Here is a 56,660-nt window from a genome sequence, read left to right on the forward strand (position 1 = left end):
TTTCACAAAATAAGTGAATTTTAGATTTACAAGTTGCAAAGCACTTTGTATACAATTAGCCCATCACGGTCGCGCACACCTTACCCAGGCAACCGCAACGACCGCCACAACAAGCAAGAAGGAACACAGCAGTGAGCGCTGACTACCCACGCGACCTGATCGGTTACGCCAACACCCCGCCCCATCCGCACTGGCCGAATGATGCGCGCATCGCCCTGTCGTTTGTGCTCAATTACGAGGAAGGCGGCGAGCGCAACGTGCTGCACGGTGACAAGGAGTCCGAGGCGTTCCTCTCCGAAATGGTTTCCGCGCAGCCGCTGCAAGGCGCGCGCAACATGAGCATGGAGTCGCTCTACGAATACGGTAGCCGTGTCGGTGTCTGGCGCCTGCTCAAGTTGTTCGAGAAACACAATATCCCCATGACCATTTTCGCCGTGGCCATGGCCGCGCAGCGTCACCCGGACGCGATCAAGGCGATGGTCGCCGCCGGTCACGAGATCTGCAGCCACGGCTACCGCTGGATCGACTACCAGTACATGGACGAGGCGCAGGAGCGCGAGCATATGCTCGAAGCCATCCGCATCCTCACCGAACTGACCGGTCAGCGTCCGCAGGGTTGGTACACCGGCCGCACCGGACCGAACACCCGCCGCCTGGTGCGCGAGGAAGGCGGCTTCCTGTATGACAGCGACACCTACGACGACGACCTGCCCTACTGGGACCCGGCCAGCACCGCGGCCAAACCGCACCTGGTGATTCCTTACACCCTGGACACCAACGACATGCGCTTCACCCAGGTGCAGGGTTTCAACAAGGGCGACGACTTCTTCGACTACCTGAAAGACGCCTTCGATGTGCTTTACGCCGAAGGCGTGGCCGGCGCGCCGAAGATGCTTTCGATCGGCATGCACTGCCGCCTGCTGGGTCGCCCGGCACGTTTGGCGTCGCTGGCGAAGTTTCTTGAATACGTGCAGAGCCACGAAAAAGTCTGGTGCGCACGCCGCATCGACATCGCCCAGCACTGGCACGCGACCCACCCGCTGCAAGATCAGCCGTCCAAGGAGAGCTCGAAATGAGCCGTTTTCAAACCCTGACCCCGTCCCGTCTGAGCCGTGAAGACTTCGTCAAAGTCTTCGCCGACATCTACGAGCACTCGCCCTGGGTCGCCGAGAAAGCCTTCGACCTGGGCCAAGACGACAGCATCAACGAAATCAACGGCCTGCATCAGCGCATGGCCGACCTGTTGCTCAGTGCCAGCCATGCCGCACAGCTGGCACTGATCAATGCTCACCCGGACCTGGCCGGCAAGGCAGCCGTACGTGGTGAGTTGACCGCCTCCTCCACATCGGAGCAGGCCGGTGCGGGCATTCACGCCTGTACTGCAGAAGAGTTCGCCCGCTTTACCGAACTGAACGATGCCTACAAAGCCAAGTTCGGCTTCCCCTTCATCATGGCGGTGAAAGGCAGCAATCGGCACCAGATCCTGGCGGCCTTCGAGGAGCGCATTCATAACTCCCCGGAGCAGGAATTCGCCTGCGCCCTGGCCGAGATCAACAAGATCGCGCTGTTCCGCTTGCAGCAGCTCTAAGCCGCAAGCCCTCCGCCCTCCCCAACGCCATCATCTAAGGCAGACATTTCATGAAAGCTTACGCCGTACCCTTTGAGAAATACGTCAACCTCGCCGACGCACGCCTGGGCACTAAGGCCATCTCGGTCACCGACGACTGGTTCGCCGACGTTAACCGTCTGTTCCAGCCGACCCCGGCCGTATGGAAGGAGGGCGTGTTCGATGATAACGGCAAGTGGATGGATGGCTGGGAATCGCGCCGCAAGCGCTTCGAAGGCTACGACACTGCCGTGATCAAACTGGGCGTACCCGGCTCGATCAAGGGCGTGGACATCGACACCAGTTTCTTCACCGGTAACTTCCCGCCATCGGCATCCCTGGAAGGCTGTTTCGTCGCCGCCGGCGATCCGACCGACGCCACCGAGTGGACCGAAGTGCTGGCCGCAGTCGAGCTGCAAGGCAACAGCCACCACTACCATGAAATCGTTAATGTCCAGGCCTTCACCCACCTGCGCTTCAACATCTACCCGGACGGCGGCGTTGCCCGTCTGCGCGTGTACGGCGTGCCGTTCCGCGACTGGTCCAACACCGGTGACAACGAACAAATCGACCTGGCCAGCGCCCTTAACGGCGGCCGTGCCCTGGCCTGCTCGGACGAACACTTCGGCCGCATGAGCAACATCCTCAACCCGGGCCGTGGCATCAACATGGGCGACGGTTGGGAAACTGCGCGTCGCCGTACCCCAGGCAACGACTGGGTAATCGTCGCCCTCGGCCACCCGGGCGAGATCGAACGCATCGTCGTCGACACCCTGCACTTCAAGGGCAACTACCCAGACAGCTGCTCGATCCAGGCGGCCTTCGTCAAAGGCGGCACCGACAGCCAGATCGAAACCCAGAGCCTGTTCTGGCGCGACCTGCTACCGAGCCAGAAGCTGCAAATGCACGCCGAACACGAGTTCAGCGAGCAGATCAAGGCACTGGGCCCGATCACCCACGTACGGGTGAACGTGTTCCCGGACGGTGGCATCAGCCGTCTGCGCCTGTTCGGCAAAGTCGCCAAGTAAGCCAATAAACCCCTCTCCCACTGGGAGAGGGGCATAAACAAACGAACAAGAAGACCAACATGCGCAAATTGATCATCGAGCCGTTGAGCAAAGAAGCCTTCGCCCCCTTTGGTGACGTTATCGAAACCGAAGGTAGTGAATTCTTCATGATCAACAATGGCTCCACCCGCCGTTATCACAAGCTGGCCACGGTCGAGACCGCACAGCCGGACGATAAGGCGATCATCAGCATCTTCAGCGCCGAGTCCCTCGACATGCCGCTGACCGTGCGCATGCTGGAGCGCCATCCGCAGGGCAGTCAGGCGTTTATTCCACTGCTCGGCAATCCCTTTCTGATTGTGGTCGCGCCAGTTGGCGATGCACCTCAATCGGAGTTGGTCCGCGCCTTCCGCAGCAATGGCAGGCAGGGCATTAATTACCATCGCGGCGTTTGGCACCATCCGGTGCTGACGATCGAAAAGCGGGATGACTTCCTGGTGGTTGATCGCAGTGGTTCTGGCAACAACTGCGATGAGCATTTCTTCACCGACGCGGAGCAGTTGCTCCTCGACCCCCACCAATAAGAGAAGCTCAGAGGCCGGCGTGCCGGCACTGGGAAAGAGGTACTGATTGTGGAAGCACATTTGACTGAGTGGCTGAACCTGGGCATTCGCTGGATCCATATGATCACCGGCATCGCCTGGATCGGCGCATCCTTCTATTTCGTCTGGCTGGAAAACAACCTCAACCGTAGCAACCCCCGCGAAGGCCTGTCTGGCGACCTCTGGGCGATCCACGGTGGCGGTATCTACCACCTGGAAAAATACAAGCTGGCCCCGCCGAAAATGCCGGAGAACCTGCACTGGTTCAAATGGGAAGCCTATTTCACCTGGCTGTCGGGCATCGCCCTGATGCTGGTGGTCTACTACCTCAACCCGAGCTTGTACCTGGTCAAGCCTGGTGTTGACCTGGCACCGGAAATGGCCATCGCCATCGGCTTCGGTTCGATGATTGCCGGCTACGTGGCCTACCACTTCCTCTGTGATTCGCCCCTGGGCAAGCGCCCGGCCCTGCTCGGTGCCGTGCTGTTCGTGCTGATCATCGCTGCCGCCTATGGCTTCAGCCAGATCTTCAGTGGCCGCGCCGCCTACATCCACGTTGGCGCGATCATTGGCACCATCATGGTCGGCAACGTGTTCTTCACCATCATGCCGGCCCAGCGTGCGCTGGTTAAGGCCATCGAAGACAACACCACGCCAGACCCGACCCTGCCGGCCAAAGGCCTGCTGCGTTCGCGCCACAACAACTACTTCACCCTGCCGGTGCTGTTCATCATGATCAGCAACCACTTCCCGAGCACCTACGGCAGCCAGTACAACTGGCTGATTCTGGCGGGCATCGCGATTCTGGCGGTATTGGTGCGCCACTACTTCAACACCCGCCATGACAGCAGCAAGTACGTCTGGACTCTGCCTGCCGCAGCCCTGGGCATGATCTGCCTGGCCTTCGTCACCGGCCCCAGCCTGAAAAGCGCGGCTCCCGAGGCACCACAAGCGGCGGTGATCAAGTACGCACCGGTGCCTGCCACAGGCGTCAGCGGCAACCCGCAAGCGGCCAAAGCTGCTGAAAGCGCCGCCAAGCAGCCTGAACCGGTAGAAGAAGCCGCCAAGCCTGCCGCAGTTGCGGCCGATGGCAACTTCGCCAAGGTGCGCAGCGTGATTCAGCAACGCTGCGCCGTGTGCCACTCGGCCACCCCGAGTAGCCCGATGTTCACCGCGCCACCGGCTGGGTTCATCCTCGATACGCCGGAGCAGATCAAGGCCCAGGCCGCGAAGATCCACGCGCAAAGCGTTGCTTCGCAGATCATGCCGCTGGGCAACATCACTCAGATGACCCAGGAAGAGCGTGAACTGATCGGTGCCTGGATCGACCAGGGCGCACAGCTCAACTGATTGACGCGAATGCCGTACCCGTCCTGGGTGCGGCATTTGTCCATCAGACAACGATTTCCCCCTCGCCACACCACCTACTCCAACCACACCCTGCGCACATTTAACCTCGCCAGCCAGCAACCTGACTGACGGTTCACTTTTTGTGCACAATCTGAAAATAAATTGTTTTTAACGATGTAAACAAATTGCTATAGTCAGCTGACCTGACCACGCGGACAACTTTATGTCGCATTCAGGACAGAGGCCCGTGAAGCCTCGTGCAAGCCCATGACCATATAAGAACAACTGGCAGGCTCTGACATGACCACCCATCACACCCCGCGCACCCCAGCTCCGTCTGCGGTTGGCAACAAGCAAATCGACCCAGCGGTTGATCGCACCCCCATACGTTTTGCCGCGCCTCGCCTGCCCTTCTTCAGCAGCGCCACGCGAACCGTTATCCGGTTTATCCAGAGCGCCGTTGTGCAGCGCCGCATGGCACTGCACCAGCCAGCGCAGGCCAGCCAGCCTGATTCGCTGTACAGCGCCCTGCATCAATTCAATTCGCCGCAACGACCCCGTTGAGGAATCAACCTATTTACCTGTTCGTCCCTGCGGTTCGCCGCAGGGCTGAAAAACCTTGTAAGTCCACAATAAGGAAAACGTGATGAAACTGAAGCACCTGCCCCATTGCATCGCCCTCGCCACCGGCCTGTTCGCCGCCCAGCACGCAGCTGCAGAAGGTGGTCCACTGCTGTGGCAAAACAACAGTCTATCGGCCCTCTACGGAGAGAATTTTGATGGCCTGAACTTCAACGCCGAAGAGCAAGACGAACAAGCCACCCTTACTTTTGAACACGCCAGCGGCTGGGTATGGGGGGATATCTTTGCCTTCTACGATTACGTCGATGCTGACAACCTTCAGTCACGCACCGGCGACTTCGGTAACGAAAAAGACAACTTCTATTACATGGAAATTAATCCACGGGTGAGCCTAAGCTGGCTGACCGGCGAGAAGTTGGCTGTAGGCCCGGTAAAAGACGTTTTAGCAGCCTTCGTCTACGAACATGGTAATGGCGGTGCTGGCACTGAAAATTATCTTTATGGTGTCGGTGTGGACTGGGATGTGCCTGGTTTTGCCTTCCTGCAAACCAACCTCTATCACGTAAAAATCAACAACAACGTATTCTTCGCCGATCCAAGCAGCAACGGTGACGCTGTCCAGCTGACCGTAGCCGGTGCCTATCCATTTGCCCTCGGCAATCAGGACTTCGTCATCGACGGTTATGTTGACTGGCGCTCTCCTTCAGAAGACGCAGGCAGCCAGACCTCGGTTGGCTCTTCGATCCAGGTCAAGTGGGATGCCGGTAAAGCCCTGTTTGGCGAAGGCAAAAAGCTGTACGTCGGTACCGAGCTGAACATGTGGCACAACAAGTACGGTGCCAAGCCATTCGACGGTAGCGAAGATGGTTTCGACCAGACCGCGATGCAGGCGCTGGTGAAGTACCACTTCTAAGTGGAACTCGTGTCTGCCGGGTAGGCGGCAGCCACGCAAAAGGGGATGGCCAAACAGCCATCCCCTTTTTTATTGCCCAATAAAAAGCCGCCCTGAGAGCGGCTCTTGTATAACTGCGCTACACGCCTGCGTCGTTATTGCACCCGGGCTTCCTTGAGCTTCTGCCGCTCCAGAAAGTCCAACTTCCACTGCTCCAGGCCGATGCGATCGGCGTCCAGATTGGCCTCGACCCGGTACTGGCTCTTCAACGCGGCAACCTCGCTCTGATGGTCCAGCAGGAAGCGATCAAAGCGCTTCAGGAACTCGCTGTGTTTGATGGTCGACAGGTGGAAGCTGCCACGGTTGTGCGGCAACTTGGCATCGAACACTAGGGCACCCGGGCGGGCACGGATGTTGTCCAGATAGTGGGTGGCCACCACCACGTTGAAATAGGCCCCGTCGGTGTCCTTCTTCAAGGCCTGACGAATCATCTGGCGCAGGTCATCGCTATAGGTCAGCTCGATCTTGCCGGCATCGATACGCTCCTGATAGCCCCAGGGCGTCCAGCCGTTGACCATCGCCAGGCGGCTTATCTGATCAATCGACTGGCCCTGCCGCTGCGGCGCAACCAGCACACCGTCGACGTAGTTGACCACCCCTTGGCTGTAGCTCACTGCCTTGCCGGCTTTCTGCGCCTGCGCCCAGGTGTCACTGTCCGGGTATTTGAAGTCCACTTCGCCATTGAGCAGCGCCGGCAGCAACTGTTCAACCGGCAAAACCTTGTAACTCAGTTCGACCCCGCTCTTGGCCGCAAACAGGTCGAACAGGTCGCGGGCAAAGCCCTGGTACTGGCCCTGCGCATCGATGCTGTAGTGCGGCGCGAACGCCAGTTTCTCCACACCGATCACATAGCTTTCAGCGCTGACACTGGTGGAACAGACAAGGGCGAACAAACTGCAGACGTGTGAATGCTTCACAGCAAACCTCCTGACAAGTTGTGTGGTCGAAGCGAACGGGAGAGGCCACTGGGCGTGGCGCTGGAATCGAGCAGCGTTTAGCCGCCGGTCATGCTCATAAAACGTACTACCTGCACCTGGGCATCGGTCTCGAAATGGTGACGCTCGGGCTTTAGTTGCAAGGCTTGCATCAAGGCATCTCGCAGGCGCTGGCTGTCGCCGGGATAAGCGCGCATCAGGCCCTTGAGATCCAGGGCATTTTCATGCCCCAGGCACAGCACCAGTTTGCCTTCGGCGGTCACCCGCACGCGGTTGCAATCGCCGCAGAAGTTGTGGCTGTGCGGCGAGATAAAACCGACCTGAGTGTCGCTGCCGACCACCTGCCAGTAGCGCGACGGCCCGCCGGTCAGCTTGCTGCTGCGCACCAGGGCATAGCGCTGCTCGATGCGCTCACGCACCTCGTCACTGGAGCAGAAGGTCTGCTCGCGCTGGTGGCTGGAAATGCTGCCCAGGGGCATCTCTTCGATAAAGCTGATGTCCAGGCCTCGGCCCATGGCGAACTCGACCAGGTCGAGCACTTCATCGTCGTTACGGCCTTTCTGCACCACGGCGTTGAGCTTGATCTTGCGAAAGCCCGCGGCGCGCGCCGTGTCGATGCCAGCCAGCACCTGGTCGAGCTTGTCGCGGCGGGTAAAGGCGGCGAAGCGTTCGCGCTGCAGGGAATCAAGGCTGACATTCAGGCGCTTGACCCCGGCCGCACGCAGTTGCGGGGCCAGCTCAGCCAGCTGCGAGCCATTGGTGGTGATGGCCAGGTCTTCCAGCTCCGGGCGCTCGCCCAGACGGGTCAGCAGGCTCAGGAGGTTCTTGCGCACCAGTGGTTCGCCACCGGTGATGCGGATGCGTTTGACCCCGAGGCCGATAAACGCATCGGCCACGTTATACAGTTCTTCCAGGCTGAGAATCTGCTCGCGCGGGGCGAAGACCATGTCCTCGCTCATGCAATAGGTGCAGCGAAAATCACAGCGATCGGTAACCGATAACCGTAGATAGGTGATGCGCCGACCGAAGGGGTCAACCAATTGACTGTTCAAGACGTGTCTCCTGGAGCTCAACGAGCCGAGACTTTTTGTTATGAATGCATAAGACGAGATAGAAACAGAAAAATTAAATTTTGTATACAACAACTTGACTAGCGAGTCAGCTAGTCTCGCCAGAGCCCATGGCCGTTCGCTTGAGCGTCGCGCAAGGCCGGTGCTACCATGCCCGACGCTGCCCAGCGACGGGCGACCGACAGAAGCACAGAGGCTTATGACCAGTATTCGCGAGCGTAACAAAGAGCTGATTTTACGCGCAGCCAGTGAAGAGTTCGCCGACAAGGGTTTTGCCGCCAGCAAGACCAGCGATATCGCCGCCAAGGCCGGGGTGCCCAAGCCCAACGTCTACTACTACTTCAAGTCGAAAGAAAACCTCTACCGCGAAGTGCTGGAAAGCATCATCGAACCGCTGCTGGAAGCCTCGGCCCCGTTCAATCAGCCCGGTAAGCCGGCCGACGTACTGCGCGCCTATATCCGCTCGAAGATCCGCATCTCCCGCGAGCTGCCTTTCGCCTCCAAGGTGTTCGCCAGCGAGATCATGCACGGCGCACCGCACCTGTCCGCCGACCAGACCGAGCAGCTTAACGCCCAGGCCAAGCACAATATCTCCTGCATTCAACGCTGGATCGACCAGAGCCTGATGGCCAAGGTCGACCCGCATCACTTGCTGTTCAGCATCTGGGCCGCCACCCAGACCTACGCCGACTTCGATTGGCAGATCTCCACCGTAACCGGCAAAACCAGCCTGGACGAAGCCGACTACGAAGCTGCCGCACAGACCATCATCCGCCTGGTGATCAAGGGCTGCGAGATCGACGAAACCCAAGTCAGCCCATCGGAGCGGGTCAGCAACGCCTAAGCGCCCTTTTCCCCGCTACAAAAAAACGGTGGATGACCCCAGGTCATCCACCGTTTTTTTGTTCTGCGCTGCCGGAAGCTTTCCCGGCGCATCGAGCCGATTAGGCGACTATGCCAGCGTCGGCTTTCAGCCCTACCGATTCCACCGCATTGATCGCGCACTGCTCATCGATATCCGAGGTGTCACCGGTGATGCCAACGGCACCGATCACCGCGCCGCGCTCATCACGAATCAGCACACCACCCGGTGCCGGCACCAGCTGACCGTCGGCCAGATTGTTTACCGCGCCGATAAAGGCCGGACGCTGCTGAGCGTCGGCGGCGATCAGGCGTGAACCCTTGCCCAGCGCCAGCGCGCCCCAGGCCTTGCCAATGGCGATTTGCGGGCGCAACAGGCTGGCCCCGTCCTCACGCTGCAGGCTGATCAGGTGGCCGCCAGCGTCCAGCACCGCCACGGTCAGCGGCGCAGCGGAAATTTCCCGACCGACTGCCAGGGCGCGATTACTGATGGTGGTGGCGATTTGCAGATTCAACGTACTCATGTTGGGTCTTCCTCGATGCTGATAAATCCTACGAAACACCCGGCGCTGCGCCGCCTACAGGGCGATTGACAGCGGCCGGGCAATCCAAAGCTCAACGTCACTATCTCACCAGAAACAAAAAACTCAATAGAGGGATACAATACAAACAGTACTTGTATACAGTTATGCGAGCACTTATCCGCAGCAGATCAAGCACCCCAGCTAAAACGGTTGTTTTAAAAGATTTCTGCCAGACAGCGCCTCGACAACAAAACGTGTTGACCAGAAGGTCAGGCCATGAATAGAATCCAAACCAGCTGTTTTGTATACAATCTGATAACAAACGAGGCACAAGACAATGGCCAAAATGAGAGCAATCGAGGCCGCCGTACTGGTGATGCGCCGCGAAGGCGTTGACACTGCGTTCGGCATTCCCGGCGCCGCCATCAACCCCCTGTACGCTGCACTGAAAAAAGTCGGCGGTATCGACCACGTCCTGGCTCGCCACGTCGAAGGTGCCTCGCACATGGCTGAGGGTTATACCCGCACCAATGCCGGCAACATCGGCGTGTGCATCGGCACCTCCGGCCCAGCTGGCACCGACATGGTTACCGGCCTGTACTCGGCATCCGCCGACTCCATCCCGATCCTGTGCATCACCGGTCAAGCGCCGCGCGCCCGTATGCACAAGGAAGACTTCCAGGCCGTCGACATCACCAGCATCGTCAAGCCGGTGACCAAGTGGGCGACCACCGTGATGGAGCCTGGCCAAGTGCCGCGCGCCTTCCAGAAAGCCTTCTATGAAATGCGCAGCGGCCGCCCAGGCCCCGTGCTGATCGACCTGCCGTTCGACGTGCAGATGGCCGAGATCGAGTTCGACATCGACGCCTACGAACCCCTGCCGCTGGCCAAGCCAGCTGCAAACCGTGTTCAGGCTGAAAAAGCCCTGGCCATGCTGAATGACGCCGAGCGTCCATTGCTGGTCGCCGGCGGCGGTATCTTCAACGCCGACGCGGCCGAGCAACTGGTTGAGTTCGCCGAGCTGACCGGCGTACCGGTGATCCCGACCCTGATGGGCTGGGGCGCGATTCCTGACGACCACAAGCTGATGGTCGGCATGGTCGGTCTGCAGACGTCGCACCGTTACGGCAACGCCACCCTGCTGGAATCCGACCTGGTATTCGGTATCGGTAACCGTTGGGCCAACCGCCACACCGGTACCGTCGATGTGTACACCGAAGGCCGTAAGTTCATCCACGTTGATATCGAACCGACCCAAATCGGCCGCGTATTCAACCCGGACCTGGGCATCGTTTCCGACGCCCGCGCCGCGCTGGATGCCTTTATCGCCGTGGCCCGCGAGTGGAAAGCCGCTGGCAAGCTGAAAGACCGCAGCGCCTGGGTCGAATCCTGCCAGCTGCGCAAGCGTACCCTGCAGCGCAAGACTCACTTCGACAACGTGCCGGTCAAGCCGCAGCGCGTTTACGAAGAGATGAACGAGTTCTTCGGCAAGGACACCTGCTACGTCAGCACCATCGGTCTGTCGCAGATCGCTGGCGCGCAGTTCCTGCACGTGTACAAGCCGCGTCACTGGATCAACTGTGGCCAGGCCGGTCCCCTCGGCTGGACCATTCCGGCGGCACTGGGTGTGGTCAAGGCTGATCCGACCCGCAACGTGGTGGCCCTGTCCGGCGACTACGACTTCCAGTTCATGATCGAAGAACTGGCTGTGGGCGCGCAGTTCAACCTGCCGTACATCCACGTGGTGGTGAACAACTCCTACCTGGGCCTGATCCGTCAGTCGCAGCGCGGTTTCGAGATGGACTACTGCGTGCAGTTGGCCTTCGAGAACATCAACGCACCGGAGATCAACGGTTACGGCGTCGACCACGTTGCCGTGGTGGAAGGTCTGGGCTGTAAGGCCGTGCGCGTATTCGAGCCGAACGACATCCAGGCAGCATTGGCCAAGGCCAAGGCACTGATGGAAGAGTTCCGCGTACCGGTGATGGTCGAGATCATCCTGGAGCGTGTCACCAACATCTCCATGGGTGTCGAAATCAACGCGATCAACGAGTTCGAAGAACTCGCCGAACGTGGTGCCGACGCCCCGACTGCGATCTCGCTGCTGGATTGATGCAACCAATCCCCTCTCCCGCTTGCGGGAGAGGGGAGATAAACAAAGGAGCACACCATGCCCCGTTTTGCCGCCAACCTGTCCATGCTGTTCACCGAAGTGGACTTCCTGGAGCGTTTTGACGCCGCCGCCGCCGCTGGCTTCAGCGGTGTCGAATACCTGTTTCCGTATGACTTCGCTGCCGAAGTGATCAAGGCACGCCTGGATGCCAACCGCCTGGAGCAGGTGCTGTTCAACCTGCCAGCCGGTGACTGGGCCAAGGGCGAGCGCGGTATCGCCTGCCACCCCGACCGCGTTGAAGAGTTCCGCGCCGGCGTGGACAAGGCCATCGCCTACGCCAAGGTGCTGGGCAATAAGCAGATCAACTGCCTGGCCGGCATCCGCCCACAAGGCCTGGATTGCGCCACCGTTGAAGCGACCTTCGTCGACAACCTCAAGTTTGCCGCCGGCAAGCTCGAAGCTGCGGGCATCAAGCTGGTCATGGAAATGATCAACACCCGCGACATTCCGGGTTTCTACCTGAACACCACCAAGCAGGCGCTGGCCATTCGCGACAAAGTCGCCAGCAGCAACCTGTACCTGCAATACGACATCTACCACATGCAAATCATGGAAGGTGACCTGGCGCGTACCGTCGAGGCCAATCTCGCCGTGATCAACCATGTGCAGTTGGCCGACAACCCGGGCCGCAACGAGCCGGGCACTGGCGAGATCAACTACCGCTTCCTCTTCGAGCACCTGGACCGTATCGGTTACCAGGGCTGGATCGGCTGTGAATACAAGCCGGCCACCACCACCGCTGCCGGCCTTGGCTGGATGAAAGCGCACAACGCAATCTGAGCCCCACTCTTTAGGAGAGCACTCTCATGGTAAAAATCGGATTTATCGGCACCGGCATCATGGGCAAGCCTATGGCGCAGAACCTGCAAAAAGCCGGGCACACCCTGTTCTTCTCCGAGCACTTCGAGAAGGCTCCTGCTGACCTGATTGGCGACAACGGCATCGGCCTGGCCAACCCGCGCGAAGTGGCGCAGGAAGCCGAATTCATCATCGTCATGGTGCCGGATACCCCCCAGGTTGAAGACGTGCTGTTCCGCAAGGACGGCATCGCCGAAGGCGTTGGCGCAGGCAAAGTGGTCATCGACATGAGTTCGATCTCCCCTACCGCCACCAAGGTCTTCGCCGAGAAGATCAAGGCTACTGGCGCTGCCTACCTCGACGCGCCGGTATCTGGCGGTGAAGTCGGTGCCAAGGCGGCTACCCTGTCGATCATGATCGGCGGTTGCCCGAATGCCTTCGAACGCGCGCTGCCGCTGTTCCAGGCCATGGGCAAGAACATCACCCGCGTCGGCGGTAACGGTGACGGCCAGACCGCCAAGGTCGCCAACCAGATCATCGTCGCCCTGAACATCCAGGCCGTGGCCGAAGCCCTGCTGTTCGCCGCCAAGAACGGCGCCGATCCAGCCAAGGTGCGTGAAGCACTGATGGGCGGTTTCGCCGGTTCGAAGATCCTTGAAGTGCACGGTGAGCGCATGATCAAGGGCACCTTCGACCCAGGCTTCCGCATCAGCCTGCACCAGAAGGACCTCAACCTGGCCCTGGCCGGCGCGCGCGAACTGGGCCTTAACCTGCCCAACACCGCCAACGCCCAGCAAGTGTTCAGCACCTGTGCGGCCATCGGTGGCAGCAACTGGGACCACTCGGCGTTGATCAAAGGCCTGGAGCACATGGCCAACTTCAACATCCGTGGTGAGTAAGTAACAGGTTTCAGGGCGGGGTCAGCCGCCTTGAAACAACCCTTTCGATCTGTCCGGCAGGCGGTGTCACGGCCTGCCTGCCGGATGGGTCGATTCTAGTGCGCAGCGTCTTGCCCCAGGGCGCTGCGCACTAGAATCGAACTTGCTTCAGTAATAAAAAGTTGCTCCGGCCATAACAAGAGAGATCGCCATGTCCATCGATCCGTCTATCAATCCAACGTCTCTGCTGCGCGAGCTGTTCGCCAGCGCCATCGACGCCGCCCATCCGCGCCAGGTGTTGGCTGACTACCTGCCGGAAGATCGCAGCGGTCGCGTTATCGTCATCGGTGCCGGAAAAGCCGCCGCCGCCATGGCCGAAGTGATCGAGCAGGAATGGCAGGGCGACGTCTCGGGCCTGGTGGTCACCCGTTACGAGCACGGCGCTAACTGCAAGAAGATCGAAGTGGTCGAAGCCGCCCACCCGGTGCCGGACGATGCCGGCGAACGCGTGGCGCGCCGCGTGCTGGAGTTGGTCAGCAACCTCAGCGAAGACGACCGGGTGATCTTCCTGCTGTCCGGCGGCGGCTCTTCCCTGCTCGCCCTGCCCGCGGCAGGGATCAGCCTCAAGGACAAGCAGGCCATCAACAAGGCGCTGCTCAAATCCGGCGCGTCGATCGGCGAGATGAACTGCGTACGCAAGCACCTCTCGGCGATCAAGGGTGGTCGCCTGGCCAAGGCCAGCTGGCCGGCCAGCGTCTACACCTACGCGATTTCCGACGTGCCGGGCGATGAAGCCACGGTGATCGCCTCCGGCCCGACCGTGGCCGACCCGACCACCTCGGTCGAAGCCCTGGCGATTCTGGCCCGCTACAGCATCGAGATTGCACCCAACGTGCGCGCCTGGTTGCAGAGCCCGGCCTCGGAAACCGTCAAACCCGGCGACCCGTGCCTGGCCCGCAGCCATTTCCAGCTGATCGCCCGCCCGCAGCAATCCCTCGACGCCGCTGCCGCCAAGGCCCGCGCAGCCGGTTTGCCGACCCTGATCCTTGGCGATCTGGAAGGCGAATCGCGCGAAGTGGCCAAGGTGCATGCCGGTATCGCCAGGCAGATCGTCCTGCACGGCCAGCCGATCAAGCCGCCCTGCGTGATTCTGTCCGGCGGTGAAACCACCGTCACCGTGCGCGGCAATGGCCGTGGCGGTCGCAACGCCGAATTCCTCCTCAGCCTGACCGACAGCCTCAAGGGTCTGCCGGGTGTCTACGCCCTGGCCGGTGACACCGACGGCATCGACGGCTCGGAAGACAACGCCGGGGCGATCATGACGCCCGACAGCCATGCCCGCGCCCACGCCCTGGGCTTGAGCAGCAGCGATGAGCTGGATAACAACAACGGCTACGGCTACTTCGCCGCCCTCGATCAACTGATCGTCACTGGGCCGACACGTACCAACGTCAACGATTTTCGCGCCATTCTGATCCTTGAGGATTCTGCCCAATGAAAGCCGACAAGAAAGTAAAGATCCTCGCCACCCTTGGCCCAGCGATCAAAACCATCGACGACATCCGCCAGCTGGTGGAGAACGGGGTCAACCTGTTCCGCCTCAATTTCAGCCATGGTGAACACGCCGACCACGCCCAGCGTTACAACTGGGTACGTGAAGTCGAAAAGCAGCTGAACACCCCGATCGGCATCCTCATGGACCTGCAAGGGCCGAAGCTGCGCGTTGGCCGCTTTGCCGAAGGCAAGGTCAACCTCGAGCGCGGCCAGAGCCTGCGCCTGGACCTCGACAGCACCCCGGGCAACGCCCAGCGGGTCAACCTGCCGCACCCGGAAATCATCGAGGCGCTGCAACCCGGCATGAGCCTGCTGCTCGACGATGGCCGCCTGCGCCTGCAAGTCACCGCCAAGCACAGCGACGCGGTGATCACCGAAGTGATTGCCGGCGGCGAGCTGTCCGACCGTAAAGGCGTCAACGTACCGGAAGCCGTGTTGCAACTGAGCCCGCTGACCGAGAAGGATCGCCGCGACCTGAGCTTCGGCCTTGAGCTGGGCGTGGACTGGGTCGCGCTGTCGTTCGTGCAACGCCCGGAAGACATCATCGAGGCGCGTGAGCTGATCCAGGGCAAAGCCTTCCTGATGGCCAAGATCGAGAAGCCGTCTGCGGTCATTCACTTGGAAGAAATCGCCAAGCTGTGTGACGCGATCATGGTTGCCCGCGGTGACCTGGGCGTGGAAGTACCAGCGGAAAACGTGCCGCGCATCCAGCGGGACATCATCCGCACCTGCCGCCAGCTCGGCAAACCGGTGGTGGTGGCCACGCAGATGCTCGAATCGATGCGCTTCTCCCCGGCACCGACCCGCGCCGAGGTTACCGACGTGGCCAACGCCGTGGCCGAAGGGGCCGATGCGGTGATGCTCTCGGCGGAAACCGCCTCCGGCGACTACCCGCTGGAAGCCGTGCAGATGATGAGCAAGATCATTCGCCAGGTGGAAAACGGCCCGGACTTCCAGGCCCAACTCGACGTCAGCCGCCCGCAGGCCGAAGCCACCTCTTCCGACGCGATCAGCTGCGCGATCCGCCGTATCAGCACCATCCTGCCGGTGGCCGTACTGGTCAACTACACCGAGTCGGGCAGCTCCAGCCTGCGTGCCTCACGCGAGCGGCCGAAAGCGCCGATCCTCAGCCTGACCCCGAGCCTGGATACCGCACGCCGCCTGAGCGTGGCCTGGGGCGTGTACTCGGTGGTCAACGAGCGCCTGCACAAGGTCGAGGACGTGACCCGCACCGCACTGGAAATCGCCCGCTCTGCCGGCCTGGCCAGCACCGGTGACACCGTGGTGATCACCGCCGGCGAGCCGTTCGGCCAGCCGGGCAGCACCAACAGCCTGCGCATCGAAACACTGCACTAAGACCAGTAGCCCGGCCGCAGCCGGGCTACTCCTATACCAGCAGGGCGGATAAGCACACAGCCGCATCCGCCCTGCCCCCGAGCAACACTGCTCCCACGCTGGCATTGCCAGTTTGTAGGCACCTCTCGGTATTCCCGACAGGTGCCTCTTTTTATTCTGGCCGTCGCGATGCGACGTGAAAAATTGCTCCCGGTAATTTTTATTCAGGTTCGTCTGTATGTCGCCATCACCGCTGCCCGCCCACGCCCTGCAAGGCTTTCGCGCCTTGCTCAATGGCTTCAGCCAGATCTTTCTGCAAAGTCATCCCGGCTGCGGCCTGCTGGTGCTACTGGCGATCGCCCTCGGTGCGCCGCAGTTGCTCGGCGGCGCGTTGCTCGGTGGGCTCAGCAGTACGCTGACGGCGCAACGGCGCGGCTACGCCAAGGCAGATATCGCGCAGGGGTTGTATGGCTACAACGGCATCCTGCTGGGCATGCTGATCAGCCTGCAATTCAGCTGGTCGGCCTTGCTGCCGTTGCTGATCATCGTCAGCGCGGGCCTCTCCAGCCTGATGCTGGCCGCCTGGATGCAGCGCACCCGTGAGCGCCACTGGCTGCCCGCCTTTACCTTCCCATTTATCCTGCTGAGCTGGCTGCTGTTGTGGCTGGCTCCGGCCCTGCAGCTAGAGTTTGCGCTGGCCGTGCCAAGCCCAGCGCAGCCGCTCGACTGGTGGGCCAGCCTGATCGCCATGGCGCGCGGCTTGGGCCAGGTGATTTTTCTCGATCAGCCGTTGGCCGGCGTCTGTCTGCTAATCGGCCTGCTGCTGGCCGATCGGCGCGCGGCCTGCTGGGCGCTGCTGGGTTCCACCGGCGGCCTGGCCTTGGCGCTGTATCAGGGCTTGCCGCAACACGGCGCGCTGACCGGCCTGTATGGCTATAACGCCGCCCTGGCCGCGATCGCCCTGAGCCAGGTGCACCGCCGCCCTTGGCTGCCACTACTTGGAATCGGTCTGGCGTTGCTCCTGCAGCCCGGCTTTAGCGCCCTGGGCCTACCGGCGCTGACCATGCCGTTTATCCTCACCTGCTGGCTGATCAGCGCCAGCCAACGCTTGCTGCGCAAAGCGGCAGCCGACTGTTCGCCGCTACCACCCAGCGCTGGCAAAGCTAAACCCCGGAATCAGCGCGACAAAACGCCTTAGGTCGATTTATCCAACAGATACCGCGCTAGCAGAGCCGACAGATAGACATCTGTTTAGAGCCCCCCATCGCTCTACAATTTCGCGCAAAACGCTTGCTGGGCCGCAGCCGAGGTCATAACCGAGTAGCGCGTGGTGCGCCCGACCTTGTGGTCGCGAAAACGCAAGTAGACGGGATCAAACAGGTTGCGCTTAAGTTCCGGATGGGCTCGGCGTAGGTAACTATCACTCAGTTGGTGGTAGCGCTCCTTACTGATAAAGCGCTGGAACCAATAGGTGTAGAAATAGCCGTGAAGAAAGCCCAGTGCGAAGTTCGACTCCAGCACTTGGTGCGCACAGCATTCGAAGTCGATCAGGCGCAACTGTAGATCCGGCCCAACCAGGATATTCTTCGGGTGCGGATCGAGATGGCAGAACCCAAGCGCCAGCATGCGGCTAAACAAAGCAAATATCTGCTCCAGTAAGACCTCGGCCTGTTCTGGATGGCTCTGCAACCGCTTGTCGACATCACAATGGTCGGCGAAGAAGTTCACCAGCAAGTATTCCTCTTTGAGAAAAAACAACCTACGGGTGCAATATCCATAGGCGGCCACTCGTGGGACAAAGTCAGCAGCCGGGCTAATTCGCTGCAAATTGATAAATTCGTTGGTCAGGTCATGCAGGCCATAGCTCTTCTTTCTGCCGAAGAAGTTGGTTAGCTGCTTTTTCCAACTGGTCAGGTGGTTGTACTTGAGCACCCACTGCTGCGTACCTTCAAGAAGATAAACACCGCGAGTTTCCTCTAGCGGATCGAGGGTTTGGCAGTTTTCCGGCGCATCGAGAAAAACCTGCAATGCGGCCTCTATAGCGGGGAACTGATCGCATGCGATCAGAAACTGATTGCGCTGCAATTTCGCCCGGACAAATCCTTTACTGATCGATTTAAGGTGAAACATGTAACATCCTTGTGATGTAGTTCATTACTTTTATTTACAAGTTACAGAATCAAAATGCGGCGCGCATTAGAACACATGGCGACTAGCCACCAACTAGCGTCCACGTGACAGGCATCAGAGATTAGTCCCACCCAGATTTGCCCAAGCGTTCTGCTTGCGCACTCGAGAATGGTCGTTTATCGCGCTCGCTTGGCATCGAGGTCAGCTCAAACAGGTTGTTGCTGCGCCGCTGGTTGCACTCTTCACGGGCATGGCAGCGAAGACCAAGCACAGTAGTTGTCACACAACCAAGGCAGAATTAACACCCGAAGACAACCGTTCGGCAGGTCTTACTTGTTTCTAGTTGTCGGTCCTCGACACCGCCGCGCACTCTGCAGCTAGACTGGTACTGATCATAGTTGGCGGAAACTCAGGCACTTCAACCTGAGTTCGCTCGAAATCGGGTGTTCAAAAGTGCTCCACGGGTCAGACGGTTCACTCTGACAGCGACGAAGACGATGCCTTGCGGTCTCGTTCACTATTGCAGGGAGGCATAGCAGATGACGGACAAAAGCAGGGTTTACGCCGTGTCCGCTGCCGTGCCCCCGAAGAATGGCACTGTCTCGGCTGACGCTTTCCCCCAGAGCTTGTTTGTCGGCGGCTATGAGATGGGCGCGCTCATGCGCGAGATGAGCTGGTCAAAAATCAAGCTCGGCCCAATCGAAACCTGGCCAAACAGTCTCAAAACCATGCTCGGCGTGGTGCTCTGCAGCCGCTTCCCCATGCTGCTGTGGTGGGGTCCCGAGCTGCTGCATCTGTACAACGACGCCTACCGTCCGATCCTGCGCGACAAACACCCTGCGTCCCTTGCCAGCCCGGCCGCGCAGATCTGGCCGAGATCTGGGACGTTGCCGGGCCCATGGCCAAGGGTGTTCTGGAAGGTGGCGGCGCGACCTGGACCGAGGACCTTCAGCTCTTCATCAATAGCGGGGCGTGACCGAGGAGACCTATTTCACCTTTTCATACAGCCCAGTGCCTGGAGATGACGGCCGGGTTGGCGGCCTCCTCAACACGGTGCAAGAAACCACCGTCAAGGTGCAGAGCGAACGGCAGATCCGCATGCTGCACGATCTGGCGGCGCGCGCCACAGAGGCGAAATCCACAGACGAATCCTATCGCATTGCAACCGAGGTCCTGGCAGCCAACGAACTGGATATCCCATTCGTTCTGCTCTACGCCCTGAACGAGAAGGCAGATGCTGCATCACTAGCCAGTGCAGGCGGCTGGACGGACTACGCGGGGCCGGCCACAGCGCCCCACTTGTCGATTTGCGAAGATACGAGCGGCAGCGCATGGCCACTTGCGGCGGTTGTCCGCAGCGCCCATGAGTGGGTTGTCGACGACCTCAGCACGCGCTTCGGGCCGCTACCCACTGGCTCCTGGGGCGCGCGGCCCGAACGCGCGATCATGCTGCCCATCCTCCAGGCTGGCCAGTCGACGCCCTTAGCAGTACTGATCTTGGGCATCAGCCCACACCGGGGCTTTGATGAGCGTTATCAGCGCTTCTTTCATGCCACGGCCGACCAAGTCACCAGCATCATTGCCAATACCCACGCCACCGAGCAGGAGCGCAAGCGGGCCGAGAAGCTGGCCGAGCTCGATCGATCGAAGACCACATTCTTCGCCAACATCAGCCATGAGTTCAGAACCCCACTCACGCTCCTCCTCGGGCCGCTGGAAATTCTGCTGTCCGAACCGGCCCTTGCGCCCGAGGCGCGCGAGCGGCTGATGCAGATGCAGCGCAACGCGCTGCGCATGCTGCGCCTGGTGAACGCGCTACATGGACGCGGGGCGGTACTCCGCGCGCTTCGCGCCGACCGATCTAGCCCGCGACACCGCCGATCTGGCGAGCGCTTTCCGCTCGGCGCTGGAGAAGGCAGGGTTGTCCTTCACGGTCGACTGCCCGCCCTTGCCGACGCCGATCGACGTGGATCGCGACATGTGGGAGAAAGTCGTCATGAACTTGCTCTCAAACGCACTCAAGTTCACCTTCGAGGGCGGCGTGAGTGTGCACGTCGCGCCCACCCAGGGCGGCGCGCGGCTGACGGTCAAGGACAGTGGCACAGGCATTTCAGAGGCCGAACAGTCCCGCCTGTTTCAACGTTTCTATCGGGTCGAAGGTGCGCGCTCACGCACCCACGAGGGTACCGGCATCGGCCTGGCCTTGGTCAATGAGCTGGTCCAGCTGCACGGCGGCGAGATCCATGTCGTCAGCGCCGCGGGCAAAGGCACGTAACTCACGGTCACCCTGCCAGGCGGACGCGAACATCTGCCGCCGCAGCACGTGGTCGAATCTGCCGACACCGCGGCAGTCACCCGAAACGTGGCGGCCTATCTTGACGATGCGCTGCAATGGCTGCCGTACAAACCTCCCCCGTGGCCTCGACTGTGACCAGAAGCAACGCCTATGTACTGGTCGCTGACGACAACGGCGACTTGCGCAATTTCCTCGTCAGCCTGCTGGCACCCCATTACGAGGTACAGGCCGTGGCCGACGGCCGCGAAGCGTTGGCGGCCGTTCAGCAGAGGAAACCGGACCTGCTGTTGAACGATGTGATGATGCCCAATCTCGATGGCCTGGGCCTGTTGCGCGCGCTGCGCGAAGACCCCGAGACGGCTACGCTGCCGGTGATTCTGCTGTCGGCGCGCACGGGCCAGGAAGCCTCGCTCGAGGGCCTTTGCGCTGGTGCGGACAAACTGTTCACCTCGCAGGAACTACTCGCCCGGGCGCGCACCCATCTCAACATGGCGCAAGCGCGCAACGAGCTGAATGCCGAGCTGATGCGCGCCAACGAGGAGCTGCAAGCCTTCAGCTACTCCGTTTCCCATGACCTGCGGGCACCGCTGCTAGCCGTCGATGGGTTTAGCGAAATATTTCAGGAACACTGCGCAGCGCAACTCGACGACAAGGGGCGGAGCTATCTGGACAAGATCCGCTCTTCCGCGCAGCGAATGGGCGAATTGATCGACGATTTGCTGCAACTGTCGCGCGTGGCCAACGCCGACCTCGAGCGCAATCCAGTCGACCTCTCCAGCCTTGCGCAAGCGGTCGGCGAAGAGCTGCAGCGCCGCAATCCCGCGAGCGGTGTCAGCCTCGTGAGTCAGGAGGGGTTGAGCGCGACGGCGGACAGCCGGATGTTACGCATTCTGTTTGAAAATCTGCTCGGCAACGCCTGGAAATTCACGGGCAAGGCAGCGACACCAATGATCTCGGTCGGAACGGCACGATGAGGGTGAAGTGTTTTTTGTCCGCGACAACGGTGCCGGTTTCGACATGAGCTATGCGAACAAGCTGTTTCAACCCTTTCAGCGACTCCACCAACAGGACTAATTTCACGGAACTTGAATCTGAACGGGAATCGTTCGCCGGATCATCGAGCGCCACGGCGATCGCGTGTGGGCGGAGTCTTCTGCCGGGCACGGTGCCACATTCTTCTTCAGTATTCCCTTGCCATCATGAACACTAGCGCACCCGACACTCTGCTTGCTGAAGACAGCCCCACCACGGCTGAGCTATTCCTTTACGCCCTCGAAGCCAGTACCACGGGAGTGACCATCCGGGTCGTGGGCGACGGCGTGGAGGCCCTGGATTTTCTGTTTAGCATTGGCAGCGCCCTGCCGCGCTTGGTGCTGCTCGACCTTAATATGCCGAGGCTCGGCGGGCTTGGGGTGTTGGAGCGGCTGCGCGCCGATGAGCGCACACGGGCGCTTCCGGTCGTAATCCTGAGTTCATCCGAGCAAGAGTCAGACGAGCAAGAAGCCTATCGGCTGGGTGCCAATGGCTACATCATGAAGCCCAGAGAGCTCAAGGAGTCTTGCGCTGTGATTGCCCAGATCGAGCGCGACTGGCTGAGGCCACATCCACCAGAATGACCCTGCAGCACCCCGCTAACGGGCCGTTGCAAAACGACTGCGCTAGATTATGCCGCGTCGAAAGCGGCCTCAACCGCGCTCGACGGGCGTCGAGGTCAGCTCGAATGGGCTGTTGCTGCGCCGCTGGTTGCGGTCTTCGCGCGGGGTGGCGCCGAAGAAGTTGCGGTAGGCGCTGGAGAAGTGTGGACCGGAGGAGAAGCCGCAGGACAGGCCGATCTGGATGATCGATTTGCTGGTTTGCATCAGCAACTGACGGGCTTTATTCAAACGCAGTTCCAGGTAGTACTGGCTGGGGACGCGATTGAGGTATTGCTTGAAGATTCGTTCCAGCTGACGACGCGATACGCAGACATGCTGGGCGATCTCGTCGGTGGTCAGCGGCTCTTCGATATTGGCTTCCATCAACAGTACGGCCTGAGTCAGCTTGGGGTGGCTGGAGCCCAGACGGTTCTGCAACGGAATACGCTGACGCTCGCCACCTTCGCGGATGCGCTCGACCACCAGCTCTTCGGATACCGCACCGGCCAGTTCAGCGCCGTGGTCGCGGGCGAGCAAGGCCAGCAGCAGGTCAAGCACCGCCAGGCCGCCACAGGCGGTCAGACGATCGCGGTCCCAATCGAACAGATGGCTGGTGGCAATCACCTTGGGAAAACGCTCGCTGAAATCATCCTGCCAGCGCCAGTGCACCGAAGCGCGGTAGCCATCGAGCAAGCCCAGCTGCGCCAGTGGGTAGACCCCGGCGGCGATCGCGCCGATTACGCAACCGCCACGCACCAACTGCTTGAGCGCCGCGGAGAGCGCGGCCGGCATCGGCCCCGGTGGTTCATCGGCCAGCAAAAAGAGCTTCTGACAGCCCTCAAGCTTGCCCACCCAGGACTCGCCCGGCAGCTGCCACGCGCTTTCAAGCGGCGCTTCGGCCTGCAGAAACACCAGCTCGTAGACCACCTCGGGATGGACGCGCTGGGCAACACGCAGCGCCTCCTCGGCCAGGGCCAGGGTCAGGGGCTTGGTGGTGGGCCAAAGCAGGAAGCCAATTCGGTGCGCATTCATGGGGGGCAGTTTAGGCTCTGTTGGCGATTATGGGCATAGCACAGGGGCGCACGGTTGTTGCCGCAGGTTACTTGAGGCTACCCGAAAGGAACTGCTGCAAGCGCTCGGACTGCGGATTGGCCAAGACCTCTTTCGGGCAACCGCGCTCTTCCACCACGCCCTTGTGGAGGAACACCAGCTGGTTGGAGACTTCACGGGCAAAGCCCATTTCGTGGGTCACCACGACCATGGTGCGGCCTTCCTGCGCCAGATCCTGCATGACTTTCAGCACTTCACCGACCAGCTCCGGGTCCAGCGCCGAGGTCGGCTCGTCAAACAGCATCACCTCAGGTTCCATGGCCAGGGCGCGGGCAATCGCCACACGCTGCTGCTCGCCGCCACTCATGTGCGCGGGGTAGGCATCTTTACGGTGGGCCACGCCGACCTTGTTCAGGTAGTGCTCGGCCTTTTCCAGGGCGTCCTTCTTGCTCATGCCGAGCACGTGCACCGGCGCTTCCATGACGTTTTCCAGGGCGCTCATATGCGACCACAGGTTGAAGTGCTGAAACACCATGGACAGGCGCGAGCGCATGCGCTGCAACTGCTTGGGATCGGCGGCTTTCAAGCCGCCGTCCTTGTTGGCCACCAGTTTCAGCTCTTCGTTGTTGAGCAGAATCTTGCCGCCGTGGGGCTGTTCCAGCAGGTTGATGCAACGCAGGAAGGTACTCTTGCCCGAGCCGCTGGAGCCGATGATGCTGATCACATCGCCGGCCTTGGCCGCGAGCGAGACACCTTTGAGGACTTCGTGGCTGCCGTAGCGCTTGTGCAGATCCTGAACTTCAAGTTTGTACATGGTTTCCACTCTCTTGAATCAGTCGCTGAGCAAGCGACCCTGGCGAATAGGGGTACGACCGGCCACCTTGGCCAACCACAAACCGGGTTGAGCAAAACGTAACCGCTCGCGCGCATAAAGCACGCCGTCTGCAACCGCACAGACCGTCGTGTGGCGATCGTCCAGCGGATCGATCACCTCGAACAAAGGGTCGCCCGCTTTGACCTGGGCACCCACAGTTTGCAGAAAACTCACCACCCCGGCATGCGGCGCACAGGCGTACTGCGCGCCGGCAAACGGGGTCGCATCACAACTGGGCAACGGCGCGGCCGACCAGTCGCCGGCAATCAGGCCCTGCTCGGCGAGAAACGCCAGGATCGCCTCAGCGCGAGTCTCGGCTTCGGTTTTACCGGTATCGGCCATGCCGCCCAGCTCGACCGTCACCGCCAGACAGGCCAGCGGTACGTTGGCCTGGGGGAAGTGCCGCGCCAGGTGGACCCAGGGCAAGGCACAGGCTTCATCGAAGGAACCACCGCCAGAATCCTCGACGGTCAGCGCAGCCGCAGCCTGCAAACGCGCCGCCAGGGAACGCAGCTGCGGCCATTGCTGCGGCAGCAGGTACAGGTGCACCGCGGCGTCAAAATCACAATGCAGGTCGAGCACCACATCGGCATCGCAGGCGTGCTTGAGCAGCAGCCGCTGCAAACCTTGCAGCTCCGAGCCAGCCGGCGGCAAGGCGTCCAGGGCGGCGAGCATGGCGGTGCGAATCAAGCGCACATTGCTCGGCCCGTCACTGCCCAAACAGCCTTCCAGTGCCGGCGCGATGCTTTCGGCCAAGGCAAAGAAATCGCGGTTGAAGTTCTTCCCGCTGCCCAGTTCGAAACGGCCCTGGTGGGTCGCCTGGAACATCTGCCCCAGGCCGATGGGGTTGGCCACGGGTACCAGCTCGATCACCCCGGTCAGGCGGCCCTGAACTTCCAATTCACGCAAGCGCCGTTTCAGTTCCACCGCCACGCGCATGCCCGGCAGCTCGTCAGCATGCAAGGACGCCTGGATATAGGCCTTGCACGGACCGTGACCGAAACGGAACACGCTCAAGCGCCGTTCAGTTCCCGGACAACCCCACGGCAGACGATGGTCGATGCGCTGCATGGCTATTCCCTCAGGCCTTGCGCGGGGCCAGGTAGGCCAGCCAGCGGCGCTCGGCCAACTTGAACAGGCGCACCAGGATAAAGGTCAGGCACAGGTAGAACAGGCCGGCAGTGATAAACGCCTCGAACGGCAGGTAATACTGCGAGCTGACGGTGCGCGCCGCACCGGTGATGTCGATCAGGGTAACGATCGACGCTAGCGAGGTGGTGTGCAGCATCATGATCACTTCATTGCTGTACTGCGGCAGTGCCCGGCGCAGCGCCGACGGCAGCAGGATGCGGCGATACAGCTTGGCCCGCGACATGCCCATGGCCTTGGCCGCCTCGATCTCACCGTGCGGCGTGGCCTTGAGGCTGCCAGCCAGGATTTCCGCCGAGTAGGCGCTGGTGTTGATGGCAAACGCCAGGCAGGCGCAGAAGGTGGCGCTGGAGAAATATGGCCACAGCGCGCTCTCACGCACCGCATCGAACTGCGCCAGGCCGTAATAGATGAGGAACAGCTGCACCAGCATCGGTGTGCCGCGAATCACGTAGGTGTAGAGCCAGGCCGGAAAGTTGACCAATGCCGACTTGGAAACGCGCATCAAGCCCAGCGGAATCGCCAGGGCCAGGCCGAAAGCCAGGGAGATCAGCAAAATCTTCAGGGTTACCAGCACGCCATTGAAGTACAGCGGCAGGTTTTCCAGGATTACGTTGTAGTCAAAAATCATCGTTGCGCTCCCCGCTTACAGATCAGCGGCTTTGGTGCCGACCGAGTAACGTTTTTCCAGGTAACGCAAAGCCAGCAACGACACGCTGGTCAGCACCAGATACAGAGCCGCCACGGCCAGATAGAAGGTGAACGGCTCGCGGGTGGCGTCCGCAGCGCTTTTCGCCTTGAACATCATGTCCTGCAAACCAACCACGGAAATCAGCGCGGTGGCCTTGGTCAGTACCAGCCAGTTGTTGGTGAAGCCGGGAATCGCGAAGCGAATCATCTGCGGCACCAGAATGCGGAAGAACACCTGCATACCGCTCATGCCGTAGGCGGCGCCCGCCTCGGCCTGCCCTTTGGGGATGGCCATAAAGGCACCACGGAAGGTTTCCGACAGGTAGGCACCAAAGATAAAGCCCATGGTGAATACGCCGGCGATAAACGGGTTGATGTCGATGTAGTCGTCGTAGCCGAGCATCGGTGCCAAGCGGTTCACCATGTCCTGACCGCCATAGAAAATCAGCAGGATCAGCACCAGGTCGGGAATACCGCGAATCACCGTGGCGTAGGTCTCGCCCAGCAGCGCCAGCCACTTGATCGGTGACAGGCGAAACGCCGCACCCAGCAAGCCCAACACAATGGCCACTGCCATCGATGTCAGCGCCAGAATCAGGGTGAGCCAGGCACCCTCCAGAATGGTCGAACCGTAGCCGTTGAGCATGCTCTAGTTACCTCATACAAGCGCCGGGCAGCACCAGGGAGCACAACAAAAAATTGCCAGGAGCAATTTTTGACGTCGCTCCGCGACGGCCCGCAGGGTGGCCACCAGGGATGGTGGTCACAAAAAAGTGGCGTAAACCTTGGGGTGAAGCCGGTCTACGCCACTTTCAGTGAAGACGTCCGAGCCGACTTGATCAGTCGCCGTAGACGTTGAACTGGAAATACTTGTCCTGCACGGCCTTGTACTTGCCGTTGGCACGAATGGCGGCAATGGCAGCGCTGATCTTGTCGGCCAGGGCCTTGTCACCCTTGCGCACCGCGATGCCGGCACCATGGCCGTAGTACTTTTCCTCGGTAAAGTCTGGGCCTACCAGGGCGAAGCCTTTACCGGCGTCGGTCTTGATAAAGCCATCGTCGATATTCACCACGTCAGCCAGGGTGGCATCCAGACGGCCGGAGGCGAGATCCAGGAAGGCTTCGTTCTGCGAGCTGTAACGCACCACTTCAACGCCTGCCGGGGCGAACACCTCGGTGGCATGACGGTCGTAGATCGAGGCACGCTGCACGCCGAGCTTCTTGCCCTTGAGATCGACCAGCGGGTCATTGATCACGGTACCGGCCTTCATCGCCAGTTTGCCGGGGGTGTGATAGTACTTGGAGCTGAAGTCGACCGACTTCAGGCGCTCTTCGGTGATGCTCATCGACGACAGTACGGCGTCGAACTTGCGTACTTTCAGGGCCGGGATCAGGCCGTCGAATTCCTGCTCGATCCACTTGCATTCCACTTTCATCTCTTCGCACAGGGCGACGCCGATGTCGTAGTCAAAACCGCTGATGGCACCCTCAGGGGTCTTGAAGGCGAACGGCGGGTAAGCCGCTTCGATACCGATGCGCAGGGGCTTGGCGTCTTCAGCCATGGCCAGCGGCGACAGCATGGACAGCGCCAGTGCGCCGAGAAGTGCAATCTTCTTCATCTTGTGACTCCTTCGAATGGGAATGGCATCAGGTGGCAGAAAGCGTTGGTGAGTGCATCCAGCCTTGCATGAATTGTAGTGAGTCGCCGCCAAGCTGCGCGGTACGCAGTGCACAAGCGGCCCTAGCTGGGTGAGCGGCATTCTAGCGACAGCTCGAAAGTCGATATTTCTTCAATGCGACAAGTAATTACAAAAGGCCAGGACGGCTGCAGCGAGGAGATTGACAGCCCTGCAAAAACATGCAGAGACAGGAAAGACGATCAACCATTGATTAAAGCAATTAACACGCCGACTCAGACAAGAACCCGTATTTACAGGCCTTGTAGCGCTTACCTGACGACCCAGAGCAGATAGGCAACGCGCCAGAACAGCGCAAAACGTTCCCATGCATCCCATTAAAGTGCGCGGCGTTACCCCTGGGTGACACCCTTTTGCCCGGATGAAAATCGATAAACACACCGAACAGACTTGCCCACCTACAAACAGATTACTGCCACCCACACAGCACAACGCCCCGCCCGGCTTATGGCCGGACGGGGCGTTGCTACAGGCACTGGCTAGGTCAGGCGGCCTGCATGTCGCGGTGAGTCTCTATCAGGTGCTGCACCACGCCAGGATCGGCCAGCGTGGAAATATCGCCGAGTGCATCGTATTCGGCGGTAGCGATCTTGCGCAGGATGCGGCGCATGATCTTGCCCGAGCGGGTTTTCGGCAGGCCAGGGGCCCACTGAATCACGTCCGGCGAGGCAATTGGACCGATTTCCTTGCGCACCCAGTTTTTCAACTCCTGGCGCAATTGCTCGGAAGGTTGTTCGCCGCCATTCAGGGTGACGTAGACATAGATGCCCTGCCCCTTGAGGTCATGCGGCACACCGACCACCGCCGCTTCGGCGACTTTCGGGTGGGCGACCATGGCGCTTTCGATCTCGGCGGTCCCCATGCGGTGCCCCGAGACGTTCAACACGTCATCGACCCGGCCGGTGATCCACCAGTAGCCGTCTTCGTCGCGGCGCGCACCGTCACCAGTGAAGTACATGCCCTTGAAGGTCTTGAAGTAGGTGTCGACGAACCGGTCGTGGTCACCATACAGGGTGCGCGCCTGGCCCGGCCAGGAATCGATGATCACCAGGTTGCCTTCGGCAGCGCCCTCGATCAGGTTGCCGAGGTTATCCACCAGCGCCGGCTGCACGCCGAAGAACGGCCGGGTCGCCGAGCCGGGCTTGAGCGCAGTAGCGCCCGGCAGCGGGCTGATCAGAATGCCGCCGGTTTCGGTCTGCCACCAGGTATCGACAATCGGGCAACGCTCCTGGCCAACGGTCTTGTAGTACCAGTTCCAGGCTTCCGGATTGATCGGCTCACCGACCGAACCGAGCAGACGCAGGCTGGAGCCATCGGCACCCGCTACTGCCGCTTCGCCCTGAGCCATCATGGCGCGGATCGCCGTTGGCGCGGTGTAGAGGATATTGATCTTGTGCTTGTCGATGATCTTCGACACCCGGGTGATATCCGGATAGTTCGGCACACCCTCGAACAGCAAGGTGGTCGCGCCGTTAGCCAGCGGGCCGTAGACGATATAGCTGTGGCCGGTGACCCAACCGACGTCGGCGGTGCACCAGTAGACCTCACCCGGTTTGTAGTCGAACACCCGCTCATGGGTCAGTGCGGCGTACACCAGGTAACCGCCGGTGGTGTGCTGCACGCCCTTGGGCTTACCGGTGGAGCCGGAGGTATAGAGGATAAACAGCGCTTCCTCGGCCCCCATTTCCTTCGGTGCGCAATGGCTGGAGGCCACCGCCATCAGGTCTTCGTACCAGATATCGCGGTGCTGGTTCCATTTGATCGGGCTGCCAGTGCGCTTGCACACGACAACCTTCTGGATGCTCGCGGTTTCCGGATTGGTCAGCGCGTCGTCGACGTTGGCTTTCAGCGGAGTTTTCTTGCCGCCGCGCAGGCCTTCGTCGGCGGTGATCACCACCTTGGATTTGCAATCGATAATGCGCCCTGCCAGAGCCTCCGGCGAGAAGCCACCGAACACCACCGAGTGGATCGCACCGATGCGGGTACAGGCCAGCATCGCCACCACAGCCTGCGGAATCATCGGCATATAGATGGTCACCACGTCGCCACGGTGCACATCCTGGCCGCGCAGGGCGTTGGCAAACTTGCACACCTGCTCGTGCAGCTGGCGGTAGGTGATTTCCTCGTGCTCGGACGGATCATCGCCTTCCCAGATGATTGCGACCTGATCGCCGCGTTCGGCCAGATGACGGTCCAGGCAGTTGGCCGAGACGTTCAGGGTGCCATCGGCAAACCACTTGATATCGACATGGTGATCATCGAAGGAGGTTTGCTTGACCGTGGTAAACGGCTTGATCCAGTCAATGCGCTTGGCCTGCTCACGCCAGAAACCATCGGGATTGATCACCGACTGCTGGTACATGGCTTTGTAGGTGGCTTCATCGGTCAGCGACTGAGCCGCTACCTCCGGGCGTACGGGATACAAGGACGCAGCACTCATCAGAAAATACCTCGGTGGGCAGTTGTTGTTCTATGCGCCATTTTGTAGCCCGCCACCCACCTTTGAGCCATTCGACCATGGTCTTACCGCTCTACGACTATGGTCTTGCGGGCTTTTTACGAGCAAAAAAATGTCGGGAACAATTTTTAACGTCGCATAGCGACGGCCCGGAGGGTGGCTGCCATGGATGGCAGGCAATAAAAAAATGGCGGTCAAATGACCGCCACCTAAAACATTCCGGGGAGGGAATGGAGAAACGCTCGTACCCAATCCACGCAGGAGAGGAACGCTTCAAGTCTCTCTCAGGGCAACACGGCCGGCTATTGCACCTTGGTCGTAGGTGCAGGCTGGCGCGCCTGCAACTCGGTAAACCGGGGCTCCAGCCGCCGACCAAAAGTAATTTCGGCGCTGAACAGCTTGTCGGTGCTCGAATAATCCAGGTCAGCCTGCTCACCCCGCTGCGGCAAGCTATCGAACAGCGCATGCCAGCGCTGCGGCAGATTGATGCTGTGCACGCCCGGGGTATCTGCCGAGCCGCCGAGTTGCCAGACCCAGCGCTGGCTTTCGGGGCGCGGGTCTTCGCCTTCACCCGCCCACTCCGAAAACTGGCTATTGGCGTACGCCTGTACGCTGCCCCGCACGATGGCGTAACGCTGGCGATCCGGGTAACGGGTGCGCAGCGCCTGCAAATCCGGGCCGACATCGACCACCAGCAAGCGACTGGCAATCTGCTGCTCACGCAGCAATGCGTCGTGGGCGCGCTCGGCCGCCTCCTGCACATCCTGGTTATCCGGTGCCAATCCTTGCAAGCGCTGGGCCTCGGCGTACTCCGCACGAACCTGCTGCAGCTCGCGTTGATAGGCCGGCCCGTCGAGTTCCAGTACCAGCAGCGCATCACGGTCAAGCTGACGACGGTAACGGCGCACGCTGTCTTCGCTCAGCTCAGTGGGCACACTAAAACCCAGTTCTGCCATCTTCTCGGCGCTGATCGACGGGTAGTAGCCGTTATCCTCGGCACGGCTGGGCCAGCGGTAATTCAGGCTCAGGGCGACGCTGTTGTTCTCCTTGCCCCCGTAGGAATAACGGTTATCCAACTCGCGTTCGGACAGCTGCAGGCGACTGTCGGCCGGTTCCTGGCGATTCCAGTAAACCCCAGCCAGGGCAATGGCGTTGACCAGGCCAATCAGGCCGAACCCCGCGAGCAGATAATGGCGGCGATTCCAGTTCATCGGGCACCTCCGGCAAGCAGACCATGACGGCTGCGCAAACGCCGCAGCATCAGCAGGATCAATACCGCGCTCAAGCCCAGCACCAGGAAGAACAGGTACTTGGGCATGCTCTCCCACCACCAGTCGAACAGCTTGGTGTAGAGGAAGATCACAAAGAAGGTCAGCCCGGTATTCACCACATCCGGCCATTCACGACGCACGCCGAGCCAGATCACCAAAGCTGCCAGTACGAAGCCCAGCAGCTGATACGCGTTTTCGATATGGCTGGAGGGATAATCGAAATAACTGCCCTCGCCCCAGTGCGCCAAGACCAACACCGGCAGAAACAACGCCAGCAGCGCTAACACCCGGTAGATAAGGGTGAAACCGTCGTAGCGGCGCTGATCGATCACGAGCGGTACCGCGAAGATCAGCAAAGCTGCCGGAATAAAGTTCTCCGGGCGCTGACCAAAGCCCAGCCAGTAGATGCCATTCCAGATACCGACACGGGCGGCGATAAACGCCAGCAGGCAGATAATCCCCGCGGCCAGCAGCAACCGAGCGCCACAGGCATAGGCCAGCAACAGCGCATACGCGGCCCAGGGCAGTAGTGCCTTGTCCGATGGGGTGATACTGAAGATCTGCCCGAGCATGACGATGTTCAGGACAAAACAGGTGAACGCCACCAGCGCCGCCAGCTTGCTGAAATAGCCCGAGCTGTCGCGGCGCTGCACCCACAGCGTCAGGCCGAACGAGGCGAAGCTGGCGCTCAGCAGAATCGCCACCTGGCTGAGTTCGCCGAACAGGCCCCAGAATTGATAGAACAGAAAGAACACGCTGGCCGCCAGCGCCAACGCGCCGAGGAACGAGGCGATGCGCATGCCCAGCGACAGCTGCCGGGTCTGCAGATTGTGGTCGATATCGAAAGCGGCCAGGTAGCTGCCGAGCAGTTGCTGCTGATGGCTGTACAGGCTGGCGTGCTGCGCCTCTGTCAGCTGCAGCACCTGCTCCGTCTCAAGACGGGCCAGTTCACGGTTGAACACGCCGATATCATCGGCGCGTTGCTGGGCATCACTGCGGTTCAGGGTCGGCATGGCAATCCTTGCTGCGGCTCCACTGCGTGGCGGTAGAGCGACACTCTAGCGGCAAATACGCGGTGCTACATCCACCCCCGGCTAGTCCTTGCCCAAGCCATGCTGACGCAGCTTGTTGGCGATGGTGGTGTGTGACACACCGAGGCGCTTGCCCAGCTGGCGGCTGCTCGGGTGGTCGTGGAACAGTCGCTCCAGCACGGCCTTTTCGAAACGGCCGAGAATCTCGTCCAGGCCGCCCTCCACCGAGAACTCGCCCAGAGGCTGCGGCGCGCCGTAGTCCGGCAGGCGGATATGTTCGCCCTTGACCGTGCCGCCATCGCACAGCGACACGGCCTGGAACAGCACGTTCTCCAACTGCCGCACGTTGCCCGGCCAGTGGTAGTGGCTGAGCTTGTCCAGCACCTGTGGCGCGAGTTTGGGCAGCGGGCAGCCGATCTGCCGGCTGGCCTGGTCGAGAAAGTGCTCCACCAGCGGCGTCAGACCGTCCAGGCATTCGCGCAGCGGCGGGATATGCAGGCTCAGCACATTGAGGCGGTGATAAAGGTCCTGACGAAACTCGCCCTTGGCGCACAGTTCGGACAGGTCGACCTGGGTGGCGCAGATCACTCGCACGTCCAGGTACACCTCCTCGTCGCTGCCGACCCGGCGGAAGCAGCCGTCCTGCAGAAAGCGCAGCAGCTTGGCCTGCAGGCGCGGGCTCATCTCGCCGACGCCATCGAGAAACAGCGTGCCGCCAGCGGTCAGCTCGAGCAGGCCGAGCTTGCCTTCCGGGCGCGCGCCCTCGAAGGCCCCGGGGCCGTAGCCGAACAGCTCGGTCTCGGCCATGGACTCCGGCAAGCCGGCGCAGTTCAGCGCCATAAATGGCGACTGTCCACGCGGGCTGGCCAGGTGGCAGGCGCGGGCCAGCAGCTCCTTGCCGGTGCCGGTTTCGCCCTCGATCAGCAGCGGCGCATCCAGCGGTGCCATACGCCGCGCTTCACGCACCACGGCGGCCATCACCTTAGAACTCTGAAAGATGCTGTCGAAACCGCGCAGCTCCTGCTTGCGCACGTTGTAGATGCGCTCGCCGACGCGATCCGCGCGGTGCAGGGTCAACACCGCGCCGGCCAGGGCATCGCTTTCATCGTGTTCGGTTTGCAACGGGGCGATATCGGCGAGAAACACATCGCCCTTCACTTTCACCCGCAGGCCATTGATCCGTGATTTGTTGGCGCGCACCAGTTCCGGCAGATCGAAATCCTCGGCGTAGCGCGACAGCGGAATGCCCGGCACTTCGTCCACCCGCACCCCAAGCAGCTGCGCGGCGCTGCGGTTGGCGGCAACGATGCTGCCGCCCATATCGATCGACAGCACCGGAAAATCCAGCGCCCCGAGCAAGGCATTCAGCTCCAGATGACGGCGCTCGCTGGGCATCAGACCCACGCGTTTGACCCCGAACACCCCGGAGATCGCCTCGAACTTGGGTCGCAGCGATTGGAACTGCAGGTTGATCAGGTTCGGGCAGTGCAGGTAGATCGCGTTGCCCTGCTCGCCGCCGACCTCGCCACGGGCGACGTTGATGCCGTATTCAACCAACAGGTTGAGGATGTCGCGCAGGATGCCAATTCGATTCTGGCAGTGGACTTTGATACGCATGGTTTGCCCCAGGTCTGGAGTGGCCCGCTTCTAGCTGGCCACTTTTTCGTCAAGAATATGTGACAAAAAAGCAAATCACCACCGGATTAGCCGCACAAACCCTGCATGGCCGTAACCATTTCATTACGAACAGACCGACCGCCAAACTGGAAAAGCTGCACCAGCCGCCGGGGTGCACCACAACAATCGGAGCTAACCTGTTAATGCCGCAGCCATCACCCAAACGCCGCAACCACAGGCAGCAGTCATTGCATGAGCACCTATGTCATCAATCGCTTGATCCATTTCGACAACGAGGCCTACGTGCTCTACACCGCCGCGGCCCCCGAGGAAGCACTGCGGATCGGCGCCATTGCCAGCCGCTGCCTGACCCTGCTGCTGCAGGCCGATGGGCAGATCGTCAGCAAGCGCGATCTGATGCGCGGTGCCTGGGGCGCATTCGGCCTGGAGGTGACGGACAACAGCCTGGCCCAGGTGGTCCGCCAGCTGCGCGTGGCGCTGGAAAAGCTGCAGCCTGACCACGAGCTGATCATCACCATCCCGCGGATCGGCTACAAGATCAGCGAACAGGTCGAGTTGCTCGACGCGCCCCCCCCCCCTGCCCCGGATGAGCCGCCGGCCGCTGCCGTGTCGCTACCCGCCGCACCACCGCAGATCAACGCGCCACCCTCGCCTGCCTCCCAGCCACGCCACAGCCACCACAGCAGCTGGCCTGAAAAATTGCTGCTGGGGTTCGCTGCTATTGCCTGCTGGGCCGCGCTGTTCCACCTGCCGAGCCTGCTGCGCCAAACGGCACTGCCCGAGCAGCCCTTTGCAGAGGCTCGAATGGAACAGATCGATGGCATCGCCTTTCACCTGGAAAGCATGCCGGGCGGTGCCCTGCAGCCCGACAACCGGCGACTGGCCGTGCAGGTGAAGGCGCTGGGGCTGGCACTCGACATGGATGCGCTGAAGCTGCATGTCTACCGCTTCGCGGCTCAGCATCGCAGCCTGGACCTGCTCTGCGAGGGTGAGCTATCGGCGCGCGACAGTCACTGCCTGGGGCTGCAACTGGATGAATAGGCTAAGACGCTGGCGGCATCTGTGGATCTTCTTGGTCGTGGGCGGCATGTGCCTGGGTGCCGGGACCCTGGTCAAGCACCAGGACAGCCCGCTCGACCTGCTGTGCAGTGGGCGCACCGGGCAGGTACTTATCGGCGCAGGGCACACACAGTGGTTGCTGAGCGACTATGACCTGGATCTGCGAGCCGAAGGCCTGGGGAACTTCCGCACCAGTTCACGCCTGCTCACCCCACAGACTCAACACATACAAGGCCACCTGCATCGCAACGCCAGCTTTAGCCACACCCGCCAGGGGCAGCGACTGTTGATCCGTGTGCAGCACAGCGGCAAGAGCACGACGGACAACCTGCAAGAGCAACAACTGGCCAGCCTGGGCCTGTTCATCTTCAACGAACAGCTGCAGCTTACCTACCGGCTCCGCCGGCTCGACCCACAGAGCGTGCTGATCAGCACCGGCCGCGGGGGCGTGGTGCTGTGCAAACAATCCACCACACTGCGCTGAGCCAGGAACAGCGCACAGGGCGCTAGCGCACGGGCAGTGGCTGCTCGGGGGCGACTCGTGGCAGTGTCAGCAGCAGGCAGGTGCTGTTCTGCGCCTCGTCGACCTGCAACTCCAGCGTGCCGGCCTGGGCCTGCGCCAGCTGTTTGGCCGAATAGGTGCCCAGACCACTGCCATTCTTCTTGCCGCTGCTGCTGTACTTGTCGAAGAAATGCGGACGGAAGGCCTCGGGCACCGCCGGCTGGTTCTCCAGGCGGATACACAGCTGCTCGTCCAGTTGCACCTGCACGCGCACCCGGCTGCCCTCAGGGGCCGCCTCGCAGGCGTTCTTCAGCAGATTGTTGAGCAGCGAATAGCACAGCATCTGCTCGCCCCAGGCCTGTACGGGCTCGGCCGGATTGACCTCGGGCAGGCTCAGTTCGATGACCAGCTCCTTGGCCTGATAGGTCATCCGCGTCGCCTCCACCATGCTGCCGAGCATCGGTGCCACCTCCACGGCGGCCGGACACAGCTCGAAGCGCCCGGTCTCGATCTTGTACAGCTCCGCCGACAGATTGATCATGTCCAGCAGTTGCAGGCTGCTGTCTTCGAGCATGCCCAGCATGCGTTCCTGCCCCGGCAGCAGATTGCCGCCCTCGAGCAGGCCACGGGCCAGGCCAAGGATGCCGCTGAGCGGGGCCTTGAGGTCATGCCGGCTGATCTGCTCGACATCCTCGCGCAGGCGCGCCAGCTCCAGCTGGTCGTTGTAGTCGGCCTGCACCTCGCAATGCCGCTCCACATGGCGCAACAGGTTGCCGACCCGTAAGCGCAACAGCTGCGGGTCAATCGGCTTGTGCACGAAGTCCACTGCACCCAGTTCAATGCCACGCTGCTGGGCCTCGGGCTCGGTCATAGCGGTGATAAAGATCAGCGGAATCTGGCTGGCCTGCGGATGGCTGCGCAGCTGCCCGGCCAGTTCGAAACCATCCATGTTCGGCATCATCACATCGAGCAAAAGCAGATCCGGTGGATCGTCCGAAGTGCAGATGGCCAGGGCGGTGTTACCGTTCTGGGCCACGCGCACACGATAGTCCGGCATAAACAGCCCGGAAATCAGTGCGAGGTTGTCCGGCATGTCGTCCACCACCAGCAGCGTGGGGCGTTTCACCTGCTTCTTCGCGGGCAGCACCATCGGCGCATCCGTCTGCACCTGCAGCTGCGGCCTGCGCTGTGGCCGGTGGCGCATGGCCCGGGCCAGGTGCTGGGTCAGATCCTGAGCGTTGTAGGGTTTGATCAGCAGGCTGCTGACCCCGCTGGCGATCAACTGGCTGACCTGCTCGCGCTCGCACTCGGCGGTGATCATGATGAACGGCAGGTGCGCCGTGCGCTCGTCGCTGCGCACCTTTTGCAGCAGCTCGAACCCCGACATCACTGGCATGTTCCAGTCGGAGATGATCACGTCCACGCGCCGCGCCTGGAGGATTTTCAGCGCCTCCAGGCCATTGTTGGCCAGCAGGATCTGCCGTGCACCGAGGCGGGTCAGCTGACTGCTGTTGATCTTGCGCATGGAATCGGCGTCATCGACGACGAGAAAAACGGTTTGCTCGGTAATCATGGGTTACTCCCTAAGATAAATAGCGCGGCCTGGCCTAAACGGCCCGCGTATCCGCGGCGCTCTGGTCGTCCACGCAACGGTCGCGACCCTGCTGTTTGGCCTGGTAGAGCAGCTGGTCGGCACGTTTCAGCAGCGCTGGCAGATCGTCGTCCACGCCACGCCAGGCGGTCAGCCCCAGGCTGCAGGTGACGGCGATGTGTTGCTGGCCATAGCTCGCGGCTGTCGTGTGCAATACGTAGCGCAAGCGCTCGGCCATCTGCCGCGCGCCCAGCAGGTCGGTTTCCGGCAGCAACACGAGAAACTCCTCGCCGCCCATGCGCGCCAGCAAATCCTGCTCGCGCAGCACCCCGCGCAGGCACTCGGCAAAGAACTGCAGGACGATGTCACCGGCGTCGTGGCCGAAGCTGTCGTTGACCCGTTTGAAGTGATCGATGTCCAGTTGCAGAACACAGAACCCCCGCCCCGAGCGCAGTGCTCGGGCGCGTTCGGCCCCGGCCAGCTCCAGCGCGGCGCGGCGGTTGTACAGGCCGGTGAGGAAGTCGCGAGTGGACAGCCGGTGCAGGCGTTCGCTGAGCCCGATGGTGTGCAGCAGGAACCCGAGGACGCCAAGCAAGGCCAGGGTAATGCCCAGAATCAGGGCCAGCTCGCGGGCGTTGAAGCGCAGGTAACGTTGCAGCCCATCCTGCCCCAGCGGCTCGCTGCGGTAGACCGCGCGCAAGCCGGTCGCCTCGTCGACCAGAACCATTTGAAAACGCCCCTCACTCACCAGCGCCAGCCCCGGTTCGAGCTCCGCCGGTGGCGTGAAGGCTGTGGCGGAGGGCCGGTATTCGGCCTGCTCGCCATGGAAAACGATGTCGAAGAACTGCGCCGGCTGAGCGCCAGGCTGCAGCGCCACATGCAACACCAGATCCGCGGCAAGGCTCGGCATAGGCCGCGCCAGGGTCAGGGCGTGCGACTCGGTACGGGTCTCCAGCACCAGCCGCTCGCCGCCGGCGCACGCGCGGCCCAGGTCAATATGGCTGGTCAGTTGCAAGGTGCCATCGACAACCGACAGGCGCGGTGCCTGCGGTGAGGCGATGCCACTCTCCGGCCAGGCCTGTACCCGCTGCGTAGCCGCGCGCAGCCCCTGACTCCTGAGCTGGGTCCAGCCCTGCAGAAAAACCCGCGCCGGTTCTTCCAGGCAGCCACCGTTCAGATTCAACTCCAGGCCGCTCAACAAGGCTGGCTGTAGGCGATGTCCATCGAGCTGCTCCTGCACGCGCTCGAACGCCGCCACGCTGTGCTGGCGCAGCAAGGCCGCCTGGCTGTCCTGAAACACCCCGAGCTGGCGGTGGAACTGGTCCTCGACCACCACCACGCCGATCAGGCAGAACAATGCCGCAACGCCGTAGACGAGCCCGCGCAGCAACTTGCCATGTTTGACCACCAGGCTCATCGGCTGACACTCCCCGGCAGTGGGGCATGCAACGCCTGCTGCTGCACCTTGACCTGCAGGCTCTCGTCGGTATCGGCATAACGCTGGGCGATCTCCTGAAACGTCTCCTGCAGGCTGAGAAACGCCTCGACCACGGCCGGATCGAAATGCCCGCCACAGCCCTCGCGGATAATCTCTGCGGCCTTCGCATGGGGCATTTCTGGCTTGTACACGCGCCGGCTGATCACCGCGTCATAGACATCGGCCACCGCCATCAGGCGGGCGCTCAGGGGAATGGCCTCGCCGGCCAGGCCCTGTGGGTAGCCGCTGCCATCCCATTTCTCGTGGTGGCTGAGGGCGATTTCCTTGGCGATGCGCAGGAACGGCACCGGTGCGCCGAGCATCTCCTCGGCATGCACCAGCGCCTGGTAGCCGAGGCGCGGGTGGTGCTTCATCACCTCGAACTCGGCCGGTTCGAAACGCCCCGGCTTGAGCAGGATGTGATCGGGAATGCCGACCTTGCCGATGTCGTGCAGCGGGGCCGACTTGTACAACAGTTCGATGGCCTGCTCGTCCAGTTGCGCGGCAAAGCGCGGCTGCTCGGCCAGCTTCTGCGCCAGCACACGCACATAGTTCTGGGTGCGGCGCAGGTGGTTGCCCGTTTCGTTGTCGCGGGTTTCTGCCAGCGAGGCCAGGGCCAGGATGGTGACATCGTGGACGGCCTGCAGCTCACAGGTGCGCTGCGCCACCTCCTGGTCCAGGTAGGCATTGCGGCTGCGCAACTGGTCGGCGGCACTCTTCAGGCGCAGCTGGCTACGCACCCGCGCCAGCAAGGTCGCCGGCTCGATCGGCTTGCTCAGGTAATCGCTGGCACCCAGTTCCAGGCCATGCTGCTCATCCTTGGCCTGGTCCTTGGCGGTGAGGAACAGCACCGGGATTTCACGGGTCAGCGCATCAATCTGCAACTGGCGGCACACCTCGTAGCCATCCATGTCCGGCATCATCACATCCAGCAGGATCAGGTCCGGGGCATTGCGCCGGGCAATCTGCAGCGCCTTCGCGCCATCGGCAGCCACCCGCACGTGGTAATCCACACACAGCAGTTCACTCATCAGATGCAGGTTCGCCGGTACATCGTCGACCACCAACAGGGTGGCCTTGCGGGCGCTTGTACTCATCTGTGTCACCTCAAAATTAGTGGGCGGCCGGCCTGCAGCCAGGCTCGCCGATTCGACCCGGGCATTAGCGCATGACGCCATCTGCGCCGCTCTGAATAGGGCTGAATTGCTCTGAATTTCCCTGAAACCCTCAGGCCACGGGGCTTAGCCGGGTGCCGACAGCTTCCTCCAGGCAGGCCAGCGCCTTGTCGAAATCGAAGCAGTCCAGCGCCGCCGTCAGGTGTGTGGCCTGCCGCGGAAACGCCGCGCGCAGCACCGGTGCATGCCTGGCGAAGCAGGACAGCGCCTCGGCATCGTTATCCGCCAAGAGTTCGCTCAACCTGTCGCACACCTGCTGCAGCTGCTCGTCGTCCACCTCGGCCGCGACCACCAGCTCGGGTTTCTGCAGCTGACGCAACTGGGCCAGCACGGGGTGCAACGCCGCCTGCAAGGCCAGCAACAATGACTGGCTGCTGACACCCTGGCGCAGCTGTTGCTCCAGCTCACCTGCGGCCTGGGCCACGGCCCCCATGCCCAGGGTGGCGGCAACACCCTTGCAGCCGTGGGCCAGGTGTTCGGCGCTGGTCAGGTCGGCTGCCTGCAGGGCGTCTTCCAGTTGCACCAGCAACTGCGCCTGGCTGCCGAGGAACTGACCGAGCAGCTGGCGATAGAGCGGCTCGTTACCCAGCACCCGACGCAGCCCCGCCGCGACATCCACCCCGTCCAGCTGCAACGCAGGCAGCTGTTGTGCGGCCGGCGACTGGCTGCAACGCTGGCCGAGCCAGCGCTGTAGCACGGCATGCAGCGTCTGCGGCTCGAATGGCTTGCTGATGAAATCGTTCATCCCGGCGGCCTGGCAGGCCTCGCGGTCCTTAGGCAGGGCATTGGCGGTCATGGCGATCACCGGCAACTCGGCCAATTCCGAGCGCAGGCGCATCTGACGGGTCGCAGCCAGGCCATCCAGCACCGGCATCTGCATATCCATGAAGACTAGCTCGTAAGCCTGTACGTCGAGCAGGTCGAGGGCCTCGCGACCGTTGCCGGCGATATCGACCTGGCAGCCCACGGCCCGCAGCAGCTCGGCCGCCACCTGCTGGTTCAGCGTGTTGTCCTCCACCAGCAGCACGCGCACACCAATCAGTTGCAGGTCCTGCGGCAGTGCGGCAGCTGTCGGCACCCGCGGGACTCGCAGCGCCGCGTGGGCCGTTTGCAGACGCGCGGTGAAGCTGAACGTGCTGCCCTGGCCAGGCACGCTGCGCACCGCCACGTCGCCGCCCATCAGCACGGCCAGCTGCTTGGCGATGGCCAGGCCCAGGCCGGTGCCGCCATAACGGCGGGTGGTCGAGGCATCGGCTTGCTGGAAACTGGTGAACAGCTGCGCGCACTGCTGCTCGGTGAGGCCGATGCCGGTGTCGCTGACCTGAAACTCCAGGCACAGGTCATTCGCGGTGGTCTCGCGTAGCGCCACGGCGATCTCGATCCGCCCATGCTCGGTGAACTTGACCGCGTTGCCCAGGTAGTTGAGCAGGATCTGGCGCAAGCGCAGCGGATCGCCATGCAGCTGGTCGGGCACCTGCGGCGGCACCGCCAGGTGCAGCGCCAGGCCCTTGCCGAGGATGCGCGGCTGCAGCAGGTCGGTGACCTCCTGCAGCAGGTGCTGGAGGCTGAAGTCCTGGGTATCCAGTTGCAGCTTGCCGGCCTCGACCTTGGAAAAATCGAGGATGTCGTCGAGGATGCCCAGCAGGTGGCGGCTGGAGCTTTGCACCTTGCTCAGGTAGTCGCGCTGGCGGGCGTCCAGTTCGGTCGCCAGGGCCAGGTGGGTCATGCCGATGATGGCATTCATCGGCGTACGGATCTCATGGCTCATATTGGCCAGGAATTCGGCCTTGACCCTGGCCGCCGTCTCCGCCAGCTCGCGCGCCTCGTACATTTCCGCGGCGGCGGCCTGCTGCTGCGAGATGTCCTCGACGATCCAGATCGAACCCTGTTCGAGATCGCCAGGGCTCACCGCACGGGCGCTGAGAGCGGCCCAGAACAGACTGCCGCCCTTGTGGCGAACCTGCACCTCGCGACGGAAGGTCTCGCCCTCATGCAGCTGCCGGCGAATCTCGCCCATGTCTTCCTGTGCCATTGCCTCACTGGCCCAGATGGTGGGCGACTGTTGCAGCAGCTCACCCTCGGCATAACCGAACACCTCATGCAGGCTGGAGTTGGCCTGCACGATAAGCCCGCCGCGGATAAAGGCGATGCCATAGGGGGCCGCCATCAAAATCGCGCGTTGCTGTTCATGAGCGACCTGCAGGGACCGCTCATGCTGCTTGCGCAGGCTCAGATCACGGATCACCACGCACAGGGAGTGACTTTCTCCATGACGCAAAGGCAGAGCCGAGACGCGAATCTCGATCGGGAATTCGCTGCCATCGAAGCGTCGCGCCAGACCTTCGCCAACCTTGATCGCCAAGGGGTTGGCGAGGAAGTCGCGGAGGATATCGTCAAGCGCATGCCCCTGGTGCGGGGGCACCAACACCTCGTAGTGCTGAAGTATTAGGCCGGCCTTGGGATAACCGAAGATGCGTTCACATTCGTTGTTGGCCAGGATGATCTGGCCGTGCTCATTGCACACCAGCATGCCATCGGGTGCCGCCTCGACTATGCCGCGGAACCAGCTTTCAGTGGCTGCCAAAGCATGCTGTTGTCGCGACAACTGCTCGGCCTGCTGACGCGCCTGAAGCAACAGCGCCTGCTTGTGTTCGCGCTGCAACAACAGCCCCCACCAGGCGCAGACCGGCTCGTGCAGGGCGTCGAGCAGCTCCAGCTGCTGGGCATTGGGCTGCTGCGCCAGGCGCAGATCGACGATGCCCTGCTGCTGACCGTCGTGCAGCAGGGGCAGGTGATAATGCAGGTAGCACTCGTTGCCCACCGGGCTCGGCTCGTCCTCACTGAAAACGGCGCGGGTACCCGGCAACCACTGCGCCAGGCGCTCGATCAAACAGCTGATAAAGGCCGCCTGGCTGGGGCTGGATTGCAGGTCTTGCGCCAGCTCGCCGAGGCACTCCTTGGCCCACTGCTGATGCAGGATCCGCTGGTTGACCAGCCGGTAGGCGTCCAGGGCACGGGCCAGTGCACCCAACTCGTTGCGCGCCTGGCAGTGGTCCATGCGCGCAATCATCTCGCCCGCCTGCAGCCGACACGTTTGCTCGGTCAGTCTGCGCAGCGGCTTGAGCAGGCCACGCCGGACGAACAGCAGCATCGCCAGCACCACATAGGCCACCGTCAGCACCAGCATAAAGGCGGCCAGCACCTGGGCGTCCCCGGCCTGCTCGATGGAGTCGGCCGCCTGCTGATTCTGGCGGGCATAGACGCGGGTGCGCAGCTCATCCAGTAGCCCGGTGACCTCCAGCTCGCTGTTCACATATACCAGCTGCTCCAACTGCAGGCTCGCACCACGCGCCTGGCGCTCGGCTATGGCCTGCTGCTCCATTGCCACCTGCAGCCCATTGAGCTCGACAGCCCGGCGCAGCATGCGCTGCTCTATCGGTATCAGATTTTTCTTCTGCAAGCGCTGAAGCGCCTTGGCAAAGCTGCCGGCATTGAGCAACTGAAAGTAACGCTCGCGATAGAGATCGTCGCCAGTACCCACATACATGCGGGCGAACTGCGTCAGCTGGCGATTGTCGGCGAACAGCTGCGAGCTGATGGTGGTTACCTCAAAGCGCTGCTGCATCACGCGCAGGCTCTGCTGGTAGTACTGATCGGCTTGCCAGACGCTGGCGAGGCAAGCGACGCCGATCACCAACATGCCTGCTGCCAGCCATTTACTCAGCCTGTCGAGGCTCATGGGGGTTCCCTCACGTAGTCGGGACCGCCTGGGACGCACTGCGCCCCAGGCAATCTGGGTGAAGGGAATTGACGCATAGGGCGCTCGCCAGTCGCTCTGAATTCTCCTGAATTGTCCTGAAATGCCTGCTGAAAAGCGCTGATCGACCCGGTTTGACTGCCCTTGGGCGGCGCTCAGTCATCGCCAGTGGAGCAGCCGGGAATACCCAGAAAAGCGCGCCTCAGCATGCCTGAGGTCAGACTTTTCGCACGGCGCACACCGATACACGTAAATCATTCGTGACACTCAATCAGCGTAAACCTGTGCAAATTCGTCACCTCGCCGCCTTCGTAATGTTTTTGTTACAAACAAGCCTCTCAGCGCCCGCTCTTCACCCTCCCTGTCCGGCTGCGCAACCTGGCCATTTGCGGTACTGCTAGAGCAACACAACAACACTCCGCGGCAGCGCCGCACATGAGGAGGCAAGACCATGAGCACGCAATACCTGGCTCGCGAACCGGATGGCAGCGGCTTTATCCACTACCCGGAGGCCGAACATCAGGTGTGGAATACCCTGATCACCCGTCAACTCAAGGTGATTGAAGGCCGCGCCTGCCAGGAATACCTCGATGGTATCGAGCAGCTCGGCCTGCCCCATGAGCGCATCCCCCAGCTTGGCGAGATCAACCAGGTGCTCGAAGCCAGCACCGGCTGGCGCGTGGCGCGGGTGCCGGCGCTGATTCCGTTTCAGACCTTTTTTGAACTGCTGGCTAGCAAGCAATTCCCGGTGGCCACCTTTATCCGCACGGTTGAGGAGCTGGACTACCTGCAGGAACCGGACATCTTCCACGAGATCTTCGGCCACTGCCCGCTGCTGACCAACCCCTGGTTCGCCGAATTCACCCACACCTACGGCAAGCTCGGCCTGGCCGCGAGCAAGGAACAACGGGTGTTCCTGGCGCGGCTGTACTGGCTGACCATCGAGTTCGGCCTGGTCGACACCAGCCAGGGCCAGCGCATCTACGGCGGTGGCATCCTCTCCTCGCCGAAGGAAACCCTCTACTGCCTGTCCGACGTGCCACAGCACCAGGCCTTCGACCCAATCGAGGCGATGCGCACGCCGTATCGCATCGACATCCTGCAGCCGCTGTACTTTGTTCTGCCGGAGCTCAAGCACCTGTTCGAGCTGGCCCATGAAGACATCATGGGCATGGTCGAAAAAGCCATGCAGCTGGGCCTGCACGCCCCCAAGTTTGCGCCGAAAGCCGCCTAATCTTTTTTGTAGGATGGGTGTCGCGATACTCACCCCATCCTGCGGTTCACCCTCGAACTCTGGAGAAACCTGATGTCCCTTGCCCAAGCCCAATGCGAAGCCTGCCGCGCCGACGCACCGAAAGTCAGCGATGACGAGCTGGCCGAACTGATCCGCGAGATTCCCGACTGGAATATCGAAGTGCGCGACGGCCATATGGAGCTGGAGCGGGTCTACCTGTTCCGCACCTTCCGTCATGCCCTGGCCTTTACCAACGCCGTCGGTGCCATCGCCGAGGAAGTCGGCCACCACCCGGGCCTGCTCACCGAGTGGGGTAAGGTCACCGTGACCTGGTGGAGCCACGAGATGAAAGGCCTGCACCGCAACGACTTCATCATGGCCGCGCGCACCGACGTGCTGGCCGCCAGCGCCGAGGGCCGCAAGTGAGTCATTTTCACAGCATCGCCCGGGTGCCTGGAGACCCGATACTCGGCCTGATCGACGCTTACCGCGCCGATGGCAACCCCGCCAAGCTCGACTTGGGCGTGGGCGTATACAAGGACGCCCAGGGCCTGACGCCGATTCCGTGCGCGGTCAAACTGGCCGAACAACGGCTGGTGGAAGGCGAAACAACCAAGAGCTATATCGGTGGCCACGGCGATGCGCTGTTCGCCAGCCTGCTCACTCAACTGGTGCTGGGGGCCGATAGCCCGTTGCTAACTGAGCGTGCGGCCGCGACCCAGACGCCCGGCGGCACCGGTGCGCTGCGCCTGGCGGCGGACTTTATTGCCCGCTGCCTGCCCAGTCGTGGCATCTGGCTGAGCGACCCGACCTGGCCGATCCACGAAAGTATCTTTGCCGCCGCCGGCTTGCGCGTCGGCCATTACCCCTACGTCGGCACAGACAACCAGCTGCAGGTCGAGGCGATGCTCGCCGCGCTCAGCCATGTACCCAAGGGCGATGTGGTGTTGCTGCACGCCTGCTGCCACAACCCCACAGGCTTCGACCTGAGCGCGGATGACTGGCGGCGGGTGCTGGAGGTGGTGAAAGCGCGCGAACTGCTGCCGCTGATCGACTTCGCCTACCAGGGCTTTGGTGATGGCCTGGAACAGGACGCCTTCGCCGTGCGCCTGTTTGCCGCTGAACTGCCCGAGCTGCTGATCACCAGTTCCTGCTCGAAAAACTTCGGCCTGTACCGCGAACGCACCGGCGCGCTGATCGTCTGCGCCGAGACTGCGACAAAGCTGCAGGACGTGCGCAGCCAGCTGGCGTTTATCGCGCGCAATCTGTGGTCCACGCCGCCTGCTCACGGCGCGGCGGTGGTTGCCAGCATCCTCGCCGACAACGAGCTGAAGCGGCTCTGGATGGATGAAGTGGAAGCCATGCGCCAGCGCATCGCCAGCTTGCGCGCAGGGCTGGTGGAGGCCTTGCAGCCCCATGGCCTGAGTGAGCGCTTCGCCCATATCACCCAGCAGCGCGGGATGTTTTCCTACACCGGCCTGAGCCCAACCCAGGTGCAACGCCTGCGCGAAGACTTCAGCGTGTATATGGTCGGCAGCGGCCGGGCGAATATGGCCGGGCTGGACGCCAACCGTCTCGATCAACTGGCCAGCGCCATCGCTCGGGTGTGCCACTAAGCATCGCGGTAAAGCCGTTGCATCAGGCCAGGCAAACAGACCTGGCCTGATGCAGGCAGGCGCTTAGCCCACCTGGCATTCCACGGCGCAATTGATCATCCAGGCCACGCCGAAACGGTCGGTGAACATGGCAAAGCGTGTGGCCCAGAAGGTCTGCTGCAACGCCATCTGCACCGAACCGCCTGCCGACAGCGCGGCAAACAGGCGCTCGGCTTCCGGCACACTCGTTACCTGCAGGGAAACCGAACAGCCCTTGATGCCCTCATACGGCATACCCGGGAAGGTGTCGGACGCCATCAGCAGCTGATCGCCCACGGTCAGACAAACGTGCATCACACGGTCGTGAAACTGCGCCGGCACATTGGCGGCTTCCGGGCTTTCGCCCATGCGCATCAGTTGCAGATTGCCACCCAGGCATTCGGCGTAATGCTTGAAAGCGGCTTCGCACTGACCATCGAAGGTCAAATAGGCATGAATATTCATCGGTACTCTCCTTAGTCCTGAATGGTTTTACGCGTCGAGCCGCGCACGCAGACGTTCTTCCTGCTCGCGTAGCTCGGGGGTGAAGGCTTCGCCGAAATCCTCGGCCGCGAATATCTGCCGAATCTCAATCTCGGAATCGCCCGGCATCGGATTGGGGCAACGCTTGACCCATTCGATGCACTCGGCCAGCGACGCCACTTGCCACAGCCAGAAGCCGGCGACCAGCTCCTTGGTTTCGATAAAAGGCCCGTCCGTGACGCTGCGCTGACTACCGGAGAATTGCACCCGCACACCCTTGCTGCTCGGATGCAGGCCCTCACCTGCCAGCATCACCCCAGCCTCAACCAGCTCCTCGTTGAAACGCCCCATCGCCGCCATCAACTCTTCGCTGGGCATAAGGCCGGCTTCAGAGTCGGTGGTTGCCTTGACTATCACCATAAAACGCATGCTGTTTTCCTCGTTTGACCATCCGTTGATCAGCCTGCTGCTGTGGCTTTGTTCAGGCCCTTGTAGTGGCAGACCGCAAACCCAAAGCTGGGTTCTGTACGTTAGTCGAACGGCAAAAGCTGGAATCGACAGGCGCGGAAAAAATCTTTTGTGTGCTAGCCCAGCTGGCCACTCAGAAAGTCGAGGAAGCAGGTGATGCGCGACGCCAGCGCGGTGTTGCGGTAGTACACCGCATGGATCGGCTGACGCACCTCGACGGTGTCGCGCGGCAGCAGTTGCACCAGCTCGCCACGGGCGCGGTCGGCAGCGGTCATAAAGTCCGCCAGGCAGACAATTCCCGCCCCGGCCAACGCCAGTTGGCGCAAGGTCTCACCGCTGGAGGCACTCAGGCTCGGGCTGATGCTCAGCGAGTCGCCCAAGGCATGGCGCAACGGCCACTGGTTGAGGCTGTCGGGCTGGGTAAACCCGAGCAGGCTGTGGTGGGCCAGCTCGGCGACAGTCTTCGGCGTGCCATGGGTCTTTAGATAGGCCGGGCTGGCCAGCACGCGCAGGCAGTTACTGCCCAACGGCCGCGCATGCAGGGTGGAATCGCGCAGCGGGCCGATGCGGATGGCGACATCGGTGCGCTGTTCCAGCAGGTCGATGATCTGGTCGCTGCTATGCAGTTCCAGCTGAATCTCCGGGTACTGCGCGCGAAAGCCCGCCACCAGCGGCACCACCGCATGCAGCATAAAGGGCGCGGCGGCATTCACCCGCAAGCGCCCTGCTGGCTTCTGCCGACGCACTTTCATCTGTTCTTCGGCGCTTTCTACCGCATCGAGAATCCTGCGCGCCTGGGCGAGAAAGGCCTGGCCCTCCTCGGTCAGTTCCAGCCGGCGCGTGGTGCGGCGCAACAGGGTGACATCGAGCTTTTCTTCCAGGCGGCTAAGCGCCCGGCTCACACCAGAAGCCGTCTGCGTCAGCTGCTCGGCAGCGGCGCTGATCGAGCCACTGTCCACCACGCTGACAAAGGCCAGCAATTCATCGAGGGTCGTTTTCATTTGTGCATATTAGTCAAATATGCCGAGCTGAAAACCCCACCTCACCTCACGAAAGTCAGCAGGTTAAACCCAACAGATCCTGGACAGTCCGCTAGAAATCCACCTTGCCGCGCCCCGCCTTGATCGTGCCGCGGATGCTCTTGCCTTGCAGGCGGCGCTTCTTCGAACCCAGGGTCGGCTTGGTCGGGCGGCGGGCTTTCTCGGTCTTACCGGCGCTACGAATCAGCTCGGCCAAACGTTCCAGGGCATCGGCACGGTTCTGCTCCTGGGTGCGGTACTGCTGGGCCTTGATAATCACCACGCCCTCAGCGGTGATACGGCTGTCGCGTAACGCCAGCAGCCGCTCCTTGTAGAACGGCGGCAAACTGGACGCCTGGATGTCGAAACGCAGGTGTATCGCACTGGACACCTTATTGACGTTCTGCCCACCCGCACCCTGGGCGCGGATGGCGGTCAGCTCGACTTCATCATCAGACAGGTGAACGCTGTTGGAAATCACCAGCATGGGCAGGCTTCGGTGCAAAAAGGAGGCTCAGGATAACGCGAACGCGCGCCAGCAGCCTAAGGCTCAACAGACTCAGACTGTGCCATCAAAGCGACTCGTGGCGTCACGATCGCGATCGTAGTGCCTGGTCAGCGGAAACGGCGGCAACCAGGACTCGCGACGGACAGTCCAGAGCTCGTAGGTGGGTATCAGTTGGTCAGGCGCATCCAAGGCCCCCAGATTCACTTCAACTTCATCGGCAACACGGCCGAAAACGGACGAGCCGCAGCGAGGACAGAAAAACCGCCCGGCGTAGTCACGCGTTTCGCCCTCGATCGTCACCGCATCCTGGGGGAATATCGCGGAAGCATGAAAAAGCGCGCCATGATGCTTGCGGCAATCGAGGCAGTGACAAAGGCCAACCCGGTATGGCAGCCCCAACGCCACGATGCGGACGTTGCCGCACAGGCAACCACCGGTGAATCGCTGCATGCTGCGTCTCCTCTAAATCAAGCGATAGGCGTCTTTACAACACCCCGTCGGGCGACACAGCAAGCTGCGCCAGTTTTTATCCAATAAGCGCATTTGTTGCACACCACCTCAATGCGGCGTCGCGGTTTCCGACGCCAGCCCGCCATCCCACAGCCCGATCAGCCGACCATCTACCGCCAGGGCATAAACCAGCGGGGTCGCGCCCCCCCAATCGACGATCATCAGCCCGTTGTTGAGTCTGCCACTGCCCTCATAGTCCGCACTACCAACAGTCCAGTGCAGACGGTATTGATTGCCCTCGCCGCCGCCCTCAAGCGCCATCTGGCCGACATAGCGCGAACCATCACGATTAAGCCCCTCGACCCGATACAGCCCCGTTTTGGGCGCTGCGGCGCTGGCCGCTGCATAAAGGCTCAGGCGTTCAGTCGCCGTACCATCGGCCCACTCCCCGTCGAGCACGCCATCTGGCGCGAATGAATACACCACCGGCAGAACATCATTCCAGTGCACGACCAGCATGCGCCCGGCCAGCTCGCCCTTGCCTCGGAACACATCGCGCCCGATCCACCAGGTGAAGTCGTAAAACGCGCCGCGCTGCGCCAAGGCCAGCATGCCGGGGTAGCGCGTACCATCCGGGTTGGTTCCGGATACCTTGTACAACCCAGCCAGCGTGCGCGGAGATGCCTGCTCGTGCGCCGTTGCCACTGCGGCCGACGCTCCATCCACAGCCGCGCCGCCACTCGCAGTGGCTTTGCCCTCAACGCCGCCCTCGCCGCGAAACACGAAGCCGCCGAAGAAGGATGACGACAGCCAGGGCGTCTGCTGCCCACTGGTTTCCTGATAGACGCCCTTGAGGGTTTTCTTGAATGTTTCTTCGAGATTGAGGTTGGGTGTCGCCAGCGCCAGCGTCAGGTGTTTTGCGTAAGGCGAGTTGCGCCCCTCGCCGTCCAGCGCCACGGCACCGGGCGAGGTGGAATACGAGACAAACAGGCTGGCACTGGACTCGATGCGCGACAGGCCGGAGGTTTCGTCAGTCAGCGGATTGTCGCGGCAAGCATCGAGAATGATGATATTGAGGTCGTTGCCCGACATGGCCATGGCATTGACGATCGCCGAGGCGCTGATTGCCTTCACCGCCAGTTCGGAGGCATCGGCGATGCCATCGCCGATGGGCAGCAGGTAATTCTCGCCCTCGACCTGCACCCCATGCCCGGCAAAGAACAGCAGCCCGACACCGCCCGAGGTTTTGAGCAGGGCAGAAAACTGCGTCACGGCATCGAGTATGGTTTGCCGGTCGGCATCGATCAGCGTGGTGGTCGAAAACCCGGCCTCGCGCAGGGTTCGAGTTACATCGGCGGCATCGTTGGTCGGATTGAGCAGTGGCGCGAAGGAATAGGCGTTGTTACCGATGACCAGTGCCGAACGTGCCTGGGCAAGCACTTCACCCTGCGACGCTAGCCAAAGAAACGCGACGGTCACGAGGACTGCCATCGAGCGGTATGCGCTAGCTAGTCTCATCGATTCGCTCCACACGTAATCAACGGCTGCGGGCGTCGATTGCGAGGTTGGTTGTCACGTGGGCCCATGGGCACGCGTCTTTAAAGCGCCTAGCGATGGGTAGATCAAGCATAGGAGTGTGCAAAGGCAATTGAAAATTCCGGTCGACATTACGCTACGACAAGCGCCCGCCTCGTGCCTTCTGATCGCCATTGCGGAACAGCCTCCCCAGCATCTGATCCGCTTTTTATTTGAAAACCTGAGTCTGTTATCCAAATACCCGCGCTCGCATCATTCGCCTCGCCTGATAAAGCCCGACGAGGCCCGTAATGAGCGAACGTATTCCTGCGCAGATCATCGAGACCATCGACCCGCGCCAGCCTATCCGCCTGACCCCTTCCCTGGCCGGTGGGCCGATTCATACCCGCAGCTTTAGCGGCCGTTTTCGCAATCTGCGCCTGTACGGTGCCGGTTTGCTGTTTCTGATCTTCTTCGGCACCGCCTGGCTCGACTGGGATGGTCGCCAGGCGGTGCTGTGGAACCTCGCCGAACACCGCTATTACATCTTCGGCGCGACCTTCTGGCCGCAGGATTTCATCCTGTTATCGGCGCTGCTGATCATCGCCGCATTCGGCCTGTTTGCCATCACGGTGGTAGCCGGGCGCGTCTGGTGCGGTTACACCTGCCCGCAGAGCGTGTGGACCTGGGTGTTTATGTGGGCGGAAAAGGTTACCGAGGGCGAGCGCCATCAGCGGGTCAAGCTGGACGCCGCGCCCTGGTCGTTGAATAAACTGCTACGGCGCACGGCCAAACACTCGATCTGGCTGGCGGTCAGCCTGCTGACGGCGCTGACCTTTATCGGCTACTTCACGCCGATCCGCGAACTGACCCAAGAGCTGCTCACCCTGCAACTGGACGCTGGCACGCTGGTCTGGGTGCTGTTCTTTATGGCCGCCACCTACCTCAACGCCGGCTGGCTGCGCGAGAAGGTCTGCGTACATATGTGCCCCTACTCGCGCTTCCAGAGTGCGATGTTCGACGATGACACCCTGCTGGTGGCCTACGACGCCAAACGCGGCGAAGGCCGTGGCCCACGCAAGAAAGACAGCGACCATAAGGCCGAGGGTCTGGGCGATTGCATCGACTGTTATATGTGCGTGCAAGTGTGCCCGACCGGTATCGATATCCGCGATGGTCTGCAGATTGACTGCATCAGTTGCGGTGCCTGCATCGACGCCTGCGACTCGATCATGGACAAGATGGGTTACGCCAGGGGCCTGGTCGGTTATCACTCCGAACGTGAACTGCAAGGCGGCAAAACCCACTGGCTGCGGCCACGGCTGATCGGTTATAGCATCGCGCTGCTGCTGATGATCGCCGCCTTCGTCTGGGCACTGAACGCGCGCTCGATGCTGTCCATCGATTCGGCCAAGGACCGCAGCATGTTCCGTGAAAACCAGCTGGGGCAGATCGAGAACACGTATAGCCTCAAGGTGATCAACAAGACCCAGCAGCCGCAACGCTATGCCCTGGCGCTGGTCGACAGCCCCGGGTTGCGCCTGGATGCCCCGCAGCAGCTGTTGCTGGCTCCGGGGGAAATCCTCGATGTGCCGGTGACCGTGGTGCTGGAGAGCGAACAGGCCGACGCCAGTGCCCTGCCGGTGCGCTTCGCGATCCATAACCTGGCCGATGCCAATGAGCACGCGCAGACGCAGAGCACCTTTCTCTCGCCAAGCGGGCGCTGACAGTCGCATGCCTGGGCAACTCCCCGTAGAGTGCGCTGGAATGCTCAGCGCACCGACGGACACGATGAAACGCTACGAGAAATTCGCCGACCAGATTGCCGAACTGATCCGCGCTGGCATGCTCGCCCCCGGCGAAAAGGTGCCGTCGGTGCGCCACGCCAGCCGTACCTACGGGGTCAGCCCGTCTACGGTTTTCCAAGGCTATTACCTGCTGGAAGACCGTGGTCTGATCCAGGCTCGCGCCCGCTCTGGCTACTTCGTCCGGGAGCTGGCACGGCACTCACTGGCCGAGCCGGAAACCAGCCAGCAACCGACGCAGACCACCGAGGTGGATGTCAGCGAGCTGGTGTTCTCGGTGCTTGCCTCACTGAAAGACCCTGGCACCGTGCCGTTCGGCTCGGCCTTCCCCAGCCCGCAGCTGTTTCCCCTGCCGCGCCTGGCCCGTTCCATGGCGCACAGCCTGCGCGATATGCAGCCGCAGGCGGTGATTGCCGACATGACCGAAGGCAACCCCAACCTGCGCCGGCAAATTGCCCTGCGCTATATGGTCAGCGGGGTGATGCTGCCCGTGGAGGAGCTGGTGATTACCAGCGGGGCCATGGAGGCACTCAATCTATGCCTGCAAACGGTGACGCAACCCGGTGATCTGGTGGCCATCGAGGCCCCCGCCTTCTACGCCTGCTTGCAGGTATTGGAACGCCTGCAACTCAAAGCCGTGGAAATCCCGGTCAACCCGCGTGAAGGTATCGACCTCGACGTGCTGGGCGAACGCCTGGTCAGCCTGCCGATCAAGGCCTGCTGGTTTATGAGCAGCCTGCAAAACCCGCTGGGCGCGAGCATCAGTGAGGCGAAGAAAGCCGAGCTGTACGAGCTGCTGCACAGCCATCAGGTGCCGCTGATCGAGGATGACGTGTACGCCGAGCTGTATTTCGGCAGCCAACCGCCCAAGCCGGTCAAGAGCTTCGACCGCGACGGCCTGGTGATGCACTGCGGCTCATTTTCCAAATGCCTGGCCCCGGGCTATCGGGTCGGCTGGGTGGCCGGCGGGCGCTATGCCGAGCAGATCAGTCGGCTCAAGCTGATGACCACCATCTCGCCGTCGGTGCCGGCCCAGGCGGCCCTGGCCGATTACCTGCAGCACGGCGGTTTTGATCGCCATCTGCGCAAACTGCGGCATGCCCTGGAGGCGCAGCAGGCCTCGATGCTGGCCTCGGCGGCGCGGCACTTCCCGGCCAGCACCAAGGTCACCCGGCCCAGCGGCGGCTATTTCCTCTGGTTCGAGTTCCCCGAGCAGGTCGATTCGCTGCAACTGTTCCAACTGGCCCTAACCCAAGGCATCAGCCTGGCCCCGGGGCCGATCTTCTCGGCCACACGACGCTTCGGTAACTGCGCTCGGTTGAATTACGGCCACCCTTGGAGCGCGCAGAGCGAACAAGCCATGGAAGTGCTCGGGCGCATCATCGCGTCCTTTCAGCCGACTGCCTGACCCACACAAATCACAGGCTTCTGGTTGAAATCTTTGCTTGAAATTTTCCGCTGTAATCTCGCGGCGGCTCGGCTAATTTAGCCGCCTACCTTCCTGCGAGAACAGATCATGGATTCGATAACCCAGGCGGTGCTGGGTGCCAGCATTCAGGGCGCATTGCTCGGCCGCTGGCAAGGACGCAAGGCGCTGCTTTACGGAGCCATGCTCGGCACCCTGCCGGACCTGGATGTGCTCATCGATTACGGCGACGCCGTGGCGGACATGACCTACCACCGTGGCTTCAGCCACTCGCTGTTTGTACTCAGCGGGTTTGCACTGCTATTGACCTGGCTGACGCGGCGCTTCCGGCACAACCCCGGTTACTCGGCGCAGCGACTGTTTCTGACCCTGTGGCTGGTGCTGATCACCCACCCGCTGCTCGACGCCTTCACCAGCTACGGCACCCAGCTGCTCTGGCCGCTGACGCCGATTCCCACCGCCTGGTCGAGCATCTTTATCATCGACCCGCTCTACACCGTGCCGCTGTGCATCGCCGTGGCGCTGGGCCTGCTTTACGGCCTGCGCGACACCGGCCTGCATAACAAGGCAGCCAAGGCTCCGGCCCTGGCGCTGCTGGTTTCATCCCTGTACCTGGGTTTCACCCTGGGCGGCAAATACATGGCCGAACAGCGCGTGGAAACCGCACTGGCCGTCCAGGGCATCGAGGCGCAGCAGCTGTTCAGTACGCCAACGCCATTCAACAGCCTGCTGTGGCGGGTGATCGTTCTGGATGGCGAGGATTACCACGAGGCGCTGGTCAGCTGGTTCGACAGCCAACCGCCGCAACTGGCGCGCATCCCGCGTGGTGCACAGCTGGCCGCAGCGCTGGCCGACTCCCCGGCGCATGCGCGGCTGGCCTGGTTTACCAACGGCGTGCTGCGTTATGACCAGTTGGGCGAGCAGTTGGTGGTCACCGACCTGCGCCTGGGCATGACCGGCTACCACCCCTTCCGCTTTATCTTCGCCGAACGCCGCGACGGCCGCTGGCAGCCGCGGCCCCGGGTCGAGCGCCTGCCCTTCAGCCGAGGCGAGCCGCAGCACCTGCTGGTGCTCTGGCAACGCATCTGGGATGAGCGCGAGCCGGTGCAGCTGCTGAGCTGGGCACAAGCCCTGACCCACAAGCCCTGATAGCGCAGGCTGCCCAGCTGGCTTAATGGACTATGCCGAGCTTGCCGAAGTGCCGCCCGCCGGCGCTGAGCTCGGCATAGGCCGCGCCGGTCTCGTCGAGGCTAAACACCCGGTCGATTACCGGCACTATGCGGTGAGCAGCAATGGCGCGGACTGCTTCCCCCAGGTCGGCCACTGAACCGGTGCTATTACCGACTATGCGCAAGGCCTTGACGATGATCGGCAGCAGGTCGATCGAGACGGCCGTGCCGCTGACAAAGCCGACCGTAAACACCGTGCCGCCCATAGCGGCCGCATTGAGCGCACGAGCGAAGGTCGCCCCGCCAACCGTCTCCACCACCAGATCGGCACCGCGTCCCTCGGTGAGCCTCAGCACTTTCTCGTCCCAGGCCGGCGTGGCGCGATAGTTGATCAGGTAATCGGCACCGAGCTGGCGCGCCCGCTCCAGCTTTTCATCGGACGACGAGGCGAGTATCACGGTGGCACCGGAGGCCTTGGCGAACTGTAAGGCGAAGATACTGACCCCGCCGGTTCCCAGCAGCACCACTACCGAGCCGGGACGCAGCTGGGCCGAACGCACGGCATTCCAGGCCGTAGTCGCGGCTATGGGCAGCGCAGCGCCCTGGACGAAATCCAGGTGAGCCGGCAACGCGACCAGGCTATTGGCGGGCACGGCCACGTACTCGGCAAGCGAGCCCGGCAGCGTGATGCCACGCATCGCCGCCACATGGCGCGACGTCATGGCCCCGCCTTGCCAATTCGGCATAAAGTGCGGGATCACTCGCTCGCCAATGCTCAGGCCGCTGACGCCTTCGCCCAGTGCGGCGACTTCGCCCGCACCATCGGCAACCGGAATCATCGGAAAGGTCGCCCCAGGGAAGGCACCCGTGGCGACGGCCACGTCAGCGAAATTCAAGGTAGCGGCGCGCAGGCGCACCAGCACCTCGCCAGGCGCGACCTGCGGCTCGGGCAGTTCGGTCTGGCGAAACGCGACGAGACCGGGTGCGGTGAGTTCAATGGCTTTCATGGTCTTTCTCTCCAATAAAACAGCTGTCGAGTCGGCAAGCTCGCGGCGCGAAAACCTGCGGGCCACCAACTGTGCGAAATCACAGTGCCGCTGATGTGGCACCGCAACGAGGAAGCAGCAGTTTTATTAAAAATAGAGAGTGGATAAACTGCGATTCTATTTATTCATTTGAAAGCATGGATTGCCAATGGATCTACTCGACAGCATGCAGGTGTACGTTCTGGCCGTCGAAAAAG

At 61.9% G+C, this 56,660-nt stretch carries 52 protein-coding genes and 1 pseudogene (1 of these 53 running past the window's edge); 28 read left to right on the forward strand and 25 right to left on the reverse strand.

The genetic code is table 11. The features are described 5' to 3' along the window. Positions 1–131 precede the first annotated feature (131 nt). The 7 genes from puuE to WBK23_RS12895 all read left to right on the forward strand — a co-directional run bounded on the left by puuE (position 132) and on the right by WBK23_RS12895 (position 6,060). Positions 132–1,076, forward strand: a complete 945-nt coding sequence (gene puuE, locus WBK23_RS12865; protein ID WP_424484335.1) for an allantoinase PuuE — start codon at positions 132–134, stop codon at positions 1,074–1,076. Beyond that, positions 1,073–1,588, forward strand: a complete 516-nt coding sequence (gene uraD / locus WBK23_RS12870) for a 2-oxo-4-hydroxy-4-carboxy-5-ureidoimidazoline decarboxylase (RefSeq protein ID WP_397493418.1) — start codon at positions 1,073–1,075, stop codon at positions 1,586–1,588. Before puuE ends, uraD begins: the two co-directional genes overlap by 4 nt. A gap of 50 nt (positions 1,589–1,638) precedes the next feature. Beyond that, positions 1,639–2,634 carry an allantoicase gene (gene alc, locus WBK23_RS12875; RefSeq protein WP_424484336.1) on the forward strand — a complete coding sequence of 332 codons (996 nt, stop codon included), beginning with the start codon at positions 1,639–1,641 and terminating at the stop codon, positions 2,632–2,634. A gap of 59 nt (positions 2,635–2,693) precedes the next feature. Beyond that, positions 2,694–3,197, forward strand: coding sequence for an ureidoglycolate lyase (locus WBK23_RS12880; protein ID WP_424484337.1), 504 nt, complete (start codon positions 2,694–2,696; stop codon positions 3,195–3,197). Between the two features lie 48 nt (positions 3,198–3,245). After that, positions 3,246–4,565 (forward strand): urate hydroxylase PuuD, encoded by a 1,320-nt coding sequence (locus WBK23_RS12885; protein WP_424484338.1) that lies wholly within the window; start codon positions 3,246–3,248, stop codon positions 4,563–4,565. A 300-nt stretch (positions 4,566–4,865) separates the two neighbouring features. Beyond that, positions 4,866–5,129, forward strand: a complete 264-nt coding sequence (locus tag WBK23_RS12890; protein ID WP_424484339.1) for a hypothetical protein — start codon at positions 4,866–4,868, stop codon at positions 5,127–5,129. A gap of 82 nt (positions 5,130–5,211) precedes the next feature. Beyond that, positions 5,212–6,060, forward strand: a complete 849-nt coding sequence (locus WBK23_RS12895; RefSeq protein WP_424484340.1) for an outer membrane protein OmpK — start codon at positions 5,212–5,214, stop codon at positions 6,058–6,060. 134 nt (positions 6,061–6,194) lie between these two features. Here the strand turns inward: WBK23_RS12895 and WBK23_RS12900 are convergent, their stop codons facing one another. Next, positions 6,195–7,016: a transporter substrate-binding domain-containing protein gene (locus WBK23_RS12900; protein WP_424484341.1), complete on the reverse strand. Its 822-nt coding sequence runs from the start codon at positions 7,014–7,016 to the stop codon at positions 6,195–6,197. Positions 7,017–7,093: 77 nt separating this feature from the next. Continuing rightward, a complete protein-coding gene (moaA, locus tag WBK23_RS12905; RefSeq protein ID WP_424484342.1) occupies positions 7,094–8,086 on the reverse strand; it encodes a GTP 3',8-cyclase MoaA in 993 nt (330 codons plus the stop codon). Between the two features lie 217 nt (positions 8,087–8,303). Between moaA and WBK23_RS12910 the strand changes: the two genes are divergently transcribed. Next, on the forward strand, positions 8,304–8,948 hold the full coding sequence (locus WBK23_RS12910) for a TetR/AcrR family transcriptional regulator (RefSeq protein WP_424484343.1): 645 nt from the start codon (positions 8,304–8,306) through the stop codon (positions 8,946–8,948). A 100-nt stretch (positions 8,949–9,048) separates the two neighbouring features. Here WBK23_RS12910 and WBK23_RS12915 read toward each other — a convergent pair whose 3' ends face one another. Then, positions 9,049–9,489 (reverse strand): GlcG/HbpS family heme-binding protein, encoded by a 441-nt coding sequence (locus WBK23_RS12915; protein WP_424484344.1) that lies wholly within the window; start codon positions 9,487–9,489, stop codon positions 9,049–9,051. Positions 9,490–9,826: 337 nt separating this feature from the next. Here WBK23_RS12915 and gcl point away from each other — a divergent pair, with 337 nt between their 5' ends. From gcl to WBK23_RS12945, 6 genes are all read left to right on the forward strand, one after another. Beyond that, positions 9,827–11,602, forward strand: coding sequence for a glyoxylate carboligase (gene gcl / locus WBK23_RS12920; protein WP_424484345.1), 1,776 nt, complete (start codon positions 9,827–9,829; stop codon positions 11,600–11,602). Between the two features lie 57 nt (positions 11,603–11,659). Continuing rightward, complete coding sequence (gene hyi / locus WBK23_RS12925; RefSeq protein ID WP_424484346.1) at positions 11,660–12,442, forward strand: hydroxypyruvate isomerase; 783 nt, start codon at positions 11,660–11,662, stop codon at positions 12,440–12,442. A 26-nt stretch (positions 12,443–12,468) separates the two neighbouring features. Then, positions 12,469–13,359 (forward strand): 2-hydroxy-3-oxopropionate reductase, encoded by an 891-nt coding sequence (locus WBK23_RS12930; protein WP_424484347.1) that lies wholly within the window; start codon positions 12,469–12,471, stop codon positions 13,357–13,359. A gap of 190 nt (positions 13,360–13,549) precedes the next feature. Then, positions 13,550–14,836 carry a glycerate kinase type-2 family protein gene (locus tag WBK23_RS12935; RefSeq protein WP_424484348.1) on the forward strand — a complete coding sequence of 429 codons (1,287 nt, stop codon included), beginning with the start codon at positions 13,550–13,552 and terminating at the stop codon, positions 14,834–14,836. After that, a complete protein-coding gene (pyk, locus tag WBK23_RS12940) occupies positions 14,833–16,248 on the forward strand; it encodes a pyruvate kinase (protein ID WP_424484349.1) in 1,416 nt (471 codons plus the stop codon). The genes WBK23_RS12935 and pyk overlap by 4 nt, the downstream gene beginning before the upstream one ends. 217 nt (positions 16,249–16,465) lie before the next feature. Then, on the forward strand, positions 16,466–17,425 hold the full coding sequence (locus tag WBK23_RS12945) for an urea transporter (RefSeq protein WP_424484350.1): 960 nt from the start codon (positions 16,466–16,468) through the stop codon (positions 17,423–17,425). A gap of 71 nt (positions 17,426–17,496) precedes the next feature. On the opposite strand, the gene WBK23_RS12950 is transcribed toward WBK23_RS12945, so the two are convergent. Then, entirely contained in the window at positions 17,497–18,357 is an 861-nt protein-coding gene (locus WBK23_RS12950; RefSeq protein WP_424484351.1) for a lipopolysaccharide kinase InaA family protein, read from the reverse strand. A gap of 539 nt (positions 18,358–18,896) precedes the next feature. Here WBK23_RS12950 and WBK23_RS12955 point away from each other — a divergent pair. From WBK23_RS12955 to WBK23_RS12975, 5 genes and pseudogenes are all read left to right on the forward strand, one after another. Beyond that, entirely contained in the window at positions 18,897–19,382 is a 486-nt protein-coding gene (locus WBK23_RS12955; protein ID WP_424484352.1) for a hypothetical protein, read from the forward strand. A gap of 73 nt (positions 19,383–19,455) precedes the next feature. Beyond that, positions 19,456–20,115 (forward strand): annotated as a pseudogene (locus tag WBK23_RS12960) (histidine kinase dimerization/phospho-acceptor domain-containing protein); the annotation flags it as partial. A 61-nt stretch (positions 20,116–20,176) separates the two neighbouring features. Continuing rightward, complete coding sequence (locus tag WBK23_RS12965; RefSeq protein WP_424484353.1) at positions 20,177–20,632, forward strand: sensor histidine kinase; 456 nt, start codon at positions 20,177–20,179, stop codon at positions 20,630–20,632. 116 nt (positions 20,633–20,748) lie between these two features. Then, complete coding sequence (locus tag WBK23_RS12970) at positions 20,749–21,627, forward strand: sensor histidine kinase (protein WP_424484354.1); 879 nt, start codon at positions 20,749–20,751, stop codon at positions 21,625–21,627. A gap of 225 nt (positions 21,628–21,852) precedes the next feature. Further along, positions 21,853–22,269 carry a response regulator gene (locus tag WBK23_RS12975; RefSeq protein WP_424484355.1) on the forward strand — a complete coding sequence of 139 codons (417 nt, stop codon included), beginning with the start codon at positions 21,853–21,855 and terminating at the stop codon, positions 22,267–22,269. A 69-nt stretch (positions 22,270–22,338) separates the two neighbouring features. Here WBK23_RS12975 and argR read toward each other — a convergent pair whose 3' ends face one another. From argR to WBK23_RS13025, 10 genes are all read right to left on the reverse strand, one after another. Beyond that, the gene (gene argR / locus WBK23_RS12980) at positions 22,339–23,319 is read right to left on the reverse strand and encodes a transcriptional regulator ArgR (protein ID WP_424484356.1); all 981 of its coding nucleotides are present in this window, start codon (positions 23,317–23,319) and stop codon (positions 22,339–22,341) included. A gap of 67 nt (positions 23,320–23,386) precedes the next feature. Further along, on the reverse strand, positions 23,387–24,151 hold the full coding sequence (locus tag WBK23_RS12985) for an ABC transporter ATP-binding protein (protein ID WP_339524131.1): 765 nt from the start codon (positions 24,149–24,151) through the stop codon (positions 23,387–23,389). An 18-nt stretch (positions 24,152–24,169) separates the two neighbouring features. Next, entirely contained in the window at positions 24,170–25,282 is a 1,113-nt protein-coding gene (locus tag WBK23_RS12990) for a succinylglutamate desuccinylase/aspartoacylase family protein (protein WP_424484357.1), read from the reverse strand. A 10-nt stretch (positions 25,283–25,292) separates the two neighbouring features. After that, positions 25,293–25,991, reverse strand: a complete 699-nt coding sequence (locus WBK23_RS12995; protein ID WP_424484358.1) for an ABC transporter permease — start codon at positions 25,989–25,991, stop codon at positions 25,293–25,295. Positions 25,992–26,006: 15 nt separating this feature from the next. Next, positions 26,007–26,696, reverse strand: a complete 690-nt coding sequence (locus tag WBK23_RS13000) for an ABC transporter permease (RefSeq protein WP_424484359.1) — start codon at positions 26,694–26,696, stop codon at positions 26,007–26,009. Between the two features lie 193 nt (positions 26,697–26,889). Then, positions 26,890–27,669 carry a transporter substrate-binding domain-containing protein gene (locus WBK23_RS13005; protein ID WP_424484360.1) on the reverse strand — a complete coding sequence of 260 codons (780 nt, stop codon included), beginning with the start codon at positions 27,667–27,669 and terminating at the stop codon, positions 26,890–26,892. A gap of 562 nt (positions 27,670–28,231) precedes the next feature. Next, complete coding sequence (gene acs, locus WBK23_RS13010; protein ID WP_424484361.1) at positions 28,232–30,187, reverse strand: acetate--CoA ligase; 1,956 nt, start codon at positions 30,185–30,187, stop codon at positions 28,232–28,234. 320 nt (positions 30,188–30,507) lie between these two features. After that, entirely contained in the window at positions 30,508–31,416 is a 909-nt protein-coding gene (locus WBK23_RS13015) for a DUF4824 family protein (RefSeq protein ID WP_424484362.1), read from the reverse strand. Further along, positions 31,413–32,489 (reverse strand): DUF2157 domain-containing protein, encoded by a 1,077-nt coding sequence (locus tag WBK23_RS13020; RefSeq protein WP_424484363.1) that lies wholly within the window; start codon positions 32,487–32,489, stop codon positions 31,413–31,415. The genes WBK23_RS13015 and WBK23_RS13020 overlap by 4 nt, the downstream gene beginning before the upstream one ends. An 81-nt stretch (positions 32,490–32,570) precedes the next feature. Then, on the reverse strand, positions 32,571–34,124 hold the full coding sequence (locus WBK23_RS13025) for a sigma-54-dependent transcriptional regulator (RefSeq protein WP_424484364.1): 1,554 nt from the start codon (positions 34,122–34,124) through the stop codon (positions 32,571–32,573). Positions 34,125–34,376: 252 nt separating this feature from the next. On the opposite strand from WBK23_RS13025, the gene WBK23_RS13030 reads away from it, so the two are divergent. Then, complete coding sequence (locus WBK23_RS13030; protein ID WP_424484365.1) at positions 34,377–35,186, forward strand: winged helix-turn-helix domain-containing protein; 810 nt, start codon at positions 34,377–34,379, stop codon at positions 35,184–35,186. Further along, positions 35,179–35,688, forward strand: coding sequence for a hypothetical protein (locus WBK23_RS13035; RefSeq protein ID WP_424484366.1), 510 nt, complete (start codon positions 35,179–35,181; stop codon positions 35,686–35,688). The genes WBK23_RS13030 and WBK23_RS13035 overlap by 8 nt, the downstream gene beginning before the upstream one ends. A gap of 22 nt (positions 35,689–35,710) precedes the next feature. On the opposite strand, the gene WBK23_RS13040 is transcribed toward WBK23_RS13035, so the two are convergent. The 4 genes from WBK23_RS13040 to WBK23_RS13055 form a co-directional block, all read right to left on the reverse strand. Further along, entirely contained in the window at positions 35,711–37,279 is a 1,569-nt protein-coding gene (locus WBK23_RS13040; RefSeq protein WP_424484367.1) for a response regulator, read from the reverse strand. 34 nt (positions 37,280–37,313) lie between these two features. Continuing rightward, complete coding sequence (locus WBK23_RS13045) at positions 37,314–38,714, reverse strand: diguanylate cyclase (RefSeq protein ID WP_424484368.1); 1,401 nt, start codon at positions 38,712–38,714, stop codon at positions 37,314–37,316. Then, on the reverse strand, positions 38,711–39,871 hold the full coding sequence (locus tag WBK23_RS13050) for an HD-GYP domain-containing protein (RefSeq protein ID WP_424484369.1): 1,161 nt from the start codon (positions 39,869–39,871) through the stop codon (positions 38,711–38,713). The genes WBK23_RS13045 and WBK23_RS13050 overlap by 4 nt, the downstream gene beginning before the upstream one ends. 130 nt (positions 39,872–40,001) lie before the next feature. Beyond that, positions 40,002–43,688 (reverse strand): PAS domain S-box protein, encoded by a 3,687-nt coding sequence (locus tag WBK23_RS13055; RefSeq protein WP_424484370.1) that lies wholly within the window; start codon positions 43,686–43,688, stop codon positions 40,002–40,004. Between the two features lie 469 nt (positions 43,689–44,157). Between WBK23_RS13055 and phhA the strand changes: the two genes are divergently transcribed. From phhA to WBK23_RS13070, 3 genes are all read left to right on the forward strand, one after another. Further along, on the forward strand, positions 44,158–44,940 hold the full coding sequence (gene phhA, locus WBK23_RS13060) for a phenylalanine 4-monooxygenase (RefSeq protein WP_424484371.1): 783 nt from the start codon (positions 44,158–44,160) through the stop codon (positions 44,938–44,940). 69 nt (positions 44,941–45,009) lie between these two features. Then, positions 45,010–45,366: a 4a-hydroxytetrahydrobiopterin dehydratase gene (locus WBK23_RS13065; protein WP_424484545.1), complete on the forward strand. Its 357-nt coding sequence runs from the start codon at positions 45,010–45,012 to the stop codon at positions 45,364–45,366. Then, positions 45,363–46,556 (forward strand): amino acid aminotransferase, encoded by a 1,194-nt coding sequence (locus WBK23_RS13070; protein WP_424484372.1) that lies wholly within the window; start codon positions 45,363–45,365, stop codon positions 46,554–46,556. The genes WBK23_RS13065 and WBK23_RS13070 overlap by 4 nt, the downstream gene beginning before the upstream one ends. Before the next feature lie 63 nt (positions 46,557–46,619). On the opposite strand, the gene WBK23_RS13075 is transcribed toward WBK23_RS13070, so the two are convergent. The 6 genes from WBK23_RS13075 to WBK23_RS13100 form a co-directional block, all read right to left on the reverse strand. Beyond that, positions 46,620–47,039 (reverse strand): VOC family protein, encoded by a 420-nt coding sequence (locus WBK23_RS13075; RefSeq protein WP_424484373.1) that lies wholly within the window; start codon positions 47,037–47,039, stop codon positions 46,620–46,622. 27 nt (positions 47,040–47,066) lie between these two features. Next, positions 47,067–47,486 carry a YciI family protein gene (locus WBK23_RS13080; RefSeq protein ID WP_424484374.1) on the reverse strand — a complete coding sequence of 140 codons (420 nt, stop codon included), beginning with the start codon at positions 47,484–47,486 and terminating at the stop codon, positions 47,067–47,069. A 155-nt stretch (positions 47,487–47,641) separates the two neighbouring features. Then, a complete protein-coding gene (locus WBK23_RS13085; protein WP_424484375.1) occupies positions 47,642–48,526 on the reverse strand; it encodes a LysR substrate-binding domain-containing protein in 885 nt (294 codons plus the stop codon). Positions 48,527–48,617: 91 nt separating this feature from the next. Then, on the reverse strand, positions 48,618–49,031 hold the full coding sequence (gene arfB, locus WBK23_RS13090; protein ID WP_424484376.1) for an alternative ribosome rescue aminoacyl-tRNA hydrolase ArfB: 414 nt from the start codon (positions 49,029–49,031) through the stop codon (positions 48,618–48,620). 72 nt (positions 49,032–49,103) lie between these two features. After that, positions 49,104–49,502, reverse strand: a complete 399-nt coding sequence (locus WBK23_RS13095; protein ID WP_424484377.1) for a GFA family protein — start codon at positions 49,500–49,502, stop codon at positions 49,104–49,106. A 108-nt stretch (positions 49,503–49,610) separates the two neighbouring features. Beyond that, a complete protein-coding gene (locus WBK23_RS13100) occupies positions 49,611–51,020 on the reverse strand; it encodes a caspase family protein (protein ID WP_424484378.1) in 1,410 nt (469 codons plus the stop codon). Positions 51,021–51,328: 308 nt separating this feature from the next. Between WBK23_RS13100 and ccoG the strand changes: the two genes are divergently transcribed. The 3 genes from ccoG to WBK23_RS13115 all read left to right on the forward strand — a co-directional run bounded on the left by ccoG (position 51,329) and on the right by WBK23_RS13115 (position 55,397). Continuing rightward, the gene (gene ccoG, locus WBK23_RS13105; protein WP_424484379.1) at positions 51,329–52,744 is read left to right on the forward strand and encodes a cytochrome c oxidase accessory protein CcoG; all 1,416 of its coding nucleotides are present in this window, start codon (positions 51,329–51,331) and stop codon (positions 52,742–52,744) included. Positions 52,745–52,808: 64 nt separating this feature from the next. Further along, positions 52,809–54,230, forward strand: coding sequence for a GntR family transcriptional regulator MpaR (mapR, locus tag WBK23_RS13110; protein WP_424484380.1), 1,422 nt, complete (start codon positions 52,809–52,811; stop codon positions 54,228–54,230). Positions 54,231–54,338: 108 nt separating this feature from the next. Next, positions 54,339–55,397: a metal-dependent hydrolase gene (locus tag WBK23_RS13115; RefSeq protein ID WP_424484381.1), complete on the forward strand. Its 1,059-nt coding sequence runs from the start codon at positions 54,339–54,341 to the stop codon at positions 55,395–55,397. Positions 55,398–55,419: 22 nt separating this feature from the next. On the opposite strand, the gene WBK23_RS13120 is transcribed toward WBK23_RS13115, so the two are convergent. Then, positions 55,420–56,424 carry a zinc-dependent alcohol dehydrogenase family protein gene (locus WBK23_RS13120; protein WP_424484382.1) on the reverse strand — a complete coding sequence of 335 codons (1,005 nt, stop codon included), beginning with the start codon at positions 56,422–56,424 and terminating at the stop codon, positions 55,420–55,422. A 187-nt stretch (positions 56,425–56,611) separates the two neighbouring features. On the opposite strand from WBK23_RS13120, the gene WBK23_RS13125 reads away from it, so the two are divergent. Beyond that, positions 56,612–56,660, forward strand: the 5' portion of a protein-coding gene (locus tag WBK23_RS13125; protein WP_424484383.1) for a LysR substrate-binding domain-containing protein. It continues 830 nt past the right edge of the window; the window shows 49 of its 879 coding nt (coding positions 1–49); the start codon lies at positions 56,612–56,614; its stop codon lies beyond the right edge, outside the window.

The sequence above is a fragment of the Pseudomonas sp. genome (assembly GCF_049653025.1).
In the GTDB taxonomy this organism is placed as follows: Bacteria; Pseudomonadota; Gammaproteobacteria; order Pseudomonadales; family Pseudomonadaceae; genus Aquipseudomonas.

What these genes read in the sequence shown, in the direction of transcription:
- uraD (WP_397493418.1), top strand. Translation starts at nt 1,073, where the DNA reads ATGAGCCGTTTTCAAACCCTGACCCCGTCCCGTCTGAGCCGTGAAGAC.
- alc (WP_424484336.1), top strand. Translation starts at nt 1,639, where the DNA reads ATGAAAGCTTACGCCGTACCCTTTGAGAAATACGTCAACCTCGCCGAC.
- WBK23_RS12880 (WP_424484337.1), top strand. Translation starts at nt 2,694, where the DNA reads ATGCGCAAATTGATCATCGAGCCGTTGAGCAAAGAAGCCTTCGCCCCC.
- WBK23_RS12890 (WP_424484339.1), top strand. Translation starts at nt 4,866, where the DNA reads ATGACCACCCATCACACCCCGCGCACCCCAGCTCCGTCTGCGGTTGGC.
- WBK23_RS12895 (WP_424484340.1), top strand. Translation starts at nt 5,212, where the DNA reads ATGAAACTGAAGCACCTGCCCCATTGCATCGCCCTCGCCACCGGCCTG.
- WBK23_RS12910 (WP_424484343.1), top strand. Translation starts at nt 8,304, where the DNA reads ATGACCAGTATTCGCGAGCGTAACAAAGAGCTGATTTTACGCGCAGCC.
- WBK23_RS12915 (WP_424484344.1), bottom strand. Translation starts at nt 9,489, where the DNA reads ATGAGTACGTTGAATCTGCAAATCGCCACCACCATCAGTAATCGCGCC.
- gcl (WP_424484345.1), top strand. Translation starts at nt 9,827, where the DNA reads ATGGCCAAAATGAGAGCAATCGAGGCCGCCGTACTGGTGATGCGCCGC.
- hyi (WP_424484346.1), top strand. Translation starts at nt 11,660, where the DNA reads ATGCCCCGTTTTGCCGCCAACCTGTCCATGCTGTTCACCGAAGTGGAC.
- WBK23_RS12930 (WP_424484347.1), top strand. Translation starts at nt 12,469, where the DNA reads ATGGTAAAAATCGGATTTATCGGCACCGGCATCATGGGCAAGCCTATG.
- WBK23_RS12935 (WP_424484348.1), top strand. Translation starts at nt 13,550, where the DNA reads ATGTCCATCGATCCGTCTATCAATCCAACGTCTCTGCTGCGCGAGCTG.
- pyk (WP_424484349.1), top strand. Translation starts at nt 14,833, where the DNA reads ATGAAAGCCGACAAGAAAGTAAAGATCCTCGCCACCCTTGGCCCAGCG.
- WBK23_RS12945 (WP_424484350.1), top strand. Translation starts at nt 16,466, where the DNA reads ATGTCGCCATCACCGCTGCCCGCCCACGCCCTGCAAGGCTTTCGCGCC.
- WBK23_RS12950 (WP_424484351.1), bottom strand. Translation starts at nt 18,357, where the DNA reads ATGTTTCACCTTAAATCGATCAGTAAAGGATTTGTCCGGGCGAAATTG.
- WBK23_RS12955 (WP_424484352.1), top strand. Translation starts at nt 18,897, where the DNA reads ATGACGGACAAAAGCAGGGTTTACGCCGTGTCCGCTGCCGTGCCCCCG.
- WBK23_RS12965 (WP_424484353.1), top strand. Translation starts at nt 20,177, where the DNA reads ATGGACGCGGGGCGGTACTCCGCGCGCTTCGCGCCGACCGATCTAGCC.
- WBK23_RS12970 (WP_424484354.1), top strand. Translation starts at nt 20,749, where the DNA reads ATGGCTGCCGTACAAACCTCCCCCGTGGCCTCGACTGTGACCAGAAGC.
- WBK23_RS12975 (WP_424484355.1), top strand. Translation starts at nt 21,853, where the DNA reads ATGAACACTAGCGCACCCGACACTCTGCTTGCTGAAGACAGCCCCACC.
- argR (WP_424484356.1), bottom strand. Translation starts at nt 23,319, where the DNA reads ATGAATGCGCACCGAATTGGCTTCCTGCTTTGGCCCACCACCAAGCCC.
- WBK23_RS12985 (WP_339524131.1), bottom strand. Translation starts at nt 24,151, where the DNA reads ATGTACAAACTTGAAGTTCAGGATCTGCACAAGCGCTACGGCAGCCAC.
- WBK23_RS12990 (WP_424484357.1), bottom strand. Translation starts at nt 25,282, where the DNA reads ATGCAGCGCATCGACCATCGTCTGCCGTGGGGTTGTCCGGGAACTGAA.
- WBK23_RS12995 (WP_424484358.1), bottom strand. Translation starts at nt 25,991, where the DNA reads ATGATTTTTGACTACAACGTAATCCTGGAAAACCTGCCGCTGTACTTC.
- WBK23_RS13000 (WP_424484359.1), bottom strand. Translation starts at nt 26,696, where the DNA reads ATGCTCAACGGCTACGGTTCGACCATTCTGGAGGGTGCCTGGCTCACC.
- WBK23_RS13005 (WP_424484360.1), bottom strand. Translation starts at nt 27,669, where the DNA reads ATGAAGAAGATTGCACTTCTCGGCGCACTGGCGCTGTCCATGCTGTCG.
- acs (WP_424484361.1), bottom strand. Translation starts at nt 30,187, where the DNA reads ATGAGTGCTGCGTCCTTGTATCCCGTACGCCCGGAGGTAGCGGCTCAG.
- WBK23_RS13015 (WP_424484362.1), bottom strand. Translation starts at nt 31,416, where the DNA reads ATGAACTGGAATCGCCGCCATTATCTGCTCGCGGGGTTCGGCCTGATT.
- WBK23_RS13020 (WP_424484363.1), bottom strand. Translation starts at nt 32,489, where the DNA reads ATGCCGACCCTGAACCGCAGTGATGCCCAGCAACGCGCCGATGATATC.
- WBK23_RS13025 (WP_424484364.1), bottom strand. Translation starts at nt 34,124, where the DNA reads ATGCGTATCAAAGTCCACTGCCAGAATCGAATTGGCATCCTGCGCGAC.
- WBK23_RS13030 (WP_424484365.1), top strand. Translation starts at nt 34,377, where the DNA reads ATGAGCACCTATGTCATCAATCGCTTGATCCATTTCGACAACGAGGCC.
- WBK23_RS13035 (WP_424484366.1), top strand. Translation starts at nt 35,179, where the DNA reads ATGAATAGGCTAAGACGCTGGCGGCATCTGTGGATCTTCTTGGTCGTG.
- WBK23_RS13040 (WP_424484367.1), bottom strand. Translation starts at nt 37,279, where the DNA reads ATGATTACCGAGCAAACCGTTTTTCTCGTCGTCGATGACGCCGATTCC.
- WBK23_RS13045 (WP_424484368.1), bottom strand. Translation starts at nt 38,714, where the DNA reads ATGAGCCTGGTGGTCAAACATGGCAAGTTGCTGCGCGGGCTCGTCTAC.
- WBK23_RS13050 (WP_424484369.1), bottom strand. Translation starts at nt 39,871, where the DNA reads ATGAGTACAAGCGCCCGCAAGGCCACCCTGTTGGTGGTCGACGATGTA.
- WBK23_RS13055 (WP_424484370.1), bottom strand. Translation starts at nt 43,688, where the DNA reads ATGAGCCTCGACAGGCTGAGTAAATGGCTGGCAGCAGGCATGTTGGTG.
- phhA (WP_424484371.1), top strand. Translation starts at nt 44,158, where the DNA reads ATGAGCACGCAATACCTGGCTCGCGAACCGGATGGCAGCGGCTTTATC.
- WBK23_RS13075 (WP_424484373.1), bottom strand. Translation starts at nt 47,039, where the DNA reads ATGAATATTCATGCCTATTTGACCTTCGATGGTCAGTGCGAAGCCGCT.
- WBK23_RS13080 (WP_424484374.1), bottom strand. Translation starts at nt 47,486, where the DNA reads ATGCGTTTTATGGTGATAGTCAAGGCAACCACCGACTCTGAAGCCGGC.
- WBK23_RS13085 (WP_424484375.1), bottom strand. Translation starts at nt 48,526, where the DNA reads ATGAAAACGACCCTCGATGAATTGCTGGCCTTTGTCAGCGTGGTGGAC.
- arfB (WP_424484376.1), bottom strand. Translation starts at nt 49,031, where the DNA reads ATGCTGGTGATTTCCAACAGCGTTCACCTGTCTGATGATGAAGTCGAG.
- WBK23_RS13095 (WP_424484377.1), bottom strand. Translation starts at nt 49,502, where the DNA reads ATGCAGCGATTCACCGGTGGTTGCCTGTGCGGCAACGTCCGCATCGTG.
- WBK23_RS13100 (WP_424484378.1), bottom strand. Translation starts at nt 51,020, where the DNA reads ATGAGACTAGCTAGCGCATACCGCTCGATGGCAGTCCTCGTGACCGTC.
- ccoG (WP_424484379.1), top strand. Translation starts at nt 51,329, where the DNA reads ATGAGCGAACGTATTCCTGCGCAGATCATCGAGACCATCGACCCGCGC.
- mapR (WP_424484380.1), top strand. Translation starts at nt 52,809, where the DNA reads ATGAAACGCTACGAGAAATTCGCCGACCAGATTGCCGAACTGATCCGC.
- WBK23_RS13115 (WP_424484381.1), top strand. Translation starts at nt 54,339, where the DNA reads ATGGATTCGATAACCCAGGCGGTGCTGGGTGCCAGCATTCAGGGCGCA.
- WBK23_RS13120 (WP_424484382.1), bottom strand. Translation starts at nt 56,424, where the DNA reads ATGAAAGCCATTGAACTCACCGCACCCGGTCTCGTCGCGTTTCGCCAG.